This is a genomic window from Oceanobacillus kimchii X50, assembly GCF_000340475.1.
GTDB lineage: Bacteria > Bacillota > Bacilli > Bacillales > Amphibacillaceae > Oceanobacillus > Oceanobacillus kimchii.
On record NZ_CM001792.1, the window covers coordinates 1 to 56,664 of the forward strand.

Here is a 56,664-nt window from a genome sequence, read left to right on the forward strand (position 1 = left end):
CGAAAAAAGAGTTAAGCAGATAGTGCTTAACTCTTTTTGTTATAAATTGATATTCATACGAAATAAACGCAAAGCATAATTATATACTTGGTTAACTAATAAGAGGGGAGGAATGTGTATGACTTCCTTATTGGAATATTTAATGGGAGAAGACTTTTTAATTATTGCTGGTAGATTATTCATAGCATTAATACTATCTGGTTTAATTGGTTTTGAACGAGAAATTAATAATCATTCTGCGGGCTTTCGTACACACATATTAGTAGGTGTTGGTTCTTGTCTCATGATGATACTATCGCTATTTGGATTTTTAAATTTTATGGAAATGTATGATAATGTTCAATTTGACCCCGCACGTATTCCTTCCTATGTTATTAGTGGAATTGGGTTTTTAGGGGCAGGTACCATTATTGTATACGGAGGAACGATACGGGGTCTTACTACAGCTGCATCTATATGGACTGTGGCAGGTATTGGCCTGGTTATCGGGGCAGGGATGTATAGTGTCGCAATTGTAGCAACACTTATTATCCTTGTTAGTTTAATCTTCCTAAATCAAATCGAAAATCTTTTCCCGAAATATAAGTCTAGCAACTTCTTGGAAATCATTGTATCTGATGGATTTCATCTATCCACAGCTGTAGAAGTAATTGAAAAAAATCATTTTACTGTTAAACGGGTTGAGATTCAAACTCTAGAAGGTGGACAAAGAAAAATACATGTTTGGACCAACCTAAGAAAAAATAAAGATTTGATGAATGTATTTGAGGAAATATCAAGTATGGACTCTGTTCAAAACATATCTAAATTAAATTAACCTTATAACGTAAGAGAATCTTAAAATAAAAAGGTCTCTTGCGATATAAGGTTTTTGTTTTGATTTTAGTATTTCTTGTCTAAAATAAGATATGTAATCTATTTGCAACTTTATTTATTTCGCGTATAATAAAAATATAGTCAAAGATAGTCAAAGTCAAAGAAATAAATTTTCATCTTAATAAGATATGAGGTGCAAATTATGAGCAATATATCTGACATAATTGAGCAGTATTTAAAGCAAGTATTACAGTCACAAGGGAAAGATGTTATTGAAATTAAGCGTAGTGAGATTGCTGATCAATTTCAATGTGTACCTTCTCAAATTAACTATGTAATCAATACAAGGTTTACAATAGAGAAAGGATATATTGTTGAGAGTAAACGTGGTGGCGGTGGATACATTCGGATTATGCGAATTCAGCATCAAAGTCAAGCTGTATTAATTGATGAGATTATCCAATTAATTGGTGATTCTATCCCACAACGATCAGCAATAGATATTTTGGAAAGGTTATTAGAAGAGGATCTAGTTACAGAACGAGAAGCTAAACTAATGCTTTCTGCAATAGATAGAACGACGCTTGCTTTTCAATTACCTATAAGAGATGAAATTCGTGCTCGTATTTTAATCTCTATGTTAACAACACTGAAGTATTTGAATAAATAATTCATGTAAGGGGGAATGGATTTTGGAATGCCAAGAATGTCATGAAAACCCAGCGACACTTCATTTTAAACATGTTATTAATGGAGAGGAACGAAAGTTAAGTCTTTGTGAGGCGTGTGCAAAGAAAAAAGGTTATGTTACTTTCCCTGAAGAAGGGTATTCCCTTCATGACCTACTAACTGGATTATTTAATGTAGAAACATTAAATATGAATTCAACAAGTAAGAATCAAATGAAACAGTTAAAAGAAATAAAATGCTCTTCATGTGGAATGACTTTTTCTGAGTTTAAAAAAATTGGAAAGTTCGGTTGTGCTAATTGTTATTCTTCATTTGCAAAAAAAGTTGAACCAATATTTCGCAGAGTTCATGCAGGAAACACAAAACATAATGGAAAAATTCCTAAACGAACAGGAATAAATCTACAAACTAGACGCCAGATCGAAATGTACAAACAAGAATTAAAAAACTTTATTGATAATGAAGAGTTTGAAAAAGCTGCTGAGTATAGAGATAAAATTAAGGAACTACAAGCAAAGGCTTCGAAGAAAGATGATTTGAAAGAGGGTGATGATCAATGACATTAGATAAATTTATTGATCAAGCAATTAGCCCTTGGATGCGTGAGGAAGGACCGGATAAAGATATCGTGATGAGTAGTCGAATTAGACTTGCTAGAAATTTTGCCGATCAAACGTATCCTATATTAGCTAATGAAGAAAAATTAGTGGAGATTCAAGAATTTATTCGAGATGAGTATGCAAATAAATCTTTTCAAACTTATAAAGATTTGCAGTATGTTCCTTTGACAGATTTATCACCAGTTGAAAAAAGTGTACTAGTGGAAAAACATCTAATAAGTCCACATTTAATAAAACATTCCGATTATGCTGGTACATTAATCTCGGAAAATGAGCAAGTGTCCATAATGGTTAATGAGGAAGATCATCTTCGCATACAAGTATATTATCCAGGTCTTCAATTAAAAACCGCTTTAGAGCAATCATTTGCATTAGATGATTGGTTAGAAGAAAAAGTCGATTATGCATTTGACGAGACAAAAGGGTACTTAACAAGTTGCCCGACGAATGTTGGAACAGGAATGAGAGCTTCCGTGATGATGCACTTACCTGCATTGGTGCTAACCAAACAGATTAATCGTCTAATACCTGCGATTAGTCAATTTGGTCTTGTGGTAAGAGGGATTTATGGAGAAGGAAGTGAGGCGCTTGGAAATATATTTCAAGTGTCAAACCAAATCACCTTAGGTAAATCCGAACAAGATATTGTAGATGATTTAGAGAGTGTTGTTCATCAACTAATTGAGCATGAACGAATGGCACGTAATCATATACTAGAAAGAACAGGAAAAAAATTAGAGGATCGTATTTTTCGTTCATACGGGACACTAGCATATAGCCGTATCATTGATTCTAAAGAAGCATCTAAATGTATTTCGGATGTTCGTCTAGGAATTGACTTAGGTTGGATAGACAATACTTCAGGGAACATTCTGAATGAATTAATGGTTCTTACACAGCCAGGCTTTTTACAACATTATGCGAATCGATCTCTCAGGCCGGATGAGCGTGATATTTTACGTGCGTCAGTTATTCGTGAGAGATTGAAGCTGGAAGAGTAACGTCCTTTCTTTACCTGTTTAATAAAATGTTTAGAGACATGGAATGCAAGGGAATAAGTTAGAAGGCTTTTGTTTCTTCGGATAAATACATTCAAATATATAGCCGATATTCGACCTACCGATATCGATTAAATCTCAGAATAATAGGAGGAAAATCCTTATGATGTTTGGACGCTTTACAGAAAGAGCACAGAAAGTACTTGCACTATCGCAGGAAGAAGCAGTACGTCTAGGCCATAATAACATTGGAACAGAACACATTTTGCTAGGGCTTGTACGCGAAGGAGAAGGAATCGCAGCAAAAGCTTTACAATCTCTAGGTTTAGAGGTTTCGAAAATTCAAGAAGAAGTAGAGAAATTAATCGGAGTGGGTAAACAACCTACGCAATCGATTCACTATACACCTCGTGCAAAAAAAGTAGTAGAACTTTCTCAAGATGAAGCACGAAAACTAGGGCATTCTTATGTAGGTACAGAGCACATCTTACTGGGCTTGATCAGAGAAGGAGAAGGTGTCGCTGCCAGAGTTCTTAATAATTTAGGTGTAAGTCTTAATAAAGCAAGACAACAAGTACTGCAATTATTAGGAAGTAATGAATCTCAAGCTGGTCGTCAAGGACGTTCAGGACAACAGTCAAATGCAAGCACACCGACGTTGGATTCATTAGCCAGAGATTTAACTGTAAGTGCAAAAGAAGGCAAAATTGACCCGGTAATTGGGCGTTCTAAAGAAATTGAACGAGTGATTCAAGTGCTTAGCCGTCGTACAAAAAACAATCCGGTATTGATTGGGGAACCTGGTGTAGGTAAAACAGCTGTAGCTGAAGGGCTTGCCCAGCAAATTATTGATAATGAAGTGCCAGAAACTTTACGTGATAAACGAGTAATGACATTAGATATGGGTACGGTTGTTGCTGGTACGAAATATCGCGGGGAATTTGAAGACCGCTTAAAGAAAGTAATGGAAGAAATTCGCCAAGCAGGTAATATTATTCTATTCATTGATGAGTTACACACACTTATTGGAGCTGGAGGAGCAGAAGGAGCTATTGATGCTTCGAATATCCTAAAACCATCTCTTGCACGTGGAGAATTACAATGTATTGGTGCAACGACGCTAGATGAGTATCGAAAATATATTGAAAAAGACGCCGCATTAGAACGACGTTTCCAACCAATTCAAGTAGACGAACCAACATTGGAAGAAACAATTCAAATTTTAAATGGCTTGCGTGATCGTTATGAAGCGCATCACCGCGTGACGATTACCGATGAAGCAATTGAAGCAGCAGCGTCATTATCAGACCGCTATATTACCGATCGTTTCTTGCCAGACAAAGCGATTGATTTAATCGACGAAGCCGGATCAAAAGTTCGATTACGTTCGTATACTGTTCCACCAAACTTAAAAGAGCTGGAGCAAAAACTAGATGAGGTACGTAAAGAAAAAGATGCTGCAGTACAAAGTCAGGAATTTGAAAAAGCTGCATCTTTACGAGACTCAGAGCAACGTTTCCGTGAAGAGTTAGAAACGACGAAAAATGAATGGAAAGAAAAACAAGGACAAACAGATTCAGAAGTTACCATGGAAGATATTGCTGCGGTTGTTTCTATATGGACGGGGGTACCCGTATCTAAATTAACAAAAGATGAAAGCGATCGTCTTCTTAACATGGAAGAAATCCTTCATGACCGTGTTATTGGGCAGTCTGAAGCTGTTAATGCAGTTGCTAAAGCGATACGACGTGCTCGTGCAGGATTAAAAGATCCAAAACGTCCAATAGGTTCATTTATATTCTTAGGACCAACTGGAGTAGGTAAAACAGAACTTGCTCGTGCGCTAGCAGAAGTAATGTTTGCAGATGAAGATGCAATGATCCGTATTGATATGTCAGAGTATATGGAAAGACATGCAACTTCACGATTGGTCGGTTCGCCGCCAGGATATGTTGGATATGATGAAGGTGGACAATTAACTGAGAAAGTTCGTCGTAAGCCTTACTCTGTGGTTCTATTAGACGAGGTGGAAAAAGCTCATCCAGAAGTATTTAATATTCTTTTACAAGTGCTTGAAGATGGTCGCCTAACCGATTCAAAAGGAAGAGTGGTTGATTTTCGTAATACAGTTATCATCATGACTTCCAATGTTGGGGCAAGTGAATTAAAAAGAAATAAATACGTTGGTTTCTCTTTAGATGATGAGGAGAAAGACTATAAAGATATGAAATCAAAAGTGATGGAAGAATTGAAGAAAGCTTTCCGTCCAGAGTTCCTAAACCGTATTGATGAAACTATTGTATTCCACTCTTTAGAAAAAGAACATATGAAGGATATTGTGACATTGATGGTAAAACAATTACAAAAACGATTAAAAGAACAAGACCTTCATTTATCATTAACGGATAAGGCAGTTGAAAAAATAGCTAATGAAGGCTTCGATCCAGAATACGGTGCTCGACCATTACGTCGATCCATTCAAAAAAATATCGAAGACTTGTTATCAGAGGAGCTATTAAAAGGAGCCATTGAAAAAGAACAACAGGTTAAAATTGGATTAAATAATAAAGGTGAATTTATTGTTTTACCATAGAAAAAGGTAATATGATGGAATAGAAATAAAGCTAGAGGACTTGATTCTTCTAGCTTTTATTTCCATTTAAGGGATTTTTATGTCAAAACGCCTGGTTGTGGCATAAATATGGAAGATGAATTTGTAAATTGATAGCTTTCTGTAACCTACTACATAAAAAAATAGGCTACAATAATAGAGAAGGGGTTAATAAATTTGGCAAAACGAAAAACAAAGTTTGTATGTCAGGAATGTGGATATGAATCAGCTAAATGGATGGGAAAATGTCCGGCTTGTCATCAATGGAATACCATGGTGGAGGAAATAGATCCAGCTTCGGTTAAAGGTCGGACAGGCTATGCTACTAGTACGACATCTGCAGGTGCAGGTAAGCCTGAAAAAATCACAGCGATTGAATCGAAGAAAGAACCTAGAATTACTACGAACATGAAAGAGTTCAACAGAGTGCTAGGTGGCGGAATTGTACTAGGTTCACTTGTTTTAATTGGAGGAGATCCGGGTATTGGTAAGTCAACCTTATTACTCCAAATATCCTCTCAATTAGCAGAAAAAGATATGTCAGTACTTTATGTTTCTGGAGAGGAATCAACTCGTCAAACAAAATTACGTGCAGATCGACTCGATATTGCAACAGATCAGTTGTATGTTTTATCAGAAACCAATTTATATGATATTAGTAAACAGGTAGAAGAAGTAAAACCGTCCTTTGTAGTAATCGATTCGATACAAACCATATTTAAAGAAGAAGTAACGAGTGCTCCAGGAAGTGTTTCTCAAGTACGTGAATGTACAATGGAGCTAATGAAAATAGCAAAATCAAATGGAATACCTATTTTTATTGTTGGTCATGTAACAAAAGAAGGTTCCATTGCTGGTCCTCGATTATTAGAACATATGGTAGATGCTGTTCTATATTTTGAAGGCGAGCGTCATCACACATATCGTATATTACGAGGAGTAAAGAACCGTTTTGGTAGTACGAATGAAATGGGAATATTTGAGATGAAAGAAGAGGGATTACGAGAAGTAATGAATCCGTCTGAGATATTTCTAGAAGAACGATCAGAAGGGGCAGCTGGGTCGACAGTTGTAGCATCGATGGAAGGAACGAGAACGGTATTGGTAGAAATTCAAGCATTAATTTCTCCCACTAGCTTTGGAAATCCTCGTCGTACTGCAACAGGAATAGACCATAATCGTGTACCGTTGTTAATGGCCGTTTTAGAAAAACGTGTCGGTTTGATGCTTCAAAATCAAGACGCATATATAAAAGTTGCTGGCGGCGTAAAGTTAGATGAGCCAGCTATTGATCTAGCATTAGCTGTAAGTATCGCTTCTAGCTTTCGAAATCAACCAACGAATCCGAATGATATTTTTGTAGGTGAAGTAGGTTTAACTGGTGAGATTAGAAGGGTTTCTCGAATTGAGCAACGTGTACAAGAAGCGGCGAAATTAGGTTTTAAACGCGTAATATGTCCAAAAAATAATTTGGATGGTTGGAATTATCCTAGTGGAATTGATGTCATTGGTGTATCAAGTGTACAAGAGGCTTTAGATATTGGATTACGTCATTAATATTTCTTTTTATTCTATGAAAAAACCTTATGGGATACTTTTCCAAATAATAGGCAATACTAGGGTTAGGAGGTGAGCGATGGTGCTTAAAAAGATAGTTCATTTATTCTTTATTATATTAGGTGGTACCGTCGGGTATTTATATATACCGGAAATTTTTAGTTTGTTAAACGTAACAGATCCTGCATGGTTGAATTCGCCGATATTAGGTATGATTATTGGTGCTATTATATTCTTCATACTCTCCTACTTATTGGTTGATTATATTGCAGGTTTCTTACGCTGGGTTGAGGATGCGCTTATTAAACTCCCAGCGATGGATTTATTTTTTGGAAGTATTGGTCTGATCGTAGGTTTAGTGATTGCGTATTTTATCAATATACCGCTTCAAGATACAGGAATTCATATCTTGTCACAGGTATTACCATTTTTCATTATGATTACCTTTGGATACTTAGGATTCCAAGTAGGCTTTCGAAGACGTGAAGAATTTGGCAATTTAATGCGGGCTAATAAAAAGGGACGTCGTATTCCAGAAGAAAATGCAGCACCGGCTGATAAACCAAAGGCGAAGATTTTAGATACAAGTGTAATTATTGATGGAAGAATTGCAGACATTTGTCAAACGAACTTTCTAGAAGGAACCATAGTCATTCCACAATTTGTTTTAGGAGAATTACAGCATATTGCTGATTCATCGGACACGTTAAAACGTAATCGTGGTCGTCGTGGATTGGATATCTTAAATCGTATTCAAAAGGAATTACCGATTAATGTGGAAATATATGAGGGAGACTTTGAGGATATCCAAGAGGTTGATAGTAAACTGATTAAATTAGCGAAAGTAATCAATGGTATTGTCGTGACGAACGATTTTAACTTGAATAAGGTTTGTGATTTTCAAGGAGTAAACGTTCTGAACATTAATGACCTAGCGAATGCGGTAAAACCAGTCGTATTACCTGGTGAAGAATTACATGTACAGGTTATTAAAGATGGGAAAGAGCAAAACCAAGGTGTTGCTTATTTAGATGATGGTACGATGATTGTCGTTGAAGAAGGCAGAGACTATATTGGAAAAAATATTGAAGTAGTTATTACGAGTGTTTTACAAACTTCTGCAGGTAGAATGATATTTGCAAAACCAAAATTACTTGAAAAAGCGCTCTAAAAAGGGTATAACTGATAAAGGACGAAGAAAAGTGATAACATGAAATATGTTATCACTTTTTCATATAGAACTTATTCGATGATAAGCGAATTCATATTTATTTCCTAAGGAGGCAACAAGTAATGAGTCAAGAAGTTCGCGTGCGTTATGCTCCAAGTCCAACCGGACATTTGCATATTGGGAATGCACGAACTGCATTATTTAATTATTTATATGCAAAGCATTTTGATGGAAAGTTTATTATCCGTACGGAAGATACAGATGATAAAAGAAATGTTGAAGGTGGCGAAGAAAGCCAATTAAAATACTTAAAATGGTTAGGGCTCCAGTGGGATGAAGGTGCTGATATCGGTGGAGAGTACGGCCCTTATCGTCAAACGGAACGCCTTGATATTTATCAAAGATACCTTGATGAATTATTTGCGAAGAATTTAGCTTATAAATGCTATATGACAGAAGATGAATTAGAAGCAGAACGTGAAGAGCAACGCCAAAATGGACAAGTTCCAAAATATTCTGGAGCTCATCGAGATTTAACACCAGAACAGATCGAACAATTTGAAGCAGAAGGTCGTCAACCAAGTATTCGTTTCCGAGTTCCAGAGAACACTACGTATACATTTAATGATCTAGTGCGCGGACCGATTACATTCGAGTCAAGTGATTTTGGTGACTGGGTTATCGTGAAGAAGAATGGAATTCCAACCTATAATTTTGCAGTAGCGATTGATGATCATTTAATGAAAATCAGTGATGTTTTGCGTGGGGAAGAACATATCTCGAATACTCCGAAGCAAATGATGATATTTGATGCATTTGGTTGGGAAGCTCCACGTTATGGACATATGACACTTATCCTTAATGAAGAGCGAAAGAAATTAAGTAAGCGTGATGAACATATTCTCCAATTTATTGAGCAATATCGTAATCTTGGCTATTTACCTGAAGCGATGTTTAATTTCATTAGCTTACTCGGATGGTCTCCGGTTGGGGAAGAAGAGATGTTCACACAAGCGCAACTGATTGAAATTTTTGATCCAGAACGTCTATCTACTTCTGCTGCAATCTTTGACCAACATAAACTGAAATGGATGAATAACGAGTACATTAAAGCAGCGGATCTTGATAGAGTTATTGATCTTGCATTGCCGCATTTAATAAAAGCAGGAAAACTGCCAGAGGAAATGGATGAAGAAACTCGTCAATGGGCAGAAAATGTGATCTCGCTTTATCGTGAACAGTTACGTTATGGTGCGGAGATTGTTGAACTTACAGAACTATTTTTCCAAAAAGAACTTTCTTATGATGAAGCAGCATGGGAAGTGCTTAATGGGGAACAAGTTCCGGAAGTGCTACAAGTTTTTACGGATAAGTTGATTCACTTGGAATCGTTTGATAAAGACTCTATAAAAGCTCAATTTAAAGCAACACAGAAAGAAACTGGTCATCGTGGTAAAAAATTATTCATGCCAATTCGTGTTGCGACAACTGGTCAAATGCATGGCCCTGAACTGCCATTTGCGATTGAGTTACTAGGTAGAGACATTATTCTTGATCGATTGGATAAACTATTGAAAGAAATGGGAGCATAAGGATTCACATTTAGGCGAATTTGTAATATATTAAGCATATAGAAACCCGATAAATATGAGCTATTAAAATAGATAAAACGTAGAAGAGGGAAAGTAAGATTAATTTGTTTACACAGAGAGAACCACGTTTGCTGAAAGTGGCTTTAAGCAATTAATCTGAAGTGCTCCTCGGAGTCTGTGATGGAAAATGTAGAGTACATCACAGCGGGAACTCTGCCGTTATAGGAGTCAAGTTGAGAGAAGTAATGGTATAACCCTTCTCTAAACAGAGTGGAACCGCGCGAGAGGCGTCTCTGTGTATATCATACACAGAGACGCTTTTTTAATGCAGGAAGGAGGTTTTCCGTTTGGGTATTTTTAAAATGATGAAAGAGGATATGGATGTTGTATTTGAGCAGGACCCAGCTGCTAGAACGTATGTTGAAGTAATGCTTACGTATTCGGGATTACATGCTGTATGGTCACATCGTGTTGCCCATTGGTTTTATAATAAGCGATTATTGTTTATTGCACGTGTGATTTCACAATTAAGTCGGTTTTTCACTGGAATCGAAATCCATCCTGGAGCAAAAATAGGCCGTCGATTATTTATTGATCATGGGATGGGAGTTGTCATCGGAGAAACATGTGAGATAGGCAATAATGTTACCATTTTTCAAGGAGTAACCCTTGGTGGTACCGGTAAAGAAAAAGGTAAACGCCATCCGACTCTAAAGGATAATGCGCTGATTGCAACTGGCGCCAAAGTACTTGGTGCGATTACGATTGGTGAAAATTCAAAAGTCGGTGGCGGATCAGTCGTGCTCAAGGATGTCCCAGATAATTCCACGGTTGTAGGTGTTCCTGGGCAAGTAGTCGTACAAGATGGAAAAAGAGTACGAAGAGACCTCGATCATCATAAAATACCAGATCCTGTCTCTGATAAGTGTGAAAATTTACAGACACAAATAGACGAGTTAACAGCGGAAATTGCTTCGTTGAAAGAGGAAAGGAGAACTTTAGAAAATGACCATTCAAATATATAATACGTTAACAAGACAAAAAGAAACGTTTAAACCAATGGAAGAGGGAAAGGTAAAAATGTATGTATGCGGCCCAACCGTGTATAACTACATCCATATTGGTAATGCAAGACCCGCGATTGTGTTTGATACCGTTCGACGATATTTAGAATATAGAGGATTTGATGTAGATTATGTATTAAACTTCACGGATGTTGATGATAAAATCATTAAAACGGCAAAAGAAGTCGGTGAAGAAGTTCCCGCACTTGCGGATAGATTTGTAAATGCGTATTTAGAAGACGTTGGAGCACTTGGAGTAAAAAAAGCTACAAAAAACCCGAGAGTAATGGATACGATGGATGATATTATTGCTTTCATTTCAGCCTTAATTGATAAAGGCTATGCGTATGAAGCGGATGGAGACGTGTATTTTAAACCAAGATCCTTTGACTCTTATGGCAAATTATCTCATCAATCAATTGATGAATTACGTTCTGGAGCACGCATTCAAGTAGGAGAGAAGAAAGAAGATCCACTTGATTTTGCATTATGGAAGAAGGCAAAAGACGATGAAATTGCTTGGAAATCTCCTTGGGGGGAAGGAAGACCGGGTTGGCATATTGAATGCTCGGCAATGGTAAAGAAACACTTAGGGGATACGATTGATATTCATGCTGGTGGGCAGGATTTAACCTTCCCACATCATGAAAATGAAATAGCGCAATCGGAAGCAATGAACGGGAAGCCTTTTGCAAACTATTGGATGCATAATGGGTATATTAATATTGATAATGAGAAAATGTCGAAGTCACTCGGTAACTTTGTACTTTCAAGAGACTTAATCCAAGCGCATGATCCAAGAGTGTTACGCTTCTTTATGTTATCTGTTCATTATCGTAATCCAATTAACTTTACAGAAGAACTACTTGAGAGTGCAAAAACGAGCTTAGAACGGATTCAAACAGCTTATCATAATCTGTCTCATCGACGCGATTCAAGCTTAAATCTAACTAACAATGATGCTAAGTGGCTGCAAATGGTAGAAGCTGCAATGAGTAATTTTGAACAAGATATGGACGATGATTTCAATACAGCTAATGCAATTTCTGTTTTATTTGATTTATCGAAAGAAGCGAATGTTTATCTTCAAGAACATCAAACTTCTACTAAAGTTATAGATGCTTTTCAAGATGCGATTGCACAGATTCTAACAGTATTGGGAATTAATATTTTAGAAGATGAAGAAATATTACTTGATGAAACAATTGAAGCGTTAATTGAAGAAAGAAATGAAGCCCGTAAAAACCGCAATTTCAGTAGAGCAGATGAGATTCGTGATATGCTCAAAGAAAAAAGTATAGTACTCGAAGATACTCCACAAGGTGTTCGTTGGAAAAGAGGTAAGTAATGAAACAAAGTGATGTGAAGCAGCTAAAAAGCCTTGCCCTTGCTTATATAGGTGATTCTATTTATGAATTATATATTCGAGAATATCTTTTAGAACATGGTACGGTAAATCCTAATAAGTTACATCAGTCTGCAACATCGTATGTCGCGGGAAAAACTCAGGCAATGGTCATTTTACGTTGGTTGGAAGTTGACGGATTTCTTACCGAAGAAGAACAAAAAGTTGTTTCTCGGGGAAGGAATGCTAAATCGGGTTCGGTACCAAAAAATATAAGTGTCCAAACGTATCGGTATAGTACCGCGTTTGAGGCACTAATTGGGTATCATTATATGTTGAAGAACCAAGGTCGATTAGAAGAACTTATTCAAAAAGCAATTCAATACGTGGAAGAAAGGAGAGATAACCATGGACAATGAAGTCATTATGGGAAGGAACCCAGTTATAGAAGCTTTGAAGTCTGGGCGATCAGTGAATAAAGTAATGGTTACAGAGCAAATACAAGGTTCCACATTTCAAAAAATTAATCAATTAGCAAGAGAGGCTGGAACAATTGTACAAAAGGTGCCACGTTCAAAATTAGATCAGATGGAATTGGGGAATCATCAAGGAGTGATAGCATATGTAGCTTCTTATACGTACGCCACATTAGACGATTTATTTAATCGGGCAAATGAACGTGGAGAGGACCCCTTCTTTATCTTATTAGATGAATTAGAAGACCCCCATAACTTAGGTTCGATATTACGAAGCGCAGATGCAACAGGTGTCCATGGTGTTATTATTCCTAAACGACGTTCTGTTGGATTAACCGCAACTGTAGCAAAAACAGCAGCAGGAGCAATAGAACATATTCCAGTTGTGCGTGTAACCAATATGTCTAACACCATTGATGAATTAAAAGAACGACATGTTTGGATTGTTGGAACTGAAGCGGAAGCAGATGAAGACTATCGAAAATTAGATGGATCGTTACCTATTGGTATCGTTATTGGTAACGAAGGTAAAGGTATGAGTCGTCTCGTTCGAAAAAAATGTGACTGGACAGTGGGCTTGCCGATGGTCGGACAAGTATCTTCACTCAATGCGTCGGTAGCTTGTGGGCTTTTACTTTATGAAGTCTATCGTAAACGTTATTCTCTCGGGGATCAGTAATGAAAGAAGTCTTGATTGTCGATGGATATAACGTAATTGGTGCTTGGGGAGAATTACAACGGCTTAAGGAAAAAGATATTGGTCAGGCAAGAGATCGACTCATTGAAGTGTTAGCGGAATATCAAGCTTTTACTGGAAAGCATGTGATTCTCGTTTTCGATGCTTATTATGTACGTGGTGTAGAGAATAAACAACAAAAATTTAACATTGAGATTATTTATACGAAAGAAAAAGAAACGGCAGACGAATGTATCGAAAAATTGGTTAAAGAAGTGAAAAACATCCAAACTCAAGTCTATGTAGCGACCTCGGATTACGCAGAACAACGGACTATTTTTGGACAAGGTGCACTTCGTAAATCTGCTCGAGAGTTACTTATAGAAGTGCAAGATATGGATAGAGAGATTCATATTAGTTTAGAAGTCCATCGAAAAACAAAACCACAAGCAAAAATAAAAATTGATAAAGAAATCATGGAAAAGTTCGAACAAATGCGAAGAGGGGAATAGTAGCTCGTACGTCTCATCAAAATCATACAATTCGACAAATTATGACTTTTTTGGAGTTTAGGTCAAGTTGACGGTATTAAAACGCTTCCTGTATAATATTTCCTATACTTATAGAAGCGGAATTGCAGGAGGCGATCTTTGGTGAATATCGGGCAAATAGACACGACCAACAAGGGATTAGAACAGCTTGATGATACTGATTTGCTAAAATTCATTCGTCAAGGGAATAGTCATGCGCTAGACCTCCTTATACAACGATACATTAGTTTTGTACGAGGAAAAGCACGGACATATTTTTTGGTGGGTGCTGATAAAGAGGACATTATTCAAGAGGGGATGATTGGTCTTTATAAAGCAATACGTGATTATGATGTGGACAAGCTCTCCTCTTTTAAAGCATTTGCAGAATTATGTGTAACAAGACAAATTATTACGGCAATAAAAACAGCAACCCGTCAAAAACATATTCCATTAAATTCATACGTTTCTTTGGACAAGCCAATTTATGATGAAGAATCAGACAGAACTTTGCTAGACATAATAGGTGGATCCATCGATGTCGATCCACAAGAATTATTGATTAGTCAAGAAGATTATGGAACGTTGGAACACAAATTATCGAAATTATTAAGCGACTTAGAAAAGAAAGTATTGCAATTATATTTAGATGGACGCACATATCAAGAGATATCAGAGCATTTAAACCGTCATGTGAAGTCGATTGATAATGCGCTCCAGCGAGTAAAACGAAAACTAGAGCAACTGATGGAATCGAATGGAGTTTCATTGTAAATTATAAAAAAACTTATCGACAGAAAACGACAATAAGAATCTGAAAATTATGGGAAAATTTTACTGTTTCTTGTAATAGAAGTGATAGATTGTTGTGATGCCGTTGACATAATTCGTGCTAGGTGCTACAGTAATATAGTCTATAATCCCTTCGTAAGGGGTGGAATAATGAGTACAAAAATCACATTGGCATGTGCTGTATGTTCAAGCAGGAATTATTCGACAAAGAAAAATGTATCCAATCAATCTACAAGATTAGAAGTAAAAAAGTATTGCAAAACATGCGGGAAACATACATTACATCGCGAGACGAAATAAAAGAATGCAATTTAACATTATGCGCCATAACTGTCTGCAAGATTCGCTCGCGAGAGAGGGAATTATCAGACGGTCAAACTGTTTTATTTAGGTAAGATCAGTGGGGTGATAAATCCCGGTGGATAAAGTTTTGTTTTTATATAGAATCGTGTGGGTTCGGGGGGTACAAAGAATGTTTAAGTTTTTAAGAAATGTATCTAGAGAGATGAAAAAGGTAAGTTGGCCAAAAGGAAAGGAACTTAGAAATTACACTGTGGTCGTTATTTCTACAGTAATTTTCATGGCTGTATTCTTTTTTGTCGTAGATTTAGGGATTTCTCAAATTTTAAATGCATTTTTTGAATAATTAAGCTATAATAAGGTATACTGTACTAAGCGCATATATATTTAAACTAAAAACCCGGCATTTGCGGGTTTTTTAATGTTGGAAGAAAACTCTTAAAATAGTGTTGGTGTGTTTCATATAATGAATTGCAAGGGAGGGAAGGACAACATATTGTCCTAATGAAGATGGAGAAAAATTGGTATGTCGTTCATACTTACTCAGGGTATGAAAACAAAGTAAAAATGAATCTAGAAAAACGTGTTGAATCAATGGGGATGGAAGATAAGATCTTTCGAGTAATTGTCCCAGAAGATGAAGAGGCTGAGATCAAAAACGGCAAGAAGAAAATGGTGAAGAAAAAGTCATTCCCCGGATATGTGTTAACCGAGATGGTGATGACAGATGATTCATGGTATGTCGTTCGTAATACACCAGGTGTAACTGGATTCGTAGGTTCTAGTGGACATGGTGCAAAACCAACTCCACTAATGCCTGGCGAGATTGATGTAGTACTAAAACGTATGGGTGTATCTGAACCAACGGTACAAGTAGATTTTGAGATAAAAGAAAATGTCCGCGTTACAGATGGACCGTTCACGGACTTCACAGGGTCTATCGAACATATAGATACGGACAAGCAAAAAATTAAGGTGCATGTAAATATGTTTGGTAGAGAAACTCCAGTAGAACTAGACTTTTCACAAGTAGAAAAATTATCATAAATTCTCCATCACTAAAAGCTTGCATTTTTTCGAAATACATGCTAAAATTCTTTTGTTATTCATGTGCCCCGAGTTGGTGCAGATGGTAAATTTGAGTGGGAGGGTTTACCAAATCTTATAACCCTATTACCACATCACGGACTTTAAGGAGGTGTGTCTCGTGGCTAAAAAAGTAATTAAATTAGTTAAATTGCAAATCCCAGCTGGTAAAGCTAACCCAGCGCCGCCGGTAGGACCAGCACTAGGTCAAGCAGGTGTTAATATTATGGGATTCTGTAAAGAATTCAACGCTCGAACACAAGATCAAGCGGGTATGATTATTCCTGTTGAAATTACGGTATTCGAGGACCGTTCATTTACATTTATTACTAAGACTCCACCGGCAGCAGTACTATTGAAAAAAGCAGCTGGAATCGAGTCTGGTTCTGGTGAGCCAAACAAAAACAAGGTCGCTTCTGTTAAACGCGATCAAGTTAAAGAAATCGCTGAAACGAAAATGCCTGATTTAAACGCAGCTGACGTTGATGCGGCAATGCGTATGGTAGAAGGAACTGCACGCAGTATGGGAATCACGATTGAAGACTAATCGATTCCGCTATTCAATCAATAAGATTTGATTGAAGTTTACAATAAGAGGTTGCGGCTGGATGACATCCGCAGCCTTATTCGTGAGATGCTAACACGGTGTTTGTGTTAGTGTGCTTGATAAAAGCCTTGTGCTTTTATAAGTGGGAGGTACAACCGTTATAACCACAATAGAGGAGGAAATAAAATGGCAAAAATCGGTAAGAAGCATCAAGAAGCATTAAAGCTTGTTGATCGCTCTAAATCATATGAAATTAAAGAAGCTGTTGAATTAGCTAAAAAAGCAGCTAAAGCAAATTTTGATGAAACTGTAGAAGCGGCTTTCCGTCTTGGCGTAGATCCTAAGAAAGCAGACCAACAAATCCGCGGTGCTATGGTGTTACCACACGGCACTGGGAAAACACAACGTGTATTGGTATTTGCTAAAGGTGAAAAAGCGAAGGAAGCAGAAGCTGCTGGCGCAGATTATGTAGGTGAAGCAGACTACATTAACAAAATCAACCAAGGTTGGTTTGAATTTGATGTAATCGTAGCTACACCTGATATGATGGCTGAAGTAGGGAAACTTGGTCGTGTGCTTGGACCAAAAGGTTTAATGCCAAACCCTAAAACTGGTACAGTAACATTCGAAGTTGAGAAAGCTGTTAACGATATTAAAGCTGGTAAAGTAGAATATCGAGTAGACAAGTCAGCAAACATTCACGTACCGATCGGAAAAATTTCTTTTGATGATCAAAAATTAGTGGATAACTTCGTTGCATTAACAGAACAATTAGTAAAAGTGAAACCTCAATCTTCTAAAGGTATTTACATGAAGAACGTTTCTATCACTTCTACTATGGGACCTGGAATTAAAGTAGATGTTTCTAACTACCGTTAATTGGTAGTTGACTTTTGTCGTAACGTTCGATATACTAATTCAGGTAATAAAAAGAATACGTTATACCGTAGACAGCGGGGGCTTTATAGCTTAATTATCCTGCCGAGGTGTTTATGATGAAGATAGTTTCGCGTTATTAAAGCATTGCTATCTGCCATATATAAGCTCTCATGTCTGCATGAGAGCTTTTTACATGTCTAACTCTAACGTAAAGATTTTACGTTCTGTACGAATATGTAAAGCACAAACGAACGGTGTAATGAGGAACTTTATAGGAGGTGGAACAATGTCAGGTATCATTGAGAAAAAGAAACAAGTGGTTGAAGAAATCGCTGAAAAATTCCGTGCTAGCCAAACAGCTGTAGTTGTTGACTATCGTGGTCTTGACGTAGCAGAAGTTACTGCATTACGTAAAGAGCTTCGTGAAGCTGGTATCGATTTTAAAGTTTACAAAAATACAATGACTCGTCGTGCGGTTGAAGCTGTGAAACTTACAGACTTAAACGATACGTTAACTGGACCTACAGCTATCGCGTTTAGTAACGAAGATGTAGTAGCACCAGCACGTATCTTGAATAACTTCAAGAAAGAGCATGAGGCATTGGAAATCAAAGGTGGCGTAATTGAAGGACAAGTCGCTACACTTGATCAAATCACAGAACTTGCAAACCTTCCGAACTACGAAGGTATGGTTTCTATGTTGCTTAGCGTACTTCAAGCTCCAGTTCGTAACTTCGCTTATGTTACAAAAGCTGTTGCTGAGCAAAAAGAAGAACAAGGTGCGTAACACACCAATCGGTTTACAAATAAAAATTAATTACAATTAATAGGAGGATTCAATCATGACTAAAGAAGAAATGATTAGCGCAATTAAAGAAATGTCTGTATTAGAACTTAACGACTTAGTAAAAGCTATTGAAGAAGAATTTGGAGTAACTGCTGCTGCACCGGTTGCTGCTGCAGGAGCTGCTGGCGGAGCTGCTGAAGAAGAAAAAACTGAATTTGACGTTGTTCTTAACAGTGCTGGTGCATCTAAGATCAAAGTTGTTAAAGCAGTACGTGAAATCACTGGTCTTGGCTTAAAAGATGCTAAAGACCTAGTAGATAACGCTCCTAAAGCAATCAAAGAAGGCGTTTCTAAAGAAGAAGCTGAAGAAGTTCAAGGTAAACTTGAAGAAGCTGGAGCTACTGTAGAAGTTAAATAAGGAAAGCTAAATAAAGAGGGAGCTCGCCGTTTTTTGGCGGGCTCTTTATCACGAAACCTCCGTTATAAAGGAGTAGTAATAGAAGTAAACCACCGTTATAGAAGAAAAAGCACATGCTAGTCAGCTAGGATATTTTTCGATTAATCGGTGGTTTGTTTTTTAGATATAGAATCTCCAACAAACATTTCATAGTAAAGTAGGTGCCTATATGTCAGAGCATTACTTTTCCAATAATCCTCAGTCGAAAACTTCACCAAGAACGTGGATGTATGAATTGCGAGGTCGAACCTTTCGTTTCACAAGTGATATAGGTGTCTTTTCAAAGAATGATATAGATTTTGGTTCTCGTTTGCTTATCGAACAATTTCAAGAGCCTCAAATTAATGGAGATATACTTGATGTAGGTTGTGGATATGGGCCAATCGGGCTATCATTAGCAGCGGAATTCAATGAGCGTGAAGTTTCAATGATTGACGTCAATGAACGAGCGGTAGAATTAGCGAAAAAGAACGCGAGCGCAAATAATGTAACGAATGTAACTATACAAACAAGCGATTTATACAGTGCCATTGATGATGAATCTCGTTTTGCTGCGGTGGTTACAAATCCGCCGATTCGTGCGGGAAAAAAGGTAGTGCATCAGATTTTTGAGGGTGCGAAGGAATTATTGCTTCCTAATGGAGAGTTATGGGTGGTTATACAGAAAAAGCAAGGTGCCCCGTCTGCCAAAGACAAGCTAGATGATTTGTTTGGTAATGTAGAGATAGTGAAAAAAGATAAAGGTTATTTTATTTTAAAAGCGCAAAGCGTTTGACCATCGCTTTCGGGTATGCTAAGATAGGAAGATGGTAGAATGAGGATACTCTTGTCAAGGGGTATATTCATTAAAAGAAAATGTATATTTTAATCATTACAGGTAAAACTGATAGAATCGGAAAAAATACTGACCGGTTCATTGTTTTCTATAGTTTACCAAATTTTTAGCAATCTGTACAATCAGATTATGATTGTATAAGAATTATTGCTGAATGAGACCATCTGCATATCGTATGATTCATTTTGATAGCCAGATGATTACTTGTTAGATGTTGTTAGTTTCAAAGAACATAACTGATTAATAGTATCAGTAAGTTCTTTTAAATATGATTCACATTTTTATAGTTAAAATACTATTTAAATGTAAGATTTAAGGGGTGAAGCAGTTGACAGGTCAACTAGTTCAGTATGGACGGCACCGCCAACGCAGGAGCTATGCGCGTATCAGTGAGGTGTTGGAATTACCAAACCTAATCGAAATCCAAACCGCTTCTTACGATTGGTTCTTGGAAGAAGGTTTACGAGAAATGTTTCAGGATATTTCTCCAATCGAAGACTTTACAGGAAATCTATCGCTTGAATTTGTTGATTATAGTTTAGGTGATCCAAAGTACCCTGTAGATGAAGCGAAGGAAAGAGACGTAACGTACAATGCTCCGCTTCGCGTGAAGGTTCGTTTAATTAATAATGAAACCGGTGAAGTAAAGGAACAAGAAGTATTTATGGGTGATTTCCCTCTTATGACAGAAACGGGAACATTCATTATTAATGGTGCGGAACGAGTAATCGTATCGCAACTTGTACGTTCTCCGAGCGTATACTATAACGAGAAAATCGACAAGAACGGAAAACGAGGCATTGCTGCAACAGTAATTCCAAACCGCGGAGCGTGGTTGGAATTTGAAACAGATGCAAAAGATATCGCGTATGTTCGTATTGATCGTACTCGTAAGTTACCGATCACTGTGCTCTTACGTGCATTAGGATTTGGTACAGATCAAGAAATCACAGATTTGCTTGGTGAAAACGAATATTTACGTAATACACTAGAAAAAGACAATACAGAGAATGCTGAAAAAGCTCTATTAGAAATCTATGAGCGTTTACGCCCTGGTGAACCACCTACTGTAGAAAACGCAAAGAGCTTGTTAGTATCTCGTTTCTTCGATCCAAAGCGTTATGACTTAGCGCATGTTGGACGTTATAAAATGAATAAAAAACTTCACATGAAGAATCGTTTGTTTAATCAAATCTTAGCTGAACCAATTGTTGATCCAGAAACTGGTGAAGTAATAGCAGAAAAGGGAGATAAGTTAGAACGAAAATTATTAGATAAAATCCTCCCTTACTTAGAGCGTGCGGAAGATCGTTTTGGGGAATCTGTTCTATCCCCTCATGAAGGTGTGTTAGAAGACGAAATCACGATTCAATCTGTTAAGATTGTTGACCCGACAGATCCTAATGGAGAAAGAGAACTTACTGTGATAGGTAATGGCGGAGTTACTAATGATGTTAAAAACATTACTCCGGCTGACATCTTATCTTCCATTAGCTATTTCTTCAACTTGCTTCATGAAGTTGGAGGAACGGATGATATTGACCACTTAGGTAATCGTCGCTTGCGTTCTGTTGGAGAATTATTACAAAATCAATTCCGTATCGGATTGTCTCGTATGGAACGTGTGGTTCGCGAAAGAATGTCTATCCAAGATACTTCAAGCGTTACACCACAACAACTAATCAATATCCGACCGGTTATTGCATCAATTAAAGAATTCTTCGGTAGCTCACAGCTATCTCAATTTATGGATCAAACAAATCCACTAGGTGAGCTAACGCATAAACGTCGTCTATCTGCCCTAGGACCAGGTGGTCTTACACGTGAGCGTGCAGGCTTTGAAGTTCGAGACGTACACTATTCCCACTATGGACGTATGTGTCCGATCGAAACTCCGGAGGGTCCGAATATCGGGTTGATAAACTCGTTATCTAGTTATGCGAAAGTGAATAAATTTGGTTTTATTGAGTCTCCTTATCGTCGAGTAGACCCTGAAACTGGTAAAGTAACAAATAAAATTGATTACCTGACGGCGGATGAACAGGACAACTATATTGTTGCCCAAGCAAACTCTCCGTTAGATGAGGATAGTCGTTTCCAAAACGAAGAAGTAATTGCGCGTTTCCAAGAAGACAACATCGTAGTTTCACGCGATAAGATTGATTACATGGACGTATCACCGAAACAGGTTGTTTCTGCTGCGACAGCATGTATTCCATTCTTGGAAAATGATGACTCGAACCGTGCACTAATGGGTGCAAACATGCAACGTCAAGCAGTTCCATTGATGAAGCCACAAGCTCCAATCGTAGGAACTGGTATGGAGTATGTAAACGGAAAAGATTCAGGTGCTGCAGTTATTTGTCGTCATGACGGTGTGATTGAACGCGTTGAGGCAAAAGAAGTTTACGTTCGTCGTATTTCTGTTGTTGATGGTAAAGAAGTTGAAGGCGACTTAGATCGTTATGGATTACAAAAATATAAACGTTCTAACCAAGGAACGTGTTATAATCAGCGTCCGATTGTAAGTCAAGGAGATCGTGTAACAAAAGGCGAAGTTCTTGCAGATGGACCTTCTATGGAAGACGGTGAACTTGCACTAGGTCAAAACGTTTTAGTTGGTTTCATGACTTGGGAAGGTTATAACTATGAGGATGCTATCATCATGAGTGAGCGTCTTGTGAAAGATGATGTATATACATCCATTCATATTGAAGAATTTGAATCGGAAGCTCGTGACACAAAATTAGGGCCAGAAGAAATTACAAGAGATATTCCAAACGTTGGTGAAGATGCACTGAAAAATCTTGATGAGCATGGTATTATTCGTGTTGGTGCGGAAGTAACAGACGGAGATATCCTTGTAGGTAAGGTAACACCAAAAGGAGTAACAGAGCTTTCTGCAGAAGAACGCCTATTACACGCCATTTTTGGTGAAAAAGCTCGTGAAGTACGTGACACATCTCTACGTGTACCACACGGCGGTGGCGGTATTGTTCTTGACGTGAAGATATTCAACCGTGAAGACGGTGACGAGTTACCACCAGGTGTAAATCAACTCGTACGCGCTTATATCGTACAAAAACGTAAAATCCATGAAGGAGATAAAATGGCAGGTCGTCACGGTAACAAAGGGGTTATCTCCAAAATATTACCGGAAGAAGATATGCCATATCTACCAGATGGAACACCGATCGACATTATGTTAAACCCATTAGGTGTACCTTCTCGTATGAATATCGGACAGGTGTTTGAGCTTCATTTGGGAATGGCTGCAAGACAGCTAGGTATACATGTGGCCAGCCCAGTATTTGATGGTGCACGTGAGGAAGATGTTTGGGAAACTCTTGAAGAAGCAGGCATGCCTCGTGATGCAAAATCTGTCTTATACGACGGAAGAACTGGTGAAGCATTTGATAACCGTGTATCCGTAGGTGTTATGTATATGATTAAACTTGCACACATGGTTGATGATAAGCTGCACGCTCGTTCAACTGGACCATACTCACTTGTTACACAACAACCACTCGGTGGTAAAGCGCAGTTTGGTGGACAGCGTTTTGGTGAGATGGAGGTATGGGCACTCGAAGCATATGGAGCTGCTTATACACTACAAGAAATCCTTACCGTTAAATCGGATGACACAGTTGGTCGTGTGAAGACATACGAAGCAATTGTTAAGGGTGATAATGTTCCAGAACCTGGCGTCCCAGAATCCTTTAAAGTATTAATTAAAGAGCTTCAAAGTCTTGGAATGGATGTTAAAATGCTTTCCAGCAGTGAAGACGAAATTGATATGCGCGAATTAGAGGAAGAAGAAGTTCAGGCAGCAACAAAGCTAAACATTGATGTCGAAGAAAGTGAATAAAACAATTAGCACAGAAGGTTTTAGGGTGACAATCCGAGAACCTTTCTGTTGCTTTCTATAAATAATCTGATCCAGTGGTAAAATCGCACATTAAAAAGGGAGGATTGCCCCTTGTTGGATGTAAATAATTTTGAGTACATGAAAATAGGTCTCGCATCACCTGAAAAGATTCGTTCTTGGTCATACGGTGAAGTTAAAAAGCCGGAAACGATTAACTATCGTACATTGAAACCGGAAAAAGATGGTCTTTTCTGTGAGCGTATCTTTGGACCACAGAAAGACTGGGAATGTCATTGTGGTAAATACAAGCGCGTACGATATAAAGGCGTCGTTTGTGATCGTTGTGGAGTAGAAGTAACAAAAGCGAAAGTACGTCGTGAACGTATGGGACATATCGAGCTTGCAGCTCCAGTTTCACACATTTGGTATTTCAAAGGAATCCCAAGTCGTATGGGGTTAGTATTGGATATGTCGCCACGTGCGTTAGAAGAAGTTATTTACTTTGCAGCATATATCGTTACAGATCCAGGAAGTACACCACTTGAGAAAAAACAATTGCTTTCTGAGAAAGAATTCCGTTCTTATTATGATAAGTACGGCAATACGTTTAAAGCGCAAATGGGTGCGGAAGCAATCCGCAAACTTCTTCAAGACATCGACCTTGAAAAAGAGGTGGATGCATTAAGAGAAGAATTGAAATCTGCGCAAGGACAACGTAGAACAAGAGCAATTAAACGTTTAGAGGTTATGGAAGCATTCCGTAATTCTGGTAATGATTCTAGCTGGATGGTTTTAGATGTTCTACCGGTAATTCCTCCAGAAATACGTCCAATGGTTCAGTTGGATGGTGGACGTTTTGCGACTTCTGACTTGAACGATCTATATCGTCGAGTTATAAATCGTAATAACCGATTGAAACGCCTTCTTGATTTAGGTGCGCCTAGCATCATCGTTCAAAATGAAAAACGTATGTTACAAGAAGCTGTTGATGCGTTAATCGATAATGGTCGTCGTGGCCGTCCGGTTACAGGACCTGGAAATCGTCCTTTAAAATCTCTATCTCATATGTTGAAAGGGAAGCAGGGTCGTTTCCGTCAAAACTTACTTGGTAAACGTGTTGACTACTCTGGTCGTTCCGTTATCGTCGTAGGACCACATTTGAAAATGTATCAATGTGGATTGCCTAGAGAGATGGCATTAGAATTATTTAAACCATTTATTATGAAAGAGCTTGTTTCTAGAGGATTAGCTCATAATATAAAATCAGCAAAACGTAAAATCGAGCGCGTACACCCAGATGTATGGGATGTGCTGGAAGATGTTATTAAAGAACACCCAGTACTTCTAAACCGCGCACCTACACTTCACCGTTTAGGAATCCAGGCGTTTGAGCCAACTCTTGTAGATGGGCGAGCAATTCGTCTGCATCCGCTAGTATGTACAGCTTATAACGCAGACTTTGACGGTGACCAAATGGCGGTTCACGTACCACTTGGTGCAGAAGCGCAAGCAGAAGCACGCATCTTGATGTTGGCTGCTCAAAACATTCTAAATCCAAAAGACGGTAAACCAGTAGTTACACCGTCACAGGATATGGTATTAGGTAACTATTACCTAACATTGGAACGTGAAAATGCTATCGGAGAAGGCTCTTACTTTAAAGATACAAACGAAGCATTAATTGCATACCAAACTGGTTATGCTCATCTGCATACTCGTGTTGCTGTTCAAGCGTCAAGCTTAAATAACAAAACATTTACAGAAGAGCAAAACAACAAATTATTACTAACTACTGTAGGTAAGTTAATCTTTAATGAGATTCTTCCGGATTCGTTCCCGTATATCAATGAACCAACACAGTTGAATCTTGAAGAAAAAACACCAGAAAATTATTTTGTTGATCCTGGTACGTCTATTAAAGAAGAAATCCAAAGTCGTGAACTTGTCAAACCGTTTAAAAAAGGTTTCTTAGGAGATATCATTGCTGAAGTCTTCAAACGATTCCAAATCACAGAGACATCAAAAATGCTTGACCGTATGAAAGACTTAGGATTTAGTTATTCTACCAAAGCAGGTATGACGGTTGGTATTTCTGATATTGTTGTACTTGGTGAAAAACAAGGGATTTTAGATGAAGCTCAAACTAAAGTGGATAAAGTACTCAAACAGTTCCGTCGTGGTTTAATTACCGAAGAGGAACGTTATGATCGAGTAATCGCTATTTGGTCTGAAGCTAAAGACGTTATTCAAGATAAGTTGATGGATTCCTTGAGCAACCGTAACCCTATCTTTATGATGAGTGATTCTGGTGCTCGTGGTAACGCGTCTAACTTTACGCAGCTTGCTGGTATGCGTGGTTTAATGGCCGATCCAGCTGGTAAAATTATCGAGATACCTATTAAATCAAGTTTCCGAGAAGGCTTAACTGTAATGGAATACTTTATTTCCACTCACGGTGCTCGTAAAGGTCTTGCCGATACAGCATTAAAAACAGCTGACTCAGGTTACTTAACTCGTCGACTTGTTGATGTTGCACAAGATGTAATTATTCGTGAAGACGATTGTGGAACTGATCGAGGATTAACTGTTTCAGCATTAGAAGAGGGATCTGAAGTAATCGAGCCACTATTGGATCGTTTGATTGGAAGAACTTCTTTTGAAAATGTAAAACATCCAGAAACTGGAGAAGTGCTTGTTGAAAAGAATGAGCTTATTTCTGAAGACCAAGCGAAAACAATTGTTGAATCCGGTATAAAAGAAGTAATTATTCGTTCTGCTTTCACTTGTAATACGAAGCACGGCGTGTGTCAAAAATGTTATGGTCGTAATTTAGCAACTGGTTCTGATGTAGAAGTAGGAGAAGCAGTAGGGATTATTGCTGCACAATCCATCGGTGAGCCAGGAACCCAGCTTACAATGCGTACCTTCCACACAGGTGGGGTAGCAGGAGATGACATCACACAAGGTTTACCTCGTATTCAGGAGTTATTTGAGGCACGTAATCCGAAAGGGCAAGCGGTAATTACTGAAATTGATGGAACCGTACAAGAATTCAAAGAAGTAAAAGATAAACAAGAGATTGTTGTTCAAGGCGCAGTGGAACAACGTAGTTACGCAGTACCTTATAACGCAAGAATGAAAGTAGCAATCGGAGACACCGTAGAAGCTGGTCAAGAGTTGACGGAAGGTTCCGTTGATCCAAAAGAACTCTTACAAATTAAAGGTGTTGAAGGGGTACAGGATTACTTGCTTAAAGAAGTACAACGAGTATACCGTATGCAAGGGGTAGAAATCGGCGATAAACACGTTGAAGTAATGGTTCGTCAAATGTTGCGTAAGATTCGCATCGTATCTTCCGGAGATACGGAAGTATTACCTGGCTCCTTACTTGAATTGCATCAATTCAAAGAAGCGAACCATAAAGTATTGATGGAAGACGGAGAACCTGCAACTGGGCGCCCAGTTCTACTTGGTATTACAAAAGCGTCACTAGAAACTGATTCCTTCTTATCTGCTGCATCATTCCAAGAAACAACACGTGTTCTTACAGATGCTGCAATCAAAGGAAAACGTGATGAACTTCTAGGTCTGAAAGAGAATGTTATTATTGGTAAGCTTGTACCAGCTGGTACTGGAATGCCTCAGTATCGTAATCTCGAATCAGGATTAGATACGCCAGAAACTGTTGAAGAATCTTCAGAAGAAGAAACTCAAACAGTTTAAATGGTTGAAGTCCTATAAAGACTTTTAAGCGACAATTATAATAAGCAATCGGAAGCACCAAAAAAATACCTTTTTGATATTGACATTAAAATTCTAGAATGGTACTATATTCAAGGTGCTTCCGATTATGCTTACTAAGTATTTTCGGTTGTAAAAAGTGTAATCGGAACTTACGGTTTACAAGATAACACTAAATTTATTACTAGACTAATCAACGAACAGTGACTATATGTTGATTGATACAAAGAGATATAAGGTTTTTGTGTATATAATACGCAGAGACGTTATTTTTTCCCTAAAGATGAACCACCTGGATGTGTGGCATTACAAAACATGATTCTACGGTCACTGATTGATTAATCACATAAACAAATGAAGGGAGGATAAAATCATGCCTACTATAAATCAGCTAGTGCGTAAAGGTCGTGTCAGCAAAACAAAAAAATCTGACTCTCCTGCACTTAATAAAGGCTACAACAGCTTTAAGAAGAAAATGACTGATGAAAACGCCCCTCAAAAGCGTGGTGTATGTACTCGTGTTGGTACACTTACTCCAAAGAAACCAAACTCTGCACTTCGTAAATATGCGCGTGTGCGTTTGTCTAACAACATGGAAGTAACTGCATACATTCCTGGAATTGGTCACAACCTTCAAGAGCACAGTGTTGTACTAATCCGTGGCGGTCGTGTAAAAGACTTACCGGGTGTACGTTACCATATTGTACGTGGAGCGCTTGACACTGCAGGTGTTGAAGGCCGTATGCAAGGACGTTCCAAGTACGGAACTAAAAGACCTAAAAAGAAATAAGAAATAATCATCTAGAAGAAAGGAGGATGTAACGATGCCTCGTAAAGGACCAGTACCAAAACGTGATGTATTGCCAGATCCGCTTTATAAATCTAAGTTAGTAACTCGCTTAATTAATCAAATTATGGTTGATGGAAAGCGTGGGAAAGCACAAAAAATTCTTTATAATGCGTTTGAATTAGTCGCTGAAAGAAGTGGACAAAACGCTATGGAAGTTTTTGAGCAAGCTATGAAAAACGTAATGCCTGTACTTGAAGTTCGCGCACGCCGTGTGGGTGGATCTAACTATCAAGTACCAGTAGAAGTTCGTCCAGAACGTCGTCAAGCATTAGGACTACGCTATATTGTTAACTATTCACGTTTACGTGGAGAGAAAACAATGGAAGAACGTCTTGCTAATGAAATTCTTGATGCTTCTAATAACACAGGAGCTGCTGTTAAGAGACGTGAAGATATGCATAAAATGGCAGAAGCGAACAAAGCATTCGCTCACTACCGTTGGTAATATTAATCTAACAAAAGCTTTCAATTTAGGAAGGAGAAGAATACATGGCTAGAGAGTTCTCCTTGGAAAAGACGCGTAATATTGGTATTATGGCCCACATTGATGCGGGTAAAACAACCACTACTGAGCGTATTCTTTTCTATACAGGACGCATTCACAAAATTGGTGAAACTCACGAAGGTGCTTCTCAAATGGACTGGATGGAGCAAGAGCAAGAACGTGGTATTACAATCACGTCTGCTGCAACAACAGCCGCTTGGAGAGATCACCGTATCAACATCATTGATACTCCGGGACACGTAGACTTCACTGTAGAGGTTGAACGTTCCTTACGTGTACTTGATGGTGCGGTGACTGTACTAGATGCACAATCTGGAGTTGAGCCACAAACTGAAACGGTATGGCGCCAAGCAACAACTTATGGTGTACCACGTATCGTATTTATCAATAAAATGGATAAAACAGGTGCTGATTTCTTGTATTCTACGGGTACATTAAAAGAACGCCTAGGTGCTAATGCACATCCAATTCAGATGCCAATTGGTGCTGAAGATGATTTTAACGGAATTATTGACTTAATCACAATGGATGCATACTTCTATTTAGATGATTTAGGTCAACGTTCCGAAACACGTGAAATTCCTGCTGAATTAAAAGATGAAGCAGAAGAGTTGCGTGCAAGCTTAATCGAAGCTGTTGCAGAAACTGATGAAGAGCTTATGATGAAATATCTTGAAGGAGAAGAAATCTCCAACGATGAGTTGAAATCTGCTATTCGTCAAGCAACACTTAATGTTGATTTTTATCCAGTACTTTGTGGTTCAGCATTTAAGAACAAAGGTGTTCAGTTAATGCTAGACGCAGTACTTGATTACCTACCTGCGCCAACAGATGTGCCTCCAATCGAAGGTATCATTCCTGGTACAGAGGAAAAAGTAACTCGTCCATCTTCTGATGATGAGCCTTTCTCTGCATTAGCTTTTAAAGTAATGACAGATCCTTATGTTGGTAAACTTACATTCTTCCGTGTGTACTCTGGAACATTAGATTCTGGTTCATACGTGAAAAACTCAGTAAAAGATAAGCGTGAGCGTGTAGGACGTATTCTACAAATGCACGCTAACTCTCGTGAAGAAATCTCAAGAGCATATTCAGGTGAAATTGCTGCAGCAGTTGGTTTGAAAGATACTTCTACAGGGGATACGCTTTGTGATGAGAAGAACCTTGTTATCTTAGAGTCTATGGACTTCCCAGAACCAGTTATTTCTGTTGCGATTGAGCCGGAAACAAAAGCTGACCAAGATAAGATGGCAATTGCATTATCTAAATTAGCCGAAGAGGATCCAACTTTCCGTACTGAAACAAACCCGGAAACTGGTCAAACTATTATCTCTGGTATGGGTGAACTTCACCTTGATATCATTGTTGATCGTTTGAAACGTGAGTTCAAAGTAGGAGCTCAAGTAGGTGCGCCTCAAGTTTCTTATCGTGAGACATTCCGTGGATCTGCTGAAGTCGAAGGTAAATTCGTACGTCAGTCTGGTGGACGCGGACAATTCGGTCACGTTTGGGTTAAATTTGAACCAAACGAAGAAGGTGCCGGATTTGAATTTGAAAACAAAATTGTTGGTGGTGTAGTTCCTCGTGAATACATTCCAGCAGTTCAACAAGGTATCGAAGAATCAATGGAAAACGGAGTTCTTGCTGGATATCCGTTAATCGATATCAAAGCAACACTTTATGATGGTAGCTACCATGATGTTGACTCGAACGAAATGGCGTTTAAAGTTGCTGCATCTATGGCGCTAAAAGCTGCTAAAAACAAATGTAAACCAGTTCTTCTTGAGCCAATGATGAGAGTTGAAGTTGTTGTACCAGAAGAATACATGGGAGACATTATGGGTGACGTAACATCCCGTCGTGGACGCGTAGAAGGTATGGAAGCACGCGGTACAGCACAAGTTGTTAAAGCGTTCGTACCACTTGCAGAAATGTTTGGTTATGCAACTGCACTACGTTCGAACACACAAGGTCGCGGTGTATACACAATGCACTTTGATCACTACGAAGAAACACCGAAAAGCATTACTGAAGAAATTATCAAGAAAAATGCTGGTGAATAATTGATTTTTTCGTAAATCTAACGTATAACATTTAGTAAAGGCTGAGAAATACAAATCTGTATTTCTTGGCACTAATACAAATTGGTATTTAATTAAAGGAGGAAACATAAATGTCTAAAGAAAAATTCGATCGCTCGAAAAGTCACGTTAACATTGGTACTATTGGACACGTTGACCATGGTAAAACTACTTTAACTGCAGCTATCACTACTGTAATGGCTAAAAGAAACGGTAGCGGAGATGCTATGGCTTATGACCAAATCGATGGTGCTCCAGAAGAGAAAGAACGTGGAATTACAATCGCAACTTCTCACGTAGAATATGAAACTGAAACTCGTCACTATGCACACGTGGACTGCCCAGGTCACGCTGACTATGTTAAAAACATGATCACTGGTGCTGCACAAATGGACGGAGCTATCCTTGTAGTATCTGCTGCTGATGGCCCAATGCCACAAACTCGTGAGCACATCCTACTTTCTCGTAACGTTGGGGTTCCTACAATCGTAGTATTCCTTAACAAAACAGACATGGTAGACGATGAAGAGCTTCTTGAATTAGTAGAAATGGAAGTTCGCGATCTATTAACTGAATATGACTTCCCTGGTGATGATCTACCAGTTATTAAAGGTTCTGCACTTAAAGCTCTTGAAGGCGATGCTGAATACGAAGAAAGAATCGTTGAATTAATGGCTGCAGTTGACGAATACGTTCCAACTCCAGACCGTGACACTGATAAACCATTCATGATGCCAGTTGAGGATGTATTCTCTATTACTGGACGTGGTACTGTTGCAACTGGACGTGTTGAGCGCGGACAAGTAAGTGTTGGTGATGAAGTAGAAATCATCGGTCTTGCTGAAGATTCTTCTAAAACAACTGTTACTGGAGTAGAAATGTTCCGTAAGCTTCTTGACTATGCTGAAGCTGGTGACAACATTGGTGCACTTCTTCGTGGGGTTGCTCGTGAAGACATCAACCGTGGTCAAGTATTAGCTAAACCAGGTTCAATCACTCCACATACTAACTTCAAAGCTGAAGTTTATGTATTATCTAAAGATGAAGGTGGACGTCATACTCCATTCTTCTCTAACTACCGCCCTCAGTTCTACTTCCGTACTACGGATGTAACTGGTGTAATCGAACTACCAGAAGGAACTGAAATGGTAATGCCTGGAGATAACATTGAAATGACTGTTGAACTTATTTCTCCAATCGCGATTGAAGACGGAACTCGTTTCTCAATCCGTGAAGGTGGACGTACAGTAGGTTCTGGCGTTGTTTCTTCTATCCAAAAATAAGTAATATAAGTAAAAACAGACAATGGAATTCCGTTGTCTGTTTTTTTTATTATGTATTATAAGACTAATTTGGGGTTAGTTTTAGCTAACATCATAATGAACAATATCAAATTAAGTACTAATAATAGTGATATAGAAATGTCGGTATTGTAGAATTGGAACGGAGATTGGGCAAAGAAACCCAACAAGGTGCCTTAAGTTTTCATCCGAAATATCTTACTATGAAATTGATTCGATGGAGTAAATAAAATATAGAAAATGCTAAACAGATAAATTAAAGAACTTTGAAAATGACATAAATAGATGGATAATAAGTTATTCCAGTACGCGCTAAATTCTTTTCATTTAAATTTAAATAGGATGACGAAAATTCAAGCCTTAATTTATTCTTTCTTCATAGGAAATTAAAGGATTTACTTTCTCCAATAAAAAGTTTCAAACCCCCTTGCATTTACTTATGAAACTATGTATAATAAAAAACTGTGCAAACTTATAGGTGTTCATATAATAAGCTTGCATTGACCAATAGTTTTTAGTATACTATTAATGTTGGTCACTTGGTGCGTTGATGCGGAAGGTTGTTGGCACACCCGGCCCCTTTGCCATGGCGAGGGTGTCGAGAAATTTCCGCGGAGAATGTCTATATGAATATGGGCGATAAAGGAGGGAAAATAATGGCAAAAGAGAAAATCAGAATCCGTTTAAAAGCATATGATCATCGTATTTTAGATCAATCTGCTGAAAAAATCGTGGATACTGCGAAACGTTCTGGAGCGAAAGTGTCTGGTCCGATTCCATTACCAACTGAGAAATCTGTTTATACAGTTTTGCGTGCAGTGCATAAGTACAAAGACTCTCGTGAGCAATTCGAGATGCGCACACATAAACGTTTAATCGATATTCTCGAGCCTACACCGAAAACAGTTGATGCGCTAATGCGTTTAGACTTACCATCAGGTGTAGATATTGAAATTAAATTATAATTCGTTCTAAATATAGGAGGTGTAACGGATGACGAAAGGAATCTTAGGTCGTAAAATCGGCATGACTCAGTTATTCTCTGATAATGGAGAGTTAATTCCAGTAACAGTAATTGAAGCTGAGCCAAATGTTATATTGCAAAAGAAAACATTAGAAAATGATGGTTACGAAGCGTTGCAAATCGGTTTTGCTGATAAAAAGGAATCACGTACTAATAAAGCGGAAAAAGGTCATGCTGAGAAAGCAGGCACTGCCCCTAAGCGCTACGTTCGTGAAATCCGTGGCGCAGAGGTTGATAGCTTTGAAGTTGGGCAAGAGATCAAGGTTGACATCTTTGAGTCTGGAGAAAAAATTGACGTAACAGGTACATCTAAAGGGAAAGGTTTCCAAGGTGTAATCAAACGTCATGGTCAACAACGTGGGCCTACTACACACGGTTCTCATTTTCATAGAGCTCCAGGTGCAATGGGTGTAATTGATCCAATGCGTGTATTCAAAGGTAAAAAGCTACCAGGTCATATGGGGTCTGAACAAGTAACGATCCAAAACCTTGAAGTTGTAAGTGTAGATACTGACAAGAATCTACTATTAATTAAAGGTAACGTGCCTGGCGCGAAAAAATCTTACGTTAAAATCACAAGTGCAGTGAAAGGTAACTAATCACACAAACGAAGGGAGGATATGTCATGCCTAAAGTAGCACTTTTAAAACAAGACGGAAGCAATGTTGGAGACATCGAGTTAAACGATTCTGTTTTTGGAATTGAGCCAAATACTCATGTACTACACGAAGCAGTAGTTATGCAACGTGCATCATTACGTCAAGGTACTCATGCTGTTAAAAACCGCTCTGATGTACGCGGTGGCGGACGTAAACCATGGCGTCAAAAAGGAACTGGTCGTGCACGTCAAGGTTCAACTCGCTCACCACAATGGGTAGGCGGTGGAACTGTGTTTGGACCAACTCCACGTAGCTACAGCTACAAATTGCCAAAGAAAGTACGTCGTTTAGCATTAAGATCTGCATTATCTTCTAAAGTAAATGAAGAAAGTTTATTTGTTTTAGAGAACATCGCTATTGATGCTCCAAAAACAAAAGAGATCATAAATATCTTAAAAGGTCTTCAAGTAGACGCGAAAGCACTTATCGTTCTTTCTGAGAAAGATGAAACTGTAGTTCGTTCTGCTAACAACCTACAAAATGTTACAGTATTAACTGTTGAAGAATTAAACATTCTTGACTTGCTTACGCATGACAAGCTGATCATCACAAAAGATGCAGCTGAAAAAGCAGGGGAGGTGCTCGCATAATGAAAGATCTACGCGATGTAATTAAACGCCCTGTCATCACGGAACATTCCGCTGATTTAATGGCAGAAAAAAAATATACGTTTGAAGTATCCCCAAAAGCAAATAAAACTGAAATCAAAGATGCTGTAGAAACAATCTTTGGTGTTAAAGTTGAAAAAGTAAACACAATGAATCAAAAAGGTAAATTTAAGCGAATGGGCCGTTACGGTGGATATCGCCCGAATCGCAAAAAAGCTGTTGTTCAACTAACAGAAGACAGTAAAGAACTAGATTTCTTTGAAGCTTAAAAAATATATTCAGTGAGAAGGAGGGACAACGATGGCGATTAAAAAATTCAAACCAACCTCTAATGGTAGACGTAATATGTCTGTGTCAGATTTCGCAGAGATTACTACAGATACTCCAGAGAAATCCCTACTAAGCCCAATTAAAAAACGCGGCGGTCGTAACAACCAAGGGAAATTAACGGTTCGTCATCAAGGCGGCGGTCATAAACGTCAATATCGTATCATCGATTTCAAACGTGATAAAGATGGTATACCAGGACGCGTTGCTACAATCGAATATGATCCAAACCGTTCAGCGAACATCGCTTTGATTCATTATGCTGACGGTGAAAAGCGTTACATCATTGCTCCTAAAGGACTAAAAGTAGGGCAAGAAATTGAGTCTGGCGAAAAAGCAGATATTAAGTTAGGTAACGCATTACCACTTGCAAATATCCCAGTAGGTAGTGTTATCCACAACATCGAGTTAAAACCAGGTCGTGGTGGACAATTAGCACGTTCTGCTGGTGCAGAAGCTCAAATCCTAGGACGTGAAGAAAAGTATACTTTAGTAAGACTTTCTTCAGGCGAAGTTCGTTTAGTATTATCTACTTGCCGCGCAACACTTGGTCAAGTTGGTAACATCGAACATGAACTAGTACGTGTAGGTAAAGCTGGACGTTCTCGTTGGAAAGGTGTTCGTCCAACAGTACGTGGTTCTGTTATGAACCCTAACGATCACCCACACGGTGGTGGTGAAGGACGTGCTCCAATCGGACGTAAATCACCAATGTCACCATGGGGCAAACCAACACTTGGTTACAAAACGCGTCAGCGTAATAAACCATCTGATAAGTATATCGTTCGTAAACGTAAAAAATAAACTAAAGTAACGGACGGGAAGTAACACCCGTCTCGAAACCCGGGAAGGAGGCTTATCCATGGGTCGTAGCTTGAAAAAAGGACCTTTCGCAGATGACCATTTAATGAAGAAAATTGAAGTGCTTAACACAGACGACAAGAAACAAGTTATTAAAACATGGTCTCGTCGCTCTACAATTTTCCCAACATTTGTAGGTCATACTATTGCAGTTTATGATGGACGCAAACATGTGCCGGTTTATATTACAGAAGATATGGTCGGTCATAAATTAGGTGAATTCGCACCAACTCGTACGTATAGAGGACACGCTGGTGACGATAAGAAAACAAAACGCTAATGAGAGGAGGTACTAGGCATGCAAGCTAAAGCCGTTGCGAAATCAGTTCGTATTGCTCCTCGTAAGGTTCGTTTAGTTGTAGATCTAATTCGAGGAAAAGAGGTTGGCGAAGCAATCGCTATTTTAAATCATACACAGCGTGGAGCTTCTCCAGTCGTAGAAAAAGTATTAAAATCTGCAATCGCAAATGCAGAACACAACTATGAAATGGACGCAGACAGTCTTATCATTTCAGAAGCATTCGTAAATGAGGGTGCTACATTGAAACGTTTCCGTCCACGTGCTCAAGGACGCGCAAGCAGAATTAACAAGCGCACAAGCCACATTACAGTTGTGGTAACTGAAAAGAAGGAGGGATAGTCAGTGGGTCAAAAAATAAATCCAACGGGTCTTCGCGTAGGTATCATTAAAGACTGGGAGTCTAAATGGTATGCTGGCAAAGACTATGCAGACTTGCTACATGAAGATATTAAAATCAGAGAATATCTTGAAAATCGTCTAAGCACAGCTGCTGTTTCTTCTATTGAAATCGAGCGTGCTGCAAACCGTGTAAACATTACGATCCATACTGGTAAACCAGGAATGGTAATTGGTAAAGGCGGTTCTGAAGTAGAAGCTTTACGTAAATCATTAAACAACTTGACTGGCAAACGAGTTCACATCAATATTGTAGAAATCAAGAAAGTTGATTTAGATGCAACATTGGTTGCTGATAGCATTGCTCGTCAATTAGAAAATCGTATTTCTTTCCGTCGTGCTCAAAAGCAAGCTATCCAACGTGCAATGCGTGGAGGAGCAAAAGGAATTAAAACACAAGTATCCGGACGTCTTGGCGGTGCAGATATCGCTCGTGCGGAACACTACAGTGAAGGTACAGTGCCACTTCATACTTTACGTGCAGATATTGACTATGGTACAGCAGAAGCTGATACTACGTACGGTAAACTAGGCGTTAAAGTATGGATCTATCGTGGAGAAGTCCTTCCAACTAAAACTAATAAGTAAAGGAGGGGGCTCATTACTATGTTAATGCCTAAACGTGTTAAATATCGTAGACAACATCGTGGTAAAATGAGAGGCCAAGCAAAAGGTGGAACTACCGTTGCTTTTGGTGAGTATGGCTTACAAGCTACTGAAGCTTCTTGGATTACAAGTCGCCAAATCGAGGCTGCTCGTATCGCAATGACTCGTTACATGAAACGTGGTGGTAAAGTTTGGATCAAAATTTTCCCAGACAAACCATACACAGCTAAGCCTTTAGAAGTTCGAATGGGTTCTGGTAAAGGTGCTCCTGAGGGATGGGTAGCAGTTGTAAAACCAGGAAAGATTATGTTTGAAATCGCAGGTGTATCGGAAGAGGTTGCTCGTGAAGCATTACGTCTTGCTTCCCACAAACTACCTGTAAAAACAAAATTCGTAAAACGTGAAGAAATTGGTGGTGAAAGCAATGAAGGCTAATGAAATAAGAGATCTAACCACTGCCGAAATTGAACAAAAAGTAAAATCTTTAAAAGAAGAGTTATTTAATTTACGTTTCCAACTAGCTACTGGCCAATTGGAAAACACTGCACGCATCCGTGAAGTTCGTAAATCAATTGCTCGTATGAAAACTGTTATTCGCCAACGCGAATTAAGCGTAAATAACTGATTCTACAGAGAGGAGGTTAGCCTCAATGACTGAACGTAATGATCGTAAAGTTTATACTGGCCGTGTCGTTTCTGACAAAATGGATAAAACAATAACTGTTTTAGTTGAGACGTATAAATTCCATAAGTTATATGGAAAACGTGTTAAGTATTCTAAAAAATTCAAAACACATGATGAAAACAATGTTGCTAAAAATGGTGATGTAGTTCGTATCATGGAAACTCGTCCGTTATCAGCTACAAAACGTTTCCGTTTAGTAGAAGTTACGGAAGAAGCGGTAATTATATAATTAAAGTTCGCTCGGAAGGATTCCGAAGGGAGGTCACAGCGTTATGATTCAACAAGAAACTCGTTTAAAAGTTGCAGATAACTCTGGTGCTCGTGAAGTATTAACCATCAAAGTATTAGGTGGATCTGGTCGTAAAACTGCTAACATTGGTGATGTAATTGTTTGCACGGTGAAACAAGCAACACCAGGCGGCGTTGTCAAAAAAGGTGAAGTTGTTAAAGCAGTTATCGTTCGTTCTAAATCTGGTGCACGCCGTAAAGATGGTTCATACATTCGTTTTGATGAAAATGCTGCCGTAATTATTCGTGATGATAAAAGTCCAAGAGGAACTCGTATCTTCGGACCGGTTGCACGTGAATTACGTGAAGCTCAATTCATGAAAATCGTATCTCTAGCTCCAGAAGTTTTATAAGAAAGAATTACCTTGTCAAGGAGGTGCGTAAAGCATGCATGTAAAAAAAGGTGATAAAGTTAAAGTACTATCCGGGAAAGACCGTGGTAAGGAAGGTACTGTATTAGAAGCATTTCCGAAGAATGAGCGCGTATTAGTAGAAGGCATCAACATGGTTCAAAAACACGCGAAGCCTTCTCAAGAGAATCCACAAGGTGGAATTCTTAACATCGAAGCTCCAATTCATGTCTCTAATGTATTACCAATTGATCCGAAATCCGGTGAACCAACTCGTGTTGGATACGAAGTGAAAGATGGTAAGAAAATCCGCATCGCTAAAAAATCCGGTGAAGCATTAGATAAATAAGTTGTCTGTGAAAGGAGGGCTACACTATGAACGAATTGAAACAGAAATATCAAGATGAAATCGTGTCATCTTTAATGGATAAATTTAATTACAATTCCGTAATGGAAGTACCAAAAATCGAAAAAATCATTATTAACATGGGTGTTGGTGATGCTGTTCAAAACTCTAAAGCATTAGATAGTGCTGTAGAAGAACTTTCTCTAATTTCTGGTCAAAAACCATTGATCACTCGTGCGAAGAAGTCTATCGCTGGATTCCGTCTACGTGAAGGAATGCCAATCGGTGCAAAAGTAACTCTTCGTGGTGAGCGTATGTATGAGTTCTTGCAAAAACTAGTTGCAGTTTCTCTTCCACGTGTTCGTGACTTCCGTGGTATCTCTAAGAAAGCTTTCGACGGTCGTGGAAACTACACTCTAGGTGTGAAAGAACAATTGATTTTCCCAGAAATTAATTATGATAAGGTAAGCAAAATTCGTGGTATGGATATCGTTGTAGTAACAACTTCCAACACTGACGAAGAAGCTCGTGAACTTTTAGCTCAGCTAGGCATGCCTTTCCAAAAATAAGCTAAAAGCTAATACAAGGAGGGAAAATTGTGGCTAAAAAATCAATGATTGCGAAACAAAAACGCCCGCAAAAATTCAAAGTGCAAGAGTACACTCGTTGCGAACGCTGCGGACGTCCACATTCAGTAATTCGTAAATTTAAACTTTGCCGTATTTGTTTCCGTGAACTTGCCTATAAAGGTCAAATTCCTGGTGTCAAAAAAGCAAGTTGGTAAACCCCGATTCGGGAAGGAGGTAATTAGTAATGGTTATGACAGATCCAATTGCAGATATGCTTACTCGTATTCGTAATGCAAACATGGTAAAACATGAGAAGCTAGAGCTTCCTGCTTCAAATATTAAAAAAGATATCGCTGATATCCTTAAGCGTGAAGGGTTTGTTAAAGATTACGAGTTAATCGAAGACAACAAACAAGGTGTATTGCGTATCTTCTTAAAATATAGCGCAAATGAAGAAAAAGTAATTTCAGGTATCAAACGTATTAGTAAACCAGGTTTACGTGTTTATGCCAAAGCTGATGAAGTTCCACGTGTACTTAACGGTTTAGGTATTGCAATCGTATCAACATCTAACGGTCTGCTTTCTGACAAAGAAGCACGCTCTCAAGCTGTTGGTGGCGAAGTACTAGCGTACGTTTGGTAATCACTAATTTTTAAATGAGGAGGTGCTAGGTATGTCTCGTGTAGGATTGAAACCTGTAGAGATTCCTGAAGGTGTAGAGCTTAAGTTTGATAACAACACAATCACTGTTAAAGGCCCTAAAGGCGAATTAAGTAGAGATCTACATCCTGATATGAAAATCAATATTGAAGATAATGTACTAACAGTTGAACGCCCAAGTGATCATAAAGAGCACCGTGCTTTACACGGTACAACTCGTAGCTTGATCAACAATATGGTAATTGGTGTAAGTAAAGGTTTTGAAAAATCATTGGAAATTAACGGTGTTGGTTACCGCGCGCAAAAGCAAGGTAACAAAACTGTAATTAACGCTGGTTATTCTCACCCTGTAGAACTTGAAGCAATCGACGGTATTGAAATCGAAGTTCCTAAAAACACACAGATTACTGTTAAAGGTATCGACAAAGAATTAGTAGGTGCAATTGCAGCGAATATTCGTGCAATCCGTCCACCAGAGCCTTATAAAGGTAAAGGTATTCGCTATGCGGATGAATATGTACGTCGTAAAGAAGGTAAAACTGCTAAGTAAGCTTAGTTAGGCGAGAAAGGAGTGACCCAGATGATTACAAAACCTGACAAAAATGTCATTCGTAAAAAACGTCATAATCGTGTACGTAGAACACTTTCAGGAACAGCGGAACGTCCTCGTTTAAACGTATACCGTTCTAATAAGAACATTTACGCTCAATTGATCGATGATATCGCAGGTGTTACTGTTGCAAGTGCTTCTACTGCTGATAAAGAGCTAGGGATCGACGGAGGAAACGTTGAATCTGCTAAGCAAGTTGGCGCAGCGATTGCGAAACGTGCTATCGATAAAGGTTACAAATCAGTTGTTTTTGATCGTGGAGGATATTTATATCATGGCCGCATCAAAGCATTGGCAGAGGCTGCCCGCGAGGAAGGTCTTGAATTTTAAAAGATAAAGGAGGTAACCATTGTATGAACACTAACATTGATCCGAACAAATTAGATCTTGAAGAACGCGTTGTTACGGTAAACCGTGTCGCAAAGGTTGTTAAAGGTGGACGTCGTTTCCGCTTTGCAGCACTTGTTGTTGTTGGTGACAAAAACGGTCATGTAGGTTTTGGTACTGGTAAAGCACAAGAAGTTCCAGAAGCTATTAAAAAAGCTGTAGATGATGCGAAGAAAAACTTAATTACTGTACCAATCGTTGGTACTACAATTCCACATGAAATTCACGGACAGTTTGGTTCTGGTAACGTATTAATGAAACCAGCTGCAGAGGGTACTGGAGTTATCTCTGGTGGACCAGTTCGTGCAATCTTAGAATTAGCTGGTGTAGGTGACATCCTAACAAAATCATTAGGATCTAACACACCAATCAATATGATCCGTGCTACTTTAAACGGATTAACAAACTTGAAGACAGCTGAGGACGTAGCTAAATTACGTGGAAAGTCTGTTGAAGAACTGTTAGGATAAGGAGGGAAACACTATGGCTAAAAAGTTGGAAATAACCCTCACTCGCAGTGTCATCGGTGGCACTGATGTTCAAAAGAAAACAGTCGAAGCTTTAGGGTTAAAGAAAATTCGTCAATCCGTTGTACGTGAAGATACTCCAGCCGTTCGTGGTATGGTAAACAGAGTGTCCCACTTATTGACAGTTAAAGAAGTTTAATTAATCATTAGTGTAAAGAGGAGGTGCTCGCATGAAACTTCATGAATTGAAGGCAGCAGAAGGAACTCGTAAAGAGAGAAATCGTGTTGGTCGAGGCATGTCTTCTGGTAACGGAAAAACTTCCGGCCGTGGACACAAAGGACAAAAAGCACGTTCAGGCGGCGGTGTACGTCCAGGATTTGAAGGTGGTCAAATGCCTTTATTCCAACGTCTACCTAAGCGCGGATTCACCAATGTGAATCGTAAAGAGTACGCAATTGTTAACCTTGATACGTTAAATCGTTTTGAGGAAGGCACTGAAATCACACCAGAGCTATTACTAGAGACAGGTGTCGTTAGCAAACTAAATGCTGGAATTAAGATACTTGGTAAAGGTACTTTAGAAAAGAAACTAACAGTAAAAGCTCATAAGTTCTCCGCTTCCGCAAAAGAAGCGATTGAGACAGCGGGCGGTCAATCTGAGGTGATTTAATTTGTTTCGTACACTCTCCAATTTTATGCGCGTAGCTGATATTAGAAATAAAATCATTTTCACATTATTAATGTTGATTGTATTCCGGTTCGGTACGTTTATTCCTGTACCATTTACGGATAAAGCAGCAATCGACTTTATGAACGAGCAAAATGTATTTGGCTTCTTAAACACATTTGGTGGTGGAGCCTTGCAGAACTTTTCTATCTTTGCGATGGGGATAATGCCTTATATTACAGCATCCATCATCATGCAGCTACTGCAAATGGATGTAGTACCTAAGTTTGCAGAATGGAAGAAACAAGGGGAAATGGGACGTAAGAAAATTGCTCAAGTAACTCGTTACGGGACAATTGTTCTTGCTTTCGTTCAAGCAATTGCGATGTCAGTCGGTTTCAATGCGATGGCAGGCGGCATGTTAATTGCAGACCCTAATGTTATGAAATTCTTAACGATTGCGATCGTTCTTACAGGTGGTACGGCATTCCTTATGTGGATGGGTGAACAAATTACAGCACATGGAGTAGGTAATGGTATTTCTATCATTATCTTCGCTGGTATCGTAGCCGCAGTTCCTAACGGTGTAGGACAGTTATACTCCCAGTATTTCTCTAATCCTGGAAATGATTTGTTTATTAACATCGTTATTGTTGCCCTGATTGCTCTAGTAGCAGTTGCTGTAACAGTTGGAGTTATTTTTGTAAACCAAGCATTGCGTAAGATTCCGGTTCAATATGCTAAAAAGCTAGTGAATCGTTCGCCAGTAGGTGGCCAATCTACTCACCTACCAATTAAGGTGAATGCTGCAGGGGTTATTCCAGTAATCTTTGCAATTGCATTTATGATGGCACCGACGACAATTGCTGGTTTCTTTGAAGGGAATCAAGTAGCAGATTTCATCACTAGAACATTTGATTATACTTCCCCTGTGGGAATGGTCATCTATGTAGCGATGATAATTGCTTTCACATATTTCTATACATTTGTTCAGGTTAATCCAGAGCAAATGTCTGAGAATCTACAAAAACAAGGTGGATATATTCCAGGAATTCGTCCGGGTCATAATACGGAAGAATACTTGACTCGCGTGATTAACAGATTAACTTTTGTTGGCGCACTGTTCTTAGCGGTTGTCTCTGTATTCCCGATGATCTTAGGTAGTCTTGCGAATCTACCTTCTGCAGTACAAATTGGCGGCACAAGCTTACTAATCGTTGTAGGTGTTGCATTACAAACAATGAAACAATTAGAAGGACAGCTCGTGAAGCGTCACTACAAAGGATTCATTAAGTAACTGAAGAAGCCAACAAAAGCGAGGGGAAGCAATTGAATTTGATTTTGATGGGCTTACCTGGTGCTGGTAAAGGCACACAGGCTGCAAAAATTAATGAAAAATATAACATCCCTCATATTTCAACAGGAGATATGTTCCGATTAGCTATTAAAGAGGGCACTGAACTCGGTAAAAAAGCAAAGGAATTTATGGATCAAGGTGATCTTGTTCCAGATGAAGTTACTGTTGGGATTGTTAAGGAACGCCTAGCGATGGACGATTGTGCAAATGGTTTCCTTTTAGATGGATTCCCTCGCACAACTCGACAAGCAGAAGAATTACAAAATCTACTGTCTGACCTAGGTAAGTCAATAGATTATGTCATCCATGTGGATGTACCAGAAGAAAAATTGGTAGAGCGTTTAACTGGACGGAGAATTTGTCCGACTTGCGGAACAGCTTATCATGTGGTGTATAACCCTCCTAAAGAGGAAGGCATCTGTGATAAAGATGGCTCCCAGTTAATTCAGCGAGATGATGACCAACCAGAAACAGTTAAAAACCGTTTAGCTGTTAATATAGAGCAAACACAACCATTACTTGATTTTTATCAAGATAAAGGTTATCTTGTGAAAGTAAACGGAGATCGAGATATCAATGTTGTTTTCCAAGATATTGAATCCATTTTAGAGAAAAAATAATTCACTTATTATCTACTATTCAGTTTAGATGCATTTCTAGTACTGAAAAGTTATAATGAAATAAGTAATGTGTATTGCTTAGGAAGTAGTAACAGAAATGATTGGTTATTCAACCTTGATATAAATACTAACGATTGCCTAAGTGATGGTTAGCGCTGATATACGATGACAAATCGATTCCGAGTAGGGTCAGTTTGTGCGTATGAAGCAGGAACTGGCTTTAGGTCAGTACACAATTCATTTTATGATTGTGAACGACCGGTTTGTCCTGCTGCTGGCCGACGGGGATAGCGTGAAGTCGATCGACCATATAAAGAAGATGGAGCAGCACAGAGTAACTTGCTGTGTTTCCCCGTGAAACCATACAGCCTTCTAGAAACTGGTCGTGTCACAAATAGGAAGTTACGGTTTGTCCTAATGTAGATAAGGTTGTGACTGATTTGAAGAAGGGAGATCACACGATGGCGAAAGATGATGTTATTGAAGTAGAAGGTACAGTAACAGATACATTGCCAAATGCGATGTTTAAAGTAGAGCTTGAGAATGGCCATACAGTTTTGGCGCATGTATCTGGTAAAATCCGTATGCACTTTATTCGCATTTTACCAGGCGATAAAGTAACGGTTGAACTTTCTCCGTATGATTTAACCAGAGGACGAATTACGTACCGTTATAAATAAACGAGCTCCGATATAAAAGGAGGTAATGATGATGAAGGTAAGAGCATCAGTAAAACCAATTTGCGAGAAATGCAAAGTCATCAAACGCAAAGGTAAAGTAATGGTGATTTGTGAAAATCCGAAACACAAGCAAAAACAAGGCTAATAAACAGGAGGTGCTACTAAGCTATGGCACGTATTGCAGGTATTGATATTCCACGTGATAAACGTGTAGTAATTTCTTTAACTTATATCTATGGAGTAGGAAAAACTACTGCACAACAAATCCTTAAAGAAGCAGGCGTTTCTGAGGACACTCGTGTACGTGACTTAACCGAAGATGAATTAGGTAGAATCCGTCAAGCAGTTGGTCAATACAACACTGAAGGTGATTTACGCCGTGAAGTGTCATTAAACATCAAACGTTTGATCGAAATCGGTTCTTATCGCGGAATTCGTCACCGTCGCGGATTACCAGTTCGTGGTCAAAAAACAAAGAACAACTCTCGTACTCGTAAAGGCCCACGTAAGACAATGGCTAACAAGAAAAAGTAATGTAAGGAGGTAAGCTAACGAATGGCACGTAAAACGAATACACGTAAACGTCGTGTGAAAAAGAATATAGAATCTGGTATTGCTCATATCCGTTCTACTTTTAACAATACAATTGTTACAATTACGGATACTCGCGGTAATGCTATTGGATGGAGTTCATCTGGTGCATTAGGTTTTAAAGGTTCAAAAAAATCAACTCCGTTCGCAGCTCAAATGGCAGCTGAAACAGCAGCTAAGTCTGCTATCGAAAACGGAATGAAAACTTTAGAAGTAACTGTTAAAGGCCCTGGTGCAGGACGTGAAGCTGCAATCCGTTCTTTACAGGCTGCTGGTCTAGAAGTTACAGCTATTGTTGATGTAACTCCAGTACCTCATAATGGTTGCCGCCCACCAAAACGTCGTCGTGTTTAATTATACCGTATAGAATTTGTCACCCTGTCTATAATGGATGATAGAGCTTAACGGTTTATAAGTTATATGGATTAAATTAACGACATCCGAGACAGATCGTACGAAAGAAATACAGGTAGCGCAGAAACGCCAACTGCCTTATTTGAGGAATTTCGGTTAGACCATATGTCTAGCCGGGGTTTCGACGTTTTAAAGGAGGGTTTATGGAATGATCGAAATCGAAAAGCCAAAGATTGAAACGGTTGAAATTAGCGAGAATGCTACATTTGGAAAATTCGTGGTTGAACCGCTTGAACGTGGATATGGTGCCACACTTGGAAACTCCTTGCGTCGTATCTTATTATCCTCACTGCCAGGTGCTGCTGTAACCACAGTACAAATTGATGGAGCTTTACATGAGTTTTCAACAGTTGAAGGTGTTGTAGAAGATGTTACAACAATTATCCTCAATCTTAAGAAACTAGCTCTAAAAATTTACTCTGAAGAACCAAAGACATTAGAAATTGATGTTCAAGGTGAAGGTGCTGTAACTGCTGCAGACTTAACATATGACAGTGATGTGGAAGTAATGAACCCGGATTTGCATATTGCAACGCTTAACAGCAAAGGCAATCTTCATATGAAGCTTATTGCAGAGCGAGGCCGTGGTTATCGTCCAGCAGAAGAGAACAAAAGTGATGATCAACCAATCGGTGTCATTCCGATCGACTCCATCTTCACACCTGTTTCGCGCGTGACTTATCAAGTGGAAAACACTCGTGTAGGTCAAGTGGCAAACTATGATAAATTAACATTGGATGTATCTACGGATGGAAGCATTCGTCCTGAAGAAGCTGTTTCTTTAGGTGCCAAAATCATCACAGAACATCTTAATATTTTTGTAGGTTTAACAGATGAAGCACAAAATGCCGAAATCATGGTGGAAAAAGAAGAGGATCAAAAAGAGAAGGTTATGGAAATGACCATCGAAGAACTTGATCTATCTGTTAGATCTTACAACTGCTTGAAACGTGCTGGAATCAACACGGTTCAAGAACTTGCGAATAAGTCAGAAGAAGATATGATGAAAGTTCGTAATTTAGGACGTAAATCTTTAGAAGAAGTAAAAGTAAAATTAGAAGACCTAGGATTAGGTCTACGAGATGATGACTGATCCAACCAGTCACCTTTAGAGTTTCGAAAAAGGGAGGGATAGTCCGTGGCTAGAAAGTTAGGACGTAAAACAGACAGTCGTATGGCTCTTCTTCGCAACCTTGCATCTGATTTGATTATTCATGAACGGATTGAAACAACAGAAGCAAAAGCGAAAGAGTTAAAATCGGTTGTAGAAAAAATGATTACGCTAGGAAAACGTGGCGATTTACATGCTCGTCGTCAAGCTGCAGCATTCTTATACAACAAAGAAGCTGATGAAGACAACAACGTTATTCAAAAGTTATTTGATGATGTTGCTGCACGCTATGAAGATAGACAAGGTGGATACACACGCGTTCTTAAACTTAATGAACGCCAAGGCGATGGCGCTAAAATGGCAATCATCGAATTGGTTTAATCTACTCTACATGCGGCAAGGGGCAGGACTCAATCTCTCTCAGAGGTTAATCCAAGCCCTTTTTTTGTAGATATAATTATGTGATTTACAATTAGTATTTTTTAAATAAGCTCTAACAACCATTTCGAAGGAAGAACTAAGCTGTTTCTACATAGAATCTTTATTTTTTCTATTACCCATTATATCGACTGGACTTTTACAAGTAGAGTTATATAATAAATCGAAGCTTAATCAATAGGAACAAATGAATTTTGATGGCTGTTTGAACTACGCTAAGCTTTTCATTACTAACCCCAAATGTGTCATTCCACAGATTAATCCCCCGATGTTATAATAATTACCGGACGCATAGTAGTGCTAGTTGAGTAAAGGCATCATACGGTTGCTGAGGTATTAGAGGAGGCTTATAGATGAGTCATAAAATAGTAGAGTTTAGAAATGTGTCGTTTCGTTATGACGAAGAAGGACCATGGGTATTAAAGAATTGCTCTTTTGAAATTTATGAAGATGAATGGCTAGCTATTATTGGCCATAATGGTTCTGGGAAATCGACGATCGCGAAGCTTTTAAATGGATTGCTATTCCCACAAGAAGGGGAAATTTATATAGACGGTACTAAAGTAGATGAAAATTCGATATGGGACATTCGAAAAGAAGTTGGTATGGTGTTTCAAAATCCTGAAAACCAGTTTGTTGGTGCAACTGTTCAAGACGATGTTGCTTTTGGGATGGAGAATCGGGGAATTCCAAGAGAAATCATGAAAAAGAGAATCGATGAAACCTTACAAGCTGTTCGTATGCAAGATTATCTGCTAACGGAGCCTCATCGTTTATCGGGTGGACAAAAACAGCGTGTCGCTATTGCAAGTGTATTAGCTATTTCACCCAAGATACTAATATTAGATGAAGCGACCGCAATGCTAGATCCAATAGGCAGAAAAGAAATTATGCAGACCGTAAACTCGATTCAAGATTCACAAGGATTGTCGTTGATTACAATTACACATGATTTACAAGAAATAACTCGAGCTGATCGTGTAATTGTTATGAATAATGGAGAACGATGGGATGAGACAACTCCAAGCCAACTATTCAAAAGAAAAGAAGCGCTTCGGGAAATCGGATTGGATGTTCCTTTTGTGGCGCATTTAAGCGATGCATTCCGTAGCAACGGAGTCGCAATTGAAAATTCACCGTTAAGTCATGAGGAACTGTTGGAGGAACTATGGACATATCATTCAAGAATGTAAGCTATATATATCAAGAAAATACACCTTTTGAACATCGAGCTATAGAGGATTTAAACTTTACCATCGAATCTGGCTCCTTTGTAGCTATTATTGGACATACAGGTTCAGGTAAATCTACACTGATACAACATTTGAATGGTTTAACCATTCCGTCTCGTGGCGAAGTGCGGGTCGGAGATTTTGTTCTTAACCAAGAAGGAAAACCAAAAGATATCCGAAATCTACGCAGTAAAGTAGGAGTCGTTTTTCAATATCCCGAGCATCAACTGTTTGAAGAGACGGTATATAAGGATATTGCGTTTGGTCCACAAAACTTTGGTGTAAACGAACAAGAAATCAAGAAACGTATTGCTTCAATATTGCCTTCGGTGGGCTTACCTGATTCGGTGCTAGAACGGTCCCCATTTGATTTAAGTGGTGGGCAGAAGCGTCGTGTTGCCATTGCAGGAGTACTGGCGATGAAACCAAAAGTATTAGTATTGGACGAACCAACTGCAGGTTTAGATCCACGTGGACAGAAAGAAATGATGAACATGTTCAATGACATACATCAGAAGCAAAATTTAACAACAATATTCGTTACACACAATATGGAAGATGCGCTCAAGTATGCGGATAAAGTAATAATCCTGAATAAAGGGAAGAAATTTATGGAGGGAAAACCTCTTGAAGTGCTGAGACAAAGGGAAAATCTTCAACAAGTTCAATTGGACACCCCAGAAGTTATTGACTTTATAGATAAATATAATCATCGTTTTAATGATAATCTTGTATATCAAAACGAATCTATTGTAGATATAGCTGCAGAGATGAAGCGGAGATTGGAAGGTGGCCGACATGAATAATGCTTTAATTATCGGTCAATACGTTCCAGGAAACTCCATCGTACATCGTTTAGATCCACGTACGAAAATAACGATCGTATTCTTTTTCGTTTTTATCGTTTTTTTCGCCAATAATGTTCCGAGCTATAGTTTATTAACTGCGTTTGCACTTTTATGTATGTTTTCTTCACGAGTGCCAATACGATTTGTCGCAAAAGGATTAATACCAGTTTGGTTTTTAATTGTTTTTACATTTATTCTACACTTATTCGTGACAAAGGAAGGTACATTACTTTTAGACTTTTGGTTTATAGAAATCTATTCAGGCGGGCTTATTCAAGGTTTTGCGATTTCATTGCGTTTCTTTCTGTTGATATTAGTAACGTCACTATTAACGCTAACGACAACACCTATAGAGATTACAGATGCTGTAGAGGATATGCTTCATCCTTTAAAAAAGGTAAAGTTCCCCGTACATGAACTAGCATTAATGATGTCTATTTCATTGCGTTTTATTCCGACATTAATGCAAGAGACAGATAAAATCTCTCGCGCACAAGCATCACGCGGTGTTGATTTTCGTACAGGTCCGATTAAAGATCGTGTGATGGCGGTCATTCCATTACTGGTTCCGCTATTTGTAAGTGCATTTAAACGTGCAGAAGATCTGGCAATGGCTATGGAAGCGCGTGGATATCAAGGAGGAGAAGGGCGCAGTAAATTACGTGAACTAAAAATTGGACCAAGGGATATCGGTATTATGGTTGGATTTGCAGTTATCGTAATTACTTTATTCATAATAAGAATGTAGTCTGGGAAAGAAAGAGGTTGAAGGAAGTGGAAAGATTAAAATGCACGGTATCGTATGATGGATCTGATTTTGCTGGATTTCAAGTTCAGCCAGACCATAGAACGGTACAAGGTGTTGTAGAAAAAGCGTTGTACAACATGCATAAAGGTAAATCAATACGAATTCAAGCGTCCGGTAGAACGGACACGGGTGTTCATGCTGTTGGACAAGTAATTCACTTCGACAGCCCACTGGAAATCCCTGAACGAAATTGGAAGCAAGCATTAAATACATTACTACCGGATGATGTGCGAATTCGAAAGGTAGAAAAGAAAACAGAAGAATTCCATGCTCGGTATAGTGTGAAAGAAAAAGAATATCACTATTTTGTCTCTAATGAAGAAGATCCTGATGTGTTCCGGAGAGAGTATGTTTACCACGAACCTAGAAAACTGGATTTTGAACGAATGCAAGAAGCTTGTAAATATCTAGAAGGGACACATGATTTTACGAGTTTTTCTTCAGCCAAATCATCGGTGAAAGGGACAAAGATTCGTACGTTATATCATGTTTCCTGTCACCAAACAGGATCTAATATTGAATTTGTTTTTCGAGGAAGCGGCTTTTTATATAATATGGTACGCATTATGATGAGTGTCCTATTAGATGTGGGAAAAGGAAAACGAAATCCAAAAGATATTATCGACTTATTAGCGAGTAAAAATCGTCAACAAATAGGGAAAACATTAGCTCCACAAGGCTTGTATTTATGGAGGGTCTTCTATGAAGAAAATGGCAGTGAAAAGTAACAAATTATTTCACCGGCAGCTTGACTTTTACGGCTAGTCGTTATATTATGGTATATGGCATTTTATTTCTAAACCATGATTAGCCCCGGAATCTAATTATGTTAGAATATAAATATTGACAACGAATTTAAATGAATGATTGATATATGGAGGGAAAACTATCATGCGCACAACTTTCATGGCAAATGAAGCGAATATTGAACGCAAATGGCTTGTTGTGGATGCTGAAGGACAACGTCTTGGTCGTTTAGCAAGTGAAGTAGCATCTATCCTTCGTGGAAAGCATAAAGCTACTTACACACCACACGCTGACACAGGTGATAATGTCATCATTATTAATGCTGACAAAATCGAATTAACTGGTAACAAAATCAACGATAAAATGTACTATCGTCACTCTAACCACCCAGGTGGATTAAAAGAGCGTAACGCTAACGAAATGCGTACTAAATACCCAGAGCAAATGCTTGAAATCGCGGTTAAAGGTATGCTTCCAAAAGGACCTCTAGGACGTAAAATGGGCAAGAAATTGCACGTTTACAGAGGAGCAGAGCACAATCATCAAGCGCAAAAACCAGAAGTTTATGAGCTTCGCGGATAATTAAAGGGAGGTAAATGATTTGGCACAAGTACAATACTACGGCACTGGACGCCGTAAAAAGTCAACTGCCCGTGTACGTTTAGTACCAGGTACAGGTAATGTAACAATAAATGGTCGTGATGCACAAGACTATTTTCCATATGAAACTCAACTCTTAATCTTGAACCAACCATTAGCTGCTACAGAAACTCAAGGAACTTATGATGTTCTTGTAAATGTAGATGGCGGTGGATTCACTGGTCAAGCAGGTGCAATCCGTCACGGTATCGCACGTGCATTATTACAAGCAGATCCTGAGTATCGTTCAGCTCTTAAAGCAGAAGGATATCTTACTCGTGACGCTCGTATGAAAGAACGTAAAAAATACGGTCTTAAAAAAGCACGTCGTGCACCTCAGTTCTCAAAACGTTAAGTTTTTGGAATATCAGAAAACCCTCAACCCTTATGGTTGGGGGTTTTTACATTGTATAAAGTTTTTTAGAAATCGCTCAAAACGGGCATGTAATACACACACAATACACACGCAATACACAAATAGATATAAGAGAAAGCAGCCTTTCTCAAAGCATATCTATCGCTTTAAGTAGCTGCTTAACATCTTTGTGAGTATACACTTTATCTGTTACGTCTTTAGATGCATGTCCCATGATACGTTTTATAGACAATTTATTAGCATCGGCATTGTCCATTAATGTAGCAAATGTATGTCGGCAATCATGAGGTTTATGTTTCAACTCCAATTGCTCCATAATTCTTTTCCATTTATCTTGATAGTATGAATAATAGCTAACCTTATTTCCTTGTCCATTAACAATTAAATACTCATTATTTGAATCCATTCTTTTCTCAATTAATGAGTGTATTTTTTTATGGATTGGAATTAATCTATTTTTACCTGCAGAAGTTTTTATACCTCCTCGGAAAAAACGTTCGTCAAGATTAATATCTTTGTTTTTAATCTCTACAAGCTCTCCCGGTCTGATGCCGGAATAGATCATTATCAGAGCAGTATCTATATCATCTAATCGATCTAGGTTATCCCAGAGCAATTTAATTTCATCAATATTGAATGGTTTACGTGTGCTATTGGTGTTGTCTTTGGGTAACTCTACAAATTTAGAATAATCTCTATGTGTAAGATCATGTTCCATAGCATATTTATATAGTTGATTAAAAAGCACTTTTATTTTTCTTTTTGTACCATGCGATTTATCGCAGTTATCAATAACAGATTGTAAATGAGGCTTTTTTATTTCAATGAATTTCATATCATGCAGTGGCTCACATCGTTTATAAGATGCTTGATAACCAAGCACATTCGATCTTGATATTTTATGAAACTTAGCTTTTGAAAAGCGTTCATACACTTCTGCAAAAGTTATTTTTCCGGATGATAGATCATAAGGGTTGCTATTATAATCTGCTAAAGCCACCATTGCCTCTTGCCTACTTTTATAAAAACCGAGATACTCATATTTTTGCTTTCCTTCATTATTCCATCCGGTAGTTATTCTAACAGCAAAAGGTTTCCTTCTGTTCCCAGACAGCTTATATATAGAACCGTACCCATTTGGATTTCTCATCTAACAAAACCTCCTTAAACATAAGCAAGTGTTCTTCGTTTTTGCATGACTGCATTTTTTCTATTTTGATACATTTCAACTCTTCTTACAGAAAAACTATAGTCTACGTTAAATATGCGACTCACTTCTGCAGGTGTAACAGTGTGTAATTCATCCAACATGAAGGTTGGTACGCAAAAATAATACGTAAATGTGTTTGCTTGCCACTCTTGTAGTTGCACAAATTCATAAGGTAAGTTTTCTTGTCTACCTACATGCAAGCAGAGATGTCCTACTTCGTGTATCAAATTTAGCCATTTCTTAATTTCATTTGAATTTTCATTTAGAAAGATAATATATCTCCCTTTCTTTTTTACAAGTTCACTTTCGAACTCCCAATATTTAACCTTGATTCCTAGCCCCTTTGTGATTCTATCGATGTTTAAATCTTCGGGGTGATTAACTTGGAGTTTCATCAATAACTTTTGAGTAATTTTTTCAATTCTGGTAGTAGTAAGCATGATGTGACCCCGCTTTACGCGAATGTATGTTCTTTTTTTGATTAAAAAAATTTAGGTGATGCATCCTAAAAACCATGAAATCTCTTACGTTTAGATGAGCTTTATAGATTTTTCTATTTAAGAATTATTTAATTAATAACATACATAATACTAACCCTTATTCCAATACGGAACAAGGGTTAGTATTAGAAGTATTTGGATATATCTGAACGATTGTGATTTTATACAGTAACTCACTAATATTTTTATCTTTTAATAGAATCAACAATAATATGAAATACCATTGCCAAACCGAATGAAAAAAATATTACAATAATCACATTTAATAATATACTCCAAAAATTATAAGTAGGTAAATATGAAAATAACAAAAACATTGGGATTATAAATATTAGATCGAGCCATCCCATTCTTTTAAAAATGCTTTTTATATCAGTCAATTAAAACATCCTCTCACCGCCGTTACGAAAGCACTTTACAAGCTTTATCTTTTCCTCCATACTTATCTACCGCCGTTTGGAAAAGATATCTGCATGCATTGCCGCCAGCAAACCCTGCAGCTACACCAAAAGGTCCGGATACTAGAGCGCCAGCAGCTCCTGCAGCAGCAGCTACAGCAAGACAAGCTATGTAACTAGAAAAAATACAAGCCCATTTAAAAGCTGCTTTATTAATACCTGATGATGATAAGAGCTGGATACCATCATTTTCAGGGTGTCTATCCATGTAAGTTTCTTCCTTAACAACGTTTCCATATTTATCAACTTCCGAACTTAATATAAAGATATTACTCATATCATATAATTCAAAAGTAGCGTTTCCATTATCTTTCTCTGCCTGTACACTATAATACTTAATTTCGTTTCCCTCTAAGTAAAAATTATAATAACGGTTATTTTCAGTATTCTTAGCATTAATAAAACTAACGTTTTCACTTATAACTTTATAATTATTATCTAGCAAATTATCTCTTGTAATTCCTACATTACCCAATGCTTCATCTAGATTAGTTACTGTAGTTAAGTCAACTTCTTCTAGGTCATCGAAGTCTATTAAATCGTCATTTTGCTTAGTTGCCGCGCTGACATTTGGTAAAACTGTAGTAATACTCACTAACACAATCATAAAGGTAATAATAAGTTTTTTAAACATGAAAATCCTCCTAAATAGAAAATAATTTTTGTTACAAATGTCATGGTAAAGTAATATTTGTAATAAATCAATGCAATTTGTTTAATCATTAGAAATTTTGGTTATTTCTGACTATAATTTTATAACGTTTTTTGTCAGTTTATCTTTTCATAAAAAAGGTGCACAAAAATGTGCACCTAAAATGTATATTTTTAATCATCTTCTTTAAAAGCTTCCCATATCTTTTTAAGTCTACGTAGGTCTTCTTCTTTACTTTTAGGTAATTCTTTATACCATCTCTCTAAGTCTGGGTCATTTTTAAAAGCTTCAAATGCCTCATCCTCAGTTAAGTGAGGTTGATCGCTATGTCCTAAAAGATAATCAATAGTAACATTATAGAAGTTAGCTAACGCCTTAAGGATTTCATAGTCAGGTGTCCTAGTCCCTCTCTCATATGCTGTGTAAGCTGGTCTTGTTATTCCTATAATTTTCGAAATGTCTTCTTGGGTTTTTCTTTTGGATTTTCTAAGTTCAATTAATCTATTTTGAAAAGTGGCCATTACCTAACTCCCTCCTAAAACAATAATATAGTAACAAAACGTTACTTTAAATATTATGTAACAAATAGAAACTTTTTATTCTTTTTTTATTGACAAAGTAACTAAATGATACTATTATTTAATGTAACGAAACGAAACAGGAGGTGTAAATGTGCGTCAATGGCTAAAAGAAAAAAGGATAAGAAAAGGTCTGACTCAGTTTGAAGTTGCTAGAAAATCTGATATTGAAAGATCTTATTTTACAATGATAGAACAAGGAAGAAGAAACCCTAGTGTATTAGTTGCCAAAAAGATAGCATCTTCTTTGGATTTTGAGTGGACTCTTTTTTTTGATTATCAATGTAACGATTCGAAACATATCATTAAGGAGGTTATATAAATGAAAAAACGCATTGATCAATTAGAAAAGCGAATTAAAAAGCTGGAAAAGCAAATCGCCGAAAAATCGACGATAAGCTTTGATTCACCAAATCAAGAAACTGAATATTTATTCCCTGGTATGAGCTTTAAATATCCTCCAGTTTCAAAAGAAGAGTATATCAATGCATATAAAGAGTACGTCCGTAGATGTTCATCCTAATATCCGTATTCTTTTAGCGCATCATTTAGTGGTTCTTCGTTAGTTACACAATCTGATATTTCTGTAATAACAGTACGTTTATTCTGACAAATAGTCTCAATTTCAGCAAGAATCTTACCTATAGAAAGATCAGATTGAATCAATATAAGGTTTGGGAAAATTTGAAACCATGTTTTGGGACTAAGATGCTCAATTCTACTTCTTATAGCATTGTCTAATGATTCATTGTTTAAATCTTCTTCCCGAAAAGATATTAGATATTTTTTTAACAAATGTTACACCTCCTTCCTGTATAGATAATTCGACAGAAAAGGACAAAATTCCTATTAGGAGGTACAAATTTCAAGAAGTTATTTAACCCCTTAATCCACCAAGCTAAGGGGGCATGAAAGCAAACAGAAAACCAACTGAGGGGTCTGTAATTACATTATAACTTCACAACCTAAGAGTTACTGTGCAACCCCTGCATATATGACAAATGTGCAGACAATGCACAAGGGGGGTGAAATAGATTGCTAGGTTACAAGCAAGGTGAACTACAACTGGAAGAATTAAGCGATGAGGAAATAGGAAAACAGCTTAAAAAGATGAGAAAGCGCAAGGGTTGGAGTCAAGAAAAGTTGGGTTCAAAAATGCATCTATCTAGAAGTAATATCTCAAGAATGGAAAGTGGTAAGTTACCAATTCGCATCGCAGAGTTTAACAGATGGGTTAATCGAACAGGAGCGCACGATTTAGCGATGTCTGTACTGTTCAACATAGACCCTAATGTAGCGATTGAGATCTTATCAAATATAGTCAACACAGGAACAGGCATAGGAACCATCTTACTAAGTTTAGGAGGGATGATTATATGAAAGATGACGGAGTAGCTTATATCGGTATTATCATTTT

72 protein-coding genes and 2 other annotated features are annotated in these 56,664 nt (G+C 38.2%); of the genes, 66 read left to right on the forward strand and 6 right to left on the reverse strand.

The window, feature by feature from the left end; translation table 11 throughout:
* Positions 1–118 precede the first annotated feature (118 nt).
* From C794_RS00005 to rpsI, 63 genes are all read left to right on the forward strand, one after another.
* On the forward strand, positions 119–817 hold the full coding sequence (locus C794_RS00005) for an MgtC/SapB family protein (protein ID WP_017795095.1): 699 nt from the start codon (positions 119–121) through the stop codon (positions 815–817).
* A 201-nt stretch (positions 818–1,018) separates the two neighbouring features.
* Positions 1,019–1,486 (forward strand): CtsR family transcriptional regulator, encoded by a 468-nt coding sequence (locus C794_RS00010; RefSeq protein WP_017795096.1) that lies wholly within the window; start codon positions 1,019–1,021, stop codon positions 1,484–1,486.
* A gap of 22 nt (positions 1,487–1,508) precedes the next feature.
* Entirely contained in the window at positions 1,509–2,066 is a 558-nt protein-coding gene (locus C794_RS00015) for a protein-arginine kinase activator protein McsA (protein WP_017795097.1), read from the forward strand.
* Entirely contained in the window at positions 2,063–3,127 is a 1,065-nt protein-coding gene (locus C794_RS00020) for a protein-arginine kinase McsB (protein ID WP_017795098.1), read from the forward strand. The genes C794_RS00015 and C794_RS00020 overlap by 4 nt, the downstream gene beginning before the upstream one ends.
* A 160-nt stretch (positions 3,128–3,287) precedes the next feature.
* Complete coding sequence (clpC, locus tag C794_RS00025; protein ID WP_017795099.1) at positions 3,288–5,717, forward strand: ATP-dependent protease ATP-binding subunit ClpC; 2,430 nt, start codon at positions 3,288–3,290, stop codon at positions 5,715–5,717.
* Between the two features lie 195 nt (positions 5,718–5,912).
* Positions 5,913–7,292: a DNA repair protein RadA gene (gene radA, locus C794_RS00030; RefSeq protein ID WP_017795100.1), complete on the forward strand. Its 1,380-nt coding sequence runs from the start codon at positions 5,913–5,915 to the stop codon at positions 7,290–7,292.
* 82 nt (positions 7,293–7,374) lie between these two features.
* The gene (locus C794_RS00035; RefSeq protein ID WP_026133668.1) at positions 7,375–8,463 is read left to right on the forward strand and encodes a PIN/TRAM domain-containing protein; all 1,089 of its coding nucleotides are present in this window, start codon (positions 7,375–7,377) and stop codon (positions 8,461–8,463) included.
* Positions 8,464–8,585: 122 nt separating this feature from the next.
* Positions 8,586–10,055, forward strand: coding sequence for a glutamate--tRNA ligase (gene gltX, locus C794_RS00040; RefSeq protein ID WP_017795102.1), 1,470 nt, complete (start codon positions 8,586–8,588; stop codon positions 10,053–10,055).
* 71 nt (positions 10,056–10,126) lie between these two features.
* Positions 10,127–10,353, forward strand: a binding site (T-box leader).
* Positions 10,354–10,402: 49 nt separating this feature from the next.
* Positions 10,403–11,080, forward strand: coding sequence for a serine O-acetyltransferase (cysE, locus tag C794_RS00045; protein WP_017795103.1), 678 nt, complete (start codon positions 10,403–10,405; stop codon positions 11,078–11,080).
* Positions 11,061–12,467, forward strand: a complete 1,407-nt coding sequence (gene cysS / locus C794_RS00050) for a cysteine--tRNA ligase (RefSeq protein ID WP_017795104.1) — start codon at positions 11,061–11,063, stop codon at positions 12,465–12,467. Before cysE ends, cysS begins: the two co-directional genes overlap by 20 nt.
* Positions 12,467–12,883, forward strand: a complete 417-nt coding sequence (locus C794_RS00055) for a Mini-ribonuclease 3 (RefSeq protein ID WP_017795105.1) — start codon at positions 12,467–12,469, stop codon at positions 12,881–12,883. Before cysS ends, C794_RS00055 begins: the two co-directional genes overlap by 1 nt.
* Entirely contained in the window at positions 12,873–13,619 is a 747-nt protein-coding gene (gene rlmB / locus C794_RS00060; RefSeq protein ID WP_017795106.1) for a 23S rRNA (guanosine(2251)-2'-O)-methyltransferase RlmB, read from the forward strand. The genes C794_RS00055 and rlmB overlap by 11 nt, the downstream gene beginning before the upstream one ends.
* On the forward strand, positions 13,619–14,128 hold the full coding sequence (locus C794_RS00065) for an NYN domain-containing protein (RefSeq protein WP_017795107.1): 510 nt from the start codon (positions 13,619–13,621) through the stop codon (positions 14,126–14,128). The genes rlmB and C794_RS00065 overlap by 1 nt, the downstream gene beginning before the upstream one ends.
* 138 nt (positions 14,129–14,266) lie before the next feature.
* Positions 14,267–14,920: an RNA polymerase sporulation sigma factor SigH gene (gene sigH / locus C794_RS00070; RefSeq protein ID WP_017795108.1), complete on the forward strand. Its 654-nt coding sequence runs from the start codon at positions 14,267–14,269 to the stop codon at positions 14,918–14,920.
* Between the two features lie 168 nt (positions 14,921–15,088).
* On the forward strand, positions 15,089–15,238 hold the full coding sequence (gene rpmG / locus C794_RS20235) for a 50S ribosomal protein L33 (protein ID WP_083900503.1): 150 nt from the start codon (positions 15,089–15,091) through the stop codon (positions 15,236–15,238).
* Positions 15,239–15,410: 172 nt separating this feature from the next.
* Entirely contained in the window at positions 15,411–15,584 is a 174-nt protein-coding gene (secE, locus tag C794_RS00075; protein WP_017795109.1) for a preprotein translocase subunit SecE, read from the forward strand.
* Between the two features lie 164 nt (positions 15,585–15,748).
* Complete coding sequence (gene nusG, locus C794_RS00080; protein WP_011064509.1) at positions 15,749–16,285, forward strand: transcription termination/antitermination protein NusG; 537 nt, start codon at positions 15,749–15,751, stop codon at positions 16,283–16,285.
* Between the two features lie 160 nt (positions 16,286–16,445).
* Positions 16,446–16,871, forward strand: coding sequence for a 50S ribosomal protein L11 (gene rplK / locus C794_RS00085; RefSeq protein ID WP_011064510.1), 426 nt, complete (start codon positions 16,446–16,448; stop codon positions 16,869–16,871).
* Positions 16,872–17,057: 186 nt separating this feature from the next.
* Positions 17,058–17,750, forward strand: a complete 693-nt coding sequence (rplA, locus tag C794_RS00090) for a 50S ribosomal protein L1 (protein WP_017795110.1) — start codon at positions 17,058–17,060, stop codon at positions 17,748–17,750.
* Positions 17,751–17,797: 47 nt separating this feature from the next.
* Positions 17,798–17,951, forward strand: a sequence feature (ribosomal protein L10 leader region).
* An 85-nt stretch (positions 17,952–18,036) separates the two neighbouring features.
* A complete protein-coding gene (gene rplJ / locus C794_RS00095) occupies positions 18,037–18,537 on the forward strand; it encodes a 50S ribosomal protein L10 (protein ID WP_017795111.1) in 501 nt (166 codons plus the stop codon).
* Positions 18,538–18,592: 55 nt separating this feature from the next.
* On the forward strand, positions 18,593–18,955 hold the full coding sequence (gene rplL, locus C794_RS00100; protein ID WP_017795112.1) for a 50S ribosomal protein L7/L12: 363 nt from the start codon (positions 18,593–18,595) through the stop codon (positions 18,953–18,955).
* Between the two features lie 208 nt (positions 18,956–19,163).
* Complete coding sequence (locus tag C794_RS00105) at positions 19,164–19,769, forward strand: class I SAM-dependent methyltransferase (protein WP_017795113.1); 606 nt, start codon at positions 19,164–19,166, stop codon at positions 19,767–19,769.
* 388 nt (positions 19,770–20,157) lie between these two features.
* On the forward strand, positions 20,158–23,697 hold the full coding sequence (gene rpoB, locus C794_RS00110; RefSeq protein ID WP_017795114.1) for a DNA-directed RNA polymerase subunit beta: 3,540 nt from the start codon (positions 20,158–20,160) through the stop codon (positions 23,695–23,697).
* Between the two features lie 111 nt (positions 23,698–23,808).
* Positions 23,809–27,420 carry a DNA-directed RNA polymerase subunit beta' gene (gene rpoC / locus C794_RS00115; RefSeq protein ID WP_017795115.1) on the forward strand — a complete coding sequence of 1,204 codons (3,612 nt, stop codon included), beginning with the start codon at positions 23,809–23,811 and terminating at the stop codon, positions 27,418–27,420.
* Positions 27,421–27,811: 391 nt separating this feature from the next.
* Positions 27,812–28,228: a 30S ribosomal protein S12 gene (gene rpsL, locus C794_RS00120; RefSeq protein WP_017795116.1), complete on the forward strand. Its 417-nt coding sequence runs from the start codon at positions 27,812–27,814 to the stop codon at positions 28,226–28,228.
* Positions 28,229–28,262: 34 nt separating this feature from the next.
* Positions 28,263–28,733, forward strand: a complete 471-nt coding sequence (rpsG, locus tag C794_RS00125) for a 30S ribosomal protein S7 (protein WP_011064518.1) — start codon at positions 28,263–28,265, stop codon at positions 28,731–28,733.
* A 44-nt stretch (positions 28,734–28,777) separates the two neighbouring features.
* Positions 28,778–30,856, forward strand: coding sequence for an elongation factor G (fusA, locus tag C794_RS00130; RefSeq protein WP_017795117.1), 2,079 nt, complete (start codon positions 28,778–28,780; stop codon positions 30,854–30,856).
* A 110-nt stretch (positions 30,857–30,966) separates the two neighbouring features.
* Positions 30,967–32,157, forward strand: a complete 1,191-nt coding sequence (gene tuf / locus C794_RS00135; RefSeq protein ID WP_017795118.1) for an elongation factor Tu — start codon at positions 30,967–30,969, stop codon at positions 32,155–32,157.
* Positions 32,158–32,831: 674 nt separating this feature from the next.
* Positions 32,832–33,140 (forward strand): 30S ribosomal protein S10, encoded by a 309-nt coding sequence (gene rpsJ / locus C794_RS00140; protein WP_011064521.1) that lies wholly within the window; start codon positions 32,832–32,834, stop codon positions 33,138–33,140.
* A 28-nt stretch (positions 33,141–33,168) separates the two neighbouring features.
* Complete coding sequence (rplC, locus tag C794_RS00145; protein ID WP_017795119.1) at positions 33,169–33,798, forward strand: 50S ribosomal protein L3; 630 nt, start codon at positions 33,169–33,171, stop codon at positions 33,796–33,798.
* Positions 33,799–33,824: 26 nt separating this feature from the next.
* Positions 33,825–34,448, forward strand: a complete 624-nt coding sequence (gene rplD / locus C794_RS00150; RefSeq protein ID WP_017795120.1) for a 50S ribosomal protein L4 — start codon at positions 33,825–33,827, stop codon at positions 34,446–34,448.
* Positions 34,448–34,735, forward strand: a complete 288-nt coding sequence (rplW, locus tag C794_RS00155; RefSeq protein ID WP_017795121.1) for a 50S ribosomal protein L23 — start codon at positions 34,448–34,450, stop codon at positions 34,733–34,735. The genes rplD and rplW overlap by 1 nt, the downstream gene beginning before the upstream one ends.
* 31 nt (positions 34,736–34,766) lie before the next feature.
* A complete protein-coding gene (rplB, locus tag C794_RS00160) occupies positions 34,767–35,597 on the forward strand; it encodes a 50S ribosomal protein L2 (protein WP_017795122.1) in 831 nt (276 codons plus the stop codon).
* Positions 35,598–35,655: 58 nt separating this feature from the next.
* A complete protein-coding gene (gene rpsS, locus C794_RS00165; RefSeq protein WP_017795123.1) occupies positions 35,656–35,934 on the forward strand; it encodes a 30S ribosomal protein S19 in 279 nt (92 codons plus the stop codon).
* Between the two features lie 18 nt (positions 35,935–35,952).
* Complete coding sequence (gene rplV, locus C794_RS00170) at positions 35,953–36,294, forward strand: 50S ribosomal protein L22 (RefSeq protein WP_017795124.1); 342 nt, start codon at positions 35,953–35,955, stop codon at positions 36,292–36,294.
* 3 nt (positions 36,295–36,297) lie between these two features.
* Positions 36,298–36,939, forward strand: coding sequence for a 30S ribosomal protein S3 (gene rpsC, locus C794_RS00175; RefSeq protein WP_017795125.1), 642 nt, complete (start codon positions 36,298–36,300; stop codon positions 36,937–36,939).
* An 18-nt stretch (positions 36,940–36,957) separates the two neighbouring features.
* Positions 36,958–37,392 carry a 50S ribosomal protein L16 gene (gene rplP, locus C794_RS00180; RefSeq protein ID WP_011064529.1) on the forward strand — a complete coding sequence of 145 codons (435 nt, stop codon included), beginning with the start codon at positions 36,958–36,960 and terminating at the stop codon, positions 37,390–37,392.
* A complete protein-coding gene (gene rpmC, locus C794_RS00185; protein ID WP_011064530.1) occupies positions 37,382–37,582 on the forward strand; it encodes a 50S ribosomal protein L29 in 201 nt (66 codons plus the stop codon). The genes rplP and rpmC overlap by 11 nt, the downstream gene beginning before the upstream one ends.
* Positions 37,583–37,607: 25 nt before the next feature.
* Complete coding sequence (gene rpsQ, locus C794_RS00190) at positions 37,608–37,871, forward strand: 30S ribosomal protein S17 (protein WP_011064531.1); 264 nt, start codon at positions 37,608–37,610, stop codon at positions 37,869–37,871.
* A gap of 43 nt (positions 37,872–37,914) precedes the next feature.
* Positions 37,915–38,283 (forward strand): 50S ribosomal protein L14, encoded by a 369-nt coding sequence (gene rplN / locus C794_RS00195; RefSeq protein WP_017795126.1) that lies wholly within the window; start codon positions 37,915–37,917, stop codon positions 38,281–38,283.
* 34 nt (positions 38,284–38,317) lie between these two features.
* The gene (rplX, locus tag C794_RS00200) at positions 38,318–38,629 is read left to right on the forward strand and encodes a 50S ribosomal protein L24 (protein WP_017795127.1); all 312 of its coding nucleotides are present in this window, start codon (positions 38,318–38,320) and stop codon (positions 38,627–38,629) included.
* A 26-nt stretch (positions 38,630–38,655) separates the two neighbouring features.
* The gene (gene rplE, locus C794_RS00205) at positions 38,656–39,195 is read left to right on the forward strand and encodes a 50S ribosomal protein L5 (protein ID WP_017795128.1); all 540 of its coding nucleotides are present in this window, start codon (positions 38,656–38,658) and stop codon (positions 39,193–39,195) included.
* Positions 39,196–39,224: 29 nt separating this feature from the next.
* The gene (rpsN, locus tag C794_RS00210; RefSeq protein WP_011064535.1) at positions 39,225–39,410 is read left to right on the forward strand and encodes a 30S ribosomal protein S14; all 186 of its coding nucleotides are present in this window, start codon (positions 39,225–39,227) and stop codon (positions 39,408–39,410) included.
* 29 nt (positions 39,411–39,439) lie between these two features.
* Positions 39,440–39,838, forward strand: coding sequence for a 30S ribosomal protein S8 (gene rpsH, locus C794_RS00215; RefSeq protein WP_017795129.1), 399 nt, complete (start codon positions 39,440–39,442; stop codon positions 39,836–39,838).
* Between the two features lie 31 nt (positions 39,839–39,869).
* The gene (gene rplF / locus C794_RS00220; protein ID WP_017795130.1) at positions 39,870–40,406 is read left to right on the forward strand and encodes a 50S ribosomal protein L6; all 537 of its coding nucleotides are present in this window, start codon (positions 39,870–39,872) and stop codon (positions 40,404–40,406) included.
* Positions 40,407–40,436: 30 nt separating this feature from the next.
* Positions 40,437–40,796 carry a 50S ribosomal protein L18 gene (gene rplR / locus C794_RS00225; protein ID WP_017795131.1) on the forward strand — a complete coding sequence of 120 codons (360 nt, stop codon included), beginning with the start codon at positions 40,437–40,439 and terminating at the stop codon, positions 40,794–40,796.
* Positions 40,797–40,819: 23 nt separating this feature from the next.
* A complete protein-coding gene (rpsE, locus tag C794_RS00230; protein WP_017795132.1) occupies positions 40,820–41,323 on the forward strand; it encodes a 30S ribosomal protein S5 in 504 nt (167 codons plus the stop codon).
* Between the two features lie 13 nt (positions 41,324–41,336).
* Complete coding sequence (gene rpmD / locus C794_RS00235; RefSeq protein WP_017795133.1) at positions 41,337–41,519, forward strand: 50S ribosomal protein L30; 183 nt, start codon at positions 41,337–41,339, stop codon at positions 41,517–41,519.
* 31 nt (positions 41,520–41,550) lie between these two features.
* A complete protein-coding gene (rplO, locus tag C794_RS00240) occupies positions 41,551–41,991 on the forward strand; it encodes a 50S ribosomal protein L15 (RefSeq protein ID WP_011064541.1) in 441 nt (146 codons plus the stop codon).
* 1 nt (position 41,992) lies between these two features.
* Positions 41,993–43,285, forward strand: coding sequence for a preprotein translocase subunit SecY (secY, locus tag C794_RS00245; protein WP_017795134.1), 1,293 nt, complete (start codon positions 41,993–41,995; stop codon positions 43,283–43,285).
* A 32-nt stretch (positions 43,286–43,317) separates the two neighbouring features.
* A complete protein-coding gene (locus C794_RS00250) occupies positions 43,318–43,965 on the forward strand; it encodes an adenylate kinase (protein WP_011064543.1) in 648 nt (215 codons plus the stop codon).
* Between the two features lie 461 nt (positions 43,966–44,426).
* Positions 44,427–44,645 (forward strand): translation initiation factor IF-1, encoded by a 219-nt coding sequence (gene infA / locus C794_RS00255; RefSeq protein ID WP_010652072.1) that lies wholly within the window; start codon positions 44,427–44,429, stop codon positions 44,643–44,645.
* Between the two features lie 31 nt (positions 44,646–44,676).
* Entirely contained in the window at positions 44,677–44,790 is a 114-nt protein-coding gene (rpmJ, locus tag C794_RS00260; RefSeq protein ID WP_010095733.1) for a 50S ribosomal protein L36, read from the forward strand.
* 23 nt (positions 44,791–44,813) lie between these two features.
* A complete protein-coding gene (gene rpsM, locus C794_RS00265; RefSeq protein ID WP_017795136.1) occupies positions 44,814–45,179 on the forward strand; it encodes a 30S ribosomal protein S13 in 366 nt (121 codons plus the stop codon).
* Between the two features lie 21 nt (positions 45,180–45,200).
* The gene (gene rpsK, locus C794_RS00270) at positions 45,201–45,590 is read left to right on the forward strand and encodes a 30S ribosomal protein S11 (RefSeq protein ID WP_017795137.1); all 390 of its coding nucleotides are present in this window, start codon (positions 45,201–45,203) and stop codon (positions 45,588–45,590) included.
* 208 nt (positions 45,591–45,798) lie between these two features.
* On the forward strand, positions 45,799–46,743 hold the full coding sequence (locus C794_RS00275) for a DNA-directed RNA polymerase subunit alpha (protein ID WP_017795138.1): 945 nt from the start codon (positions 45,799–45,801) through the stop codon (positions 46,741–46,743).
* 45 nt (positions 46,744–46,788) lie between these two features.
* A complete protein-coding gene (rplQ, locus tag C794_RS00280) occupies positions 46,789–47,142 on the forward strand; it encodes a 50S ribosomal protein L17 (RefSeq protein WP_017795139.1) in 354 nt (117 codons plus the stop codon).
* A gap of 410 nt (positions 47,143–47,552) precedes the next feature.
* Positions 47,553–48,392: an energy-coupling factor ABC transporter ATP-binding protein gene (locus C794_RS00285; RefSeq protein ID WP_017795140.1), complete on the forward strand. Its 840-nt coding sequence runs from the start codon at positions 47,553–47,555 to the stop codon at positions 48,390–48,392.
* The gene (locus C794_RS00290) at positions 48,368–49,237 is read left to right on the forward strand and encodes an energy-coupling factor ABC transporter ATP-binding protein (RefSeq protein ID WP_017795141.1); all 870 of its coding nucleotides are present in this window, start codon (positions 48,368–48,370) and stop codon (positions 49,235–49,237) included. Before C794_RS00285 ends, C794_RS00290 begins: the two co-directional genes overlap by 25 nt.
* Complete coding sequence (locus C794_RS00295; protein WP_017795142.1) at positions 49,230–50,027, forward strand: energy-coupling factor transporter transmembrane component T family protein; 798 nt, start codon at positions 49,230–49,232, stop codon at positions 50,025–50,027. Before C794_RS00290 ends, C794_RS00295 begins: the two co-directional genes overlap by 8 nt.
* Before the next feature lie 26 nt (positions 50,028–50,053).
* Positions 50,054–50,815, forward strand: a complete 762-nt coding sequence (gene truA, locus C794_RS00300) for a tRNA pseudouridine(38-40) synthase TruA (RefSeq protein ID WP_017795143.1) — start codon at positions 50,054–50,056, stop codon at positions 50,813–50,815.
* Positions 50,816–50,978: 163 nt separating this feature from the next.
* Positions 50,979–51,416: a 50S ribosomal protein L13 gene (gene rplM / locus C794_RS00305; RefSeq protein WP_017795144.1), complete on the forward strand. Its 438-nt coding sequence runs from the start codon at positions 50,979–50,981 to the stop codon at positions 51,414–51,416.
* Between the two features lie 19 nt (positions 51,417–51,435).
* Positions 51,436–51,828 (forward strand): 30S ribosomal protein S9, encoded by a 393-nt coding sequence (gene rpsI / locus C794_RS00310; RefSeq protein WP_017795145.1) that lies wholly within the window; start codon positions 51,436–51,438, stop codon positions 51,826–51,828.
* Between the two features lie 148 nt (positions 51,829–51,976).
* Here rpsI and C794_RS00315 read toward each other — a convergent pair whose 3' ends face one another.
* The 5 genes from C794_RS00315 to C794_RS00335 all read right to left on the reverse strand — a co-directional run bounded on the left by C794_RS00315 (position 51,977) and on the right by C794_RS00335 (position 55,190).
* Positions 51,977–52,999 carry a tyrosine-type recombinase/integrase gene (locus C794_RS00315; protein WP_017795146.1) on the reverse strand — a complete coding sequence of 341 codons (1,023 nt, stop codon included), beginning with the start codon at positions 52,997–52,999 and terminating at the stop codon, positions 51,977–51,979.
* A gap of 14 nt (positions 53,000–53,013) precedes the next feature.
* Positions 53,014–53,499, reverse strand: a complete 486-nt coding sequence (locus C794_RS19455; protein ID WP_017795147.1) for an ImmA/IrrE family metallo-endopeptidase — start codon at positions 53,497–53,499, stop codon at positions 53,014–53,016.
* 245 nt (positions 53,500–53,744) lie between these two features.
* Positions 53,745–53,939 carry a DUF6007 family protein gene (locus C794_RS20905; RefSeq protein ID WP_017795148.1) on the reverse strand — a complete coding sequence of 65 codons (195 nt, stop codon included), beginning with the start codon at positions 53,937–53,939 and terminating at the stop codon, positions 53,745–53,747.
* Between the two features lie 22 nt (positions 53,940–53,961).
* Positions 53,962–54,651 carry a hypothetical protein gene (locus C794_RS00330; RefSeq protein ID WP_017795149.1) on the reverse strand — a complete coding sequence of 230 codons (690 nt, stop codon included), beginning with the start codon at positions 54,649–54,651 and terminating at the stop codon, positions 53,962–53,964.
* Positions 54,652–54,842: 191 nt separating this feature from the next.
* Complete coding sequence (locus tag C794_RS00335) at positions 54,843–55,190, reverse strand: helix-turn-helix domain-containing protein (protein ID WP_017795150.1); 348 nt, start codon at positions 55,188–55,190, stop codon at positions 54,843–54,845.
* A gap of 151 nt (positions 55,191–55,341) precedes the next feature.
* Between C794_RS00335 and C794_RS00340 the strand changes: the two genes are divergently transcribed.
* Entirely contained in the window at positions 55,342–55,569 is a 228-nt protein-coding gene (locus C794_RS00340) for a helix-turn-helix transcriptional regulator (RefSeq protein WP_017795151.1), read from the forward strand.
* Positions 55,570–55,770 (forward strand): hypothetical protein, encoded by a 201-nt coding sequence (locus C794_RS19460; protein WP_017795152.1) that lies wholly within the window; start codon positions 55,570–55,572, stop codon positions 55,768–55,770.
* On the opposite strand, the gene C794_RS00350 is transcribed toward C794_RS19460, so the two are convergent.
* On the reverse strand, positions 55,767–56,042 hold the full coding sequence (locus C794_RS00350) for a hypothetical protein (protein ID WP_017795153.1): 276 nt from the start codon (positions 56,040–56,042) through the stop codon (positions 55,767–55,769). The two genes, C794_RS19460 and C794_RS00350, sit on opposite strands and share 4 nt — an antisense overlap.
* Positions 56,043–56,282: 240 nt before the next feature.
* Between C794_RS00350 and C794_RS19465 the strand changes: the two genes are divergently transcribed.
* Positions 56,283–56,627: a helix-turn-helix domain-containing protein gene (locus tag C794_RS19465; RefSeq protein ID WP_017795154.1), complete on the forward strand. Its 345-nt coding sequence runs from the start codon at positions 56,283–56,285 to the stop codon at positions 56,625–56,627.
* The last annotated feature ends 37 nt before the right edge of the window (positions 56,628–56,664 follow it).

Excerpts from the sequence above, each read along its gene's own strand:
- C794_RS00005 (WP_017795095.1), top strand. The coding sequence starts at position 119 with ATGACTTCCTTATTGGAATATTTAATGGGAGAAGACTTTTTAATTATT.
- C794_RS00010 (WP_017795096.1), top strand. The coding sequence starts at position 1,019 with ATGAGCAATATATCTGACATAATTGAGCAGTATTTAAAGCAAGTATTA.
- C794_RS00020 (WP_017795098.1), top strand. The coding sequence starts at position 2,063 with ATGACATTAGATAAATTTATTGATCAAGCAATTAGCCCTTGGATGCGT.
- clpC (WP_017795099.1), top strand. The coding sequence starts at position 3,288 with ATGATGTTTGGACGCTTTACAGAAAGAGCACAGAAAGTACTTGCACTA.
- gltX (WP_017795102.1), top strand. The coding sequence starts at position 8,586 with ATGAGTCAAGAAGTTCGCGTGCGTTATGCTCCAAGTCCAACCGGACAT.
- cysS (WP_017795104.1), top strand. The coding sequence starts at position 11,061 with ATGACCATTCAAATATATAATACGTTAACAAGACAAAAAGAAACGTTT.
- C794_RS00055 (WP_017795105.1), top strand. The coding sequence starts at position 12,467 with ATGAAACAAAGTGATGTGAAGCAGCTAAAAAGCCTTGCCCTTGCTTAT.
- rlmB (WP_017795106.1), top strand. The coding sequence starts at position 12,873 with ATGGACAATGAAGTCATTATGGGAAGGAACCCAGTTATAGAAGCTTTG.
- C794_RS00065 (WP_017795107.1), top strand. The coding sequence starts at position 13,619 with ATGAAAGAAGTCTTGATTGTCGATGGATATAACGTAATTGGTGCTTGG.
- rpmG (WP_083900503.1), top strand. The coding sequence starts at position 15,089 with ATGAGTACAAAAATCACATTGGCATGTGCTGTATGTTCAAGCAGGAAT.
- secE (WP_017795109.1), top strand. The coding sequence starts at position 15,411 with ATGTTTAAGTTTTTAAGAAATGTATCTAGAGAGATGAAAAAGGTAAGT.
- nusG (WP_011064509.1), top strand. The coding sequence starts at position 15,749 with ATGGAGAAAAATTGGTATGTCGTTCATACTTACTCAGGGTATGAAAAC.
- rplA (WP_017795110.1), top strand. The coding sequence starts at position 17,058 with ATGGCAAAAATCGGTAAGAAGCATCAAGAAGCATTAAAGCTTGTTGAT.
- rplJ (WP_017795111.1), top strand. The coding sequence starts at position 18,037 with ATGTCAGGTATCATTGAGAAAAAGAAACAAGTGGTTGAAGAAATCGCT.
- rplL (WP_017795112.1), top strand. The coding sequence starts at position 18,593 with ATGACTAAAGAAGAAATGATTAGCGCAATTAAAGAAATGTCTGTATTA.
- C794_RS00105 (WP_017795113.1), top strand. The coding sequence starts at position 19,164 with ATGTCAGAGCATTACTTTTCCAATAATCCTCAGTCGAAAACTTCACCA.
- rpsL (WP_017795116.1), top strand. The coding sequence starts at position 27,812 with ATGCCTACTATAAATCAGCTAGTGCGTAAAGGTCGTGTCAGCAAAACA.
- rpsG (WP_011064518.1), top strand. The coding sequence starts at position 28,263 with ATGCCTCGTAAAGGACCAGTACCAAAACGTGATGTATTGCCAGATCCG.
- fusA (WP_017795117.1), top strand. The coding sequence starts at position 28,778 with ATGGCTAGAGAGTTCTCCTTGGAAAAGACGCGTAATATTGGTATTATG.
- tuf (WP_017795118.1), top strand. The coding sequence starts at position 30,967 with ATGTCTAAAGAAAAATTCGATCGCTCGAAAAGTCACGTTAACATTGGT.
- rpsJ (WP_011064521.1), top strand. The coding sequence starts at position 32,832 with ATGGCAAAAGAGAAAATCAGAATCCGTTTAAAAGCATATGATCATCGT.
- rplC (WP_017795119.1), top strand. The coding sequence starts at position 33,169 with ATGACGAAAGGAATCTTAGGTCGTAAAATCGGCATGACTCAGTTATTC.
- rplD (WP_017795120.1), top strand. The coding sequence starts at position 33,825 with ATGCCTAAAGTAGCACTTTTAAAACAAGACGGAAGCAATGTTGGAGAC.
- rplW (WP_017795121.1), top strand. The coding sequence starts at position 34,448 with ATGAAAGATCTACGCGATGTAATTAAACGCCCTGTCATCACGGAACAT.
- rplB (WP_017795122.1), top strand. The coding sequence starts at position 34,767 with ATGGCGATTAAAAAATTCAAACCAACCTCTAATGGTAGACGTAATATG.
- rpsS (WP_017795123.1), top strand. The coding sequence starts at position 35,656 with ATGGGTCGTAGCTTGAAAAAAGGACCTTTCGCAGATGACCATTTAATG.
- rplV (WP_017795124.1), top strand. The coding sequence starts at position 35,953 with ATGCAAGCTAAAGCCGTTGCGAAATCAGTTCGTATTGCTCCTCGTAAG.
- rplP (WP_011064529.1), top strand. The coding sequence starts at position 36,958 with ATGTTAATGCCTAAACGTGTTAAATATCGTAGACAACATCGTGGTAAA.
- rpmC (WP_011064530.1), top strand. The coding sequence starts at position 37,382 with ATGAAGGCTAATGAAATAAGAGATCTAACCACTGCCGAAATTGAACAA.
- rpsQ (WP_011064531.1), top strand. The coding sequence starts at position 37,608 with ATGACTGAACGTAATGATCGTAAAGTTTATACTGGCCGTGTCGTTTCT.
- rplN (WP_017795126.1), top strand. The coding sequence starts at position 37,915 with ATGATTCAACAAGAAACTCGTTTAAAAGTTGCAGATAACTCTGGTGCT.
- rplX (WP_017795127.1), top strand. The coding sequence starts at position 38,318 with ATGCATGTAAAAAAAGGTGATAAAGTTAAAGTACTATCCGGGAAAGAC.
- rplE (WP_017795128.1), top strand. The coding sequence starts at position 38,656 with ATGAACGAATTGAAACAGAAATATCAAGATGAAATCGTGTCATCTTTA.
- rpsH (WP_017795129.1), top strand. The coding sequence starts at position 39,440 with ATGGTTATGACAGATCCAATTGCAGATATGCTTACTCGTATTCGTAAT.
- rplF (WP_017795130.1), top strand. The coding sequence starts at position 39,870 with ATGTCTCGTGTAGGATTGAAACCTGTAGAGATTCCTGAAGGTGTAGAG.
- rplR (WP_017795131.1), top strand. The coding sequence starts at position 40,437 with ATGATTACAAAACCTGACAAAAATGTCATTCGTAAAAAACGTCATAAT.
- rpsE (WP_017795132.1), top strand. The coding sequence starts at position 40,820 with ATGAACACTAACATTGATCCGAACAAATTAGATCTTGAAGAACGCGTT.
- rpmD (WP_017795133.1), top strand. The coding sequence starts at position 41,337 with ATGGCTAAAAAGTTGGAAATAACCCTCACTCGCAGTGTCATCGGTGGC.
- rplO (WP_011064541.1), top strand. The coding sequence starts at position 41,551 with ATGAAACTTCATGAATTGAAGGCAGCAGAAGGAACTCGTAAAGAGAGA.
- infA (WP_010652072.1), top strand. The coding sequence starts at position 44,427 with ATGGCGAAAGATGATGTTATTGAAGTAGAAGGTACAGTAACAGATACA.
- rpmJ (WP_010095733.1), top strand. The coding sequence starts at position 44,677 with ATGAAGGTAAGAGCATCAGTAAAACCAATTTGCGAGAAATGCAAAGTC.
- rpsM (WP_017795136.1), top strand. The coding sequence starts at position 44,814 with ATGGCACGTATTGCAGGTATTGATATTCCACGTGATAAACGTGTAGTA.
- rpsK (WP_017795137.1), top strand. The coding sequence starts at position 45,201 with ATGGCACGTAAAACGAATACACGTAAACGTCGTGTGAAAAAGAATATA.
- C794_RS00275 (WP_017795138.1), top strand. The coding sequence starts at position 45,799 with ATGATCGAAATCGAAAAGCCAAAGATTGAAACGGTTGAAATTAGCGAG.
- C794_RS00285 (WP_017795140.1), top strand. The coding sequence starts at position 47,553 with ATGAGTCATAAAATAGTAGAGTTTAGAAATGTGTCGTTTCGTTATGAC.
- C794_RS00290 (WP_017795141.1), top strand. The coding sequence starts at position 48,368 with ATGGACATATCATTCAAGAATGTAAGCTATATATATCAAGAAAATACA.
- C794_RS00295 (WP_017795142.1), top strand. The coding sequence starts at position 49,230 with ATGAATAATGCTTTAATTATCGGTCAATACGTTCCAGGAAACTCCATC.
- rplM (WP_017795144.1), top strand. The coding sequence starts at position 50,979 with ATGCGCACAACTTTCATGGCAAATGAAGCGAATATTGAACGCAAATGG.
- C794_RS00315 (WP_017795146.1), bottom strand. The coding sequence starts at position 52,999 with ATGAGAAATCCAAATGGGTACGGTTCTATATATAAGCTGTCTGGGAAC.
- C794_RS19455 (WP_017795147.1), bottom strand. The coding sequence starts at position 53,499 with ATGCTTACTACTACCAGAATTGAAAAAATTACTCAAAAGTTATTGATG.
- C794_RS00330 (WP_017795149.1), bottom strand. The coding sequence starts at position 54,651 with ATGTTTAAAAAACTTATTATTACCTTTATGATTGTGTTAGTGAGTATT.
- C794_RS00335 (WP_017795150.1), bottom strand. The coding sequence starts at position 55,190 with ATGGCCACTTTTCAAAATAGATTAATTGAACTTAGAAAATCCAAAAGA.
- C794_RS19460 (WP_017795152.1), top strand. The coding sequence starts at position 55,570 with ATGAAAAAACGCATTGATCAATTAGAAAAGCGAATTAAAAAGCTGGAA.